Origin of the sequence: Selenomonas dianae (assembly GCF_030644225.1) — a bacterium.
Lineage (GTDB): Bacteria > Bacillota > Negativicutes > Selenomonadales > Selenomonadaceae > Centipeda > Centipeda dianae.
Genome location: NZ_CP128650.1, coordinates 1,540,001 through 1,597,214, shown reverse-complemented (window position 1 = coordinate 1,597,214; position 57,214 = coordinate 1,540,001). Strand labels below are relative to the sequence as shown.

The window sequence follows — 57,214 nt, the reverse complement described above, 5'->3', positions numbered from 1 at the left end:
ACAAAAACAGCATCAGAAGATCTGATGCTGTTTCGGCAAGTCCGCCATGCTCCATGAATGCCGCATTCACAATCGTAGCTGTTTCCCATGCCGCTGCAATGACGAGCCCTCCGTGAAGGAGCTCAATCGCTATGCGTGTGAGAAGCATATTTCGTTCCGATTGGAGTGCAGAGCGTAGAATGGACTTCTTTTTCTTCATTGTTGTCAGTATGCTTGATGTTCCGCATCGTTTGGTGAGATACGCTTGCGGAAGACGTAGTAGGTCCAAATCTGATAGGCAAGGACAACGGGCACGAGGATTGCCGCCGCAATCGTCATGATGGAGAGCGTGTACTCCGTCGAGGATGCGTTGTAGATCGTGAGGCTCCATCCGGAGTTGAGGCTTGAAACCATGAGACGCGGGAAGAGTCCTGCGAAGAAGCCGATCGTCGTTCCGACAATCGCAAGACCGCCGAGGACAAACGCGGAGGTCTGAGCACCCTTATACATTGCGCCAAGCCCTGCTACAAACGCTGCTGCCGAGAAGACGAGTGCGCCTGTGGCAAGCGGGCTGGCATAGAGATCCGTCTCCACATAGGTGAGGATCATGCAGAGCACGTAGAGAAGTGCCGCAGCGACACCGAACTTCAGACCGAGCACGCGTGCGCGGTCGAGGAGGTAGGTGCTCGTGAGGCGCAGGCGCAGGAATGCCGCGCCATGGAAGGCAAAGACTGTGACAAAGGTCAGACCGCCGATCACCGTGTAGGGGGTCAGAAGACCAAAGAAATTGCCCTGATAAATCTTGTCTGCGCCGATGGGCAGACCTGCAATCAGATTCGTAACGGCAACGCCCCAAAGGAATGCAGGGACGATACTGCCGAACGCAATCGCGCATGACCAACGGCGCTGCCATGCGGCATCCTCGCGGTGATGGCGGAACTCGAACGCGACACCGCGCAGGATGAGCGCGATGAGCATGAGAAAGAGCGCGAGGTAGAACGTGCTGAACATCGTTGCATACATATGCGGGAACGCCGCAAAGGTGGCACCGCCCGCCGTGATCATCCAGACCTCGTTGCCGTCCCAGACAGGTCCGATCGTACGGATGATCTGGGAACGGTCACTCTCTTTGTCCGAGAGAAGCGTGAGAAGCGTGCCGACACCGTAGTCAAATCCCTCCAGGAAGAAGAATCCCGTAAAGAGGACGACGATGAGCACGAACCAGAGAATATTGTAGTCCATTCTTACTTCCCTCCTTCGATGGCAGGTGTGATCTGCGTGCGGCGGATGAAGCGGAAGGCAAGGTAGAGCGCCGTGATCAGGAGCAGCAGATAGACCACCGTAAAGCCGACCATGCTAATCATGATCTCAGCAGAGGTGAGATTTGGCGATACGCCGTCCATCGTCTTTTGGAGTCCGACCACAAGCCACGGCTGACGCCCCATCTCTGCGACAATCCAGCCGCAGGAGTTTGCGATAAAGGGGACGACCACGAGCCACGGGAGCGCACGCAGGAGCGGCTTTCCGGACAACAGCTTGTCCTTTTTCGCCAGATAGAACACGACGAACGAAACGAGCACCATGAAGAACCCTGCGCCGACCATTGCACGGAACGCATAGAACAGCATGGTGACGTGCGGGCGGTAGTCGCCCTCGCCGTACTTCTGCACGGCCTCTTTTTGGAGATCGTTGATGCCGCGCACCTCGCCCTTGATGTTGTCATGCACCATGATCGTGAACATATAGGGGATTGTGATCTCGAAATCGTTCTTGCCCTTCTCCATGTTCGGATAGGCGAGCACGGCGAACGGTGCGGGATCCTCCGTCTCCCAGAGCGCCTCCATCGCCGCGAGCTTCATCGGACTCGCCTGTGCAAGGTACTGCGTGTGCAGGTGACCGCTGGCGATGACACCGACAACACCGACCATCGTGTAGAGTGCGCCCGCCTTGAGCGTCTGCGTGAACGCATAACGCGACTCCTCATCGTGGAGCAGCTTCCATGCCGACACTGCCATGACGACAAAGCCCGCTGTCGTGATGCCCGCAAAGAGCGTGTGCGACTGCTCGCCGAGGATGTAGTGGTTCGTGATGAGTTCAAAGAAGTTTGCCATCTCCGCGCGTCCATTGGCGATCGTGTAGCCGACGGGGTGCTGCATGAAAGAGTTGGCGACGAGAATCCAGAACGCCGACAGGTTGCTGCCGAGCGCAACGAGCCAGATACAGGCGAGATGCGCCTTTTCGGACAGCTTGTCCCAGCCGAACATCCAGATGCCGAGGAACGTTGACTCAAGGAAGAACGCAGTCAGTGCCTCAAGCGCCAGAGGTGCGCCGAAGATGTCGCCCATGAAGCGTGCGTACTCCGACCAGTTCATGCCGAAGTGGAACTCCTGAACGATACCTGTGACAACACCCATCGCAAAGTTGATGAGAAAGAGCGTGCCGAAGAAATTGACGAGCTTCCGGCAGGTTTTCTTCCACTCCGGCCTCTTCGTCTTCACGTAACACGTCTCAAGCAGTGCGACGAAGATCGCCATGCCGAGAGTGACGGGGACGAAGAGAAAGTGATAGATGGTGGTGATTGCAAACTGCCATCGTGACAGCAGCACTTCTTCCATTTCTAAATCCCTCCTAAAATAAAAACCATGATAACATCACCGTGGCTGTCACATATTTTTTGTGACAAAAGCCCCCTGATTTGGTGAATTATATCACAGGTCGAAAAGCAATACAAGATAAATGAATATTTTAATTATTTAGGAATAAGTATTCGTTAGTGCTATTCTCGAAACGCATTTGCAATCAGCATCACGAGGAGGAGTACCAGTGCTCCCGTGACAAAAGGATAGGGGAGAGGAACGCCGCCATAGAACTCGAATGCGCCTGCTGCGGCAGGAACAAACAGCAACAGAAAAAGGATCCCGAGCCAACGGTTCTGCTTCGCACGCGTGCGTGCAGCGTTGCATGTGTCCCAGAGGGAAACGAGACTCGGAAGTCCTGCGGCATCGAGGGTGATGTCCGGCACGAAATTCGCGGATCGTCCCTGATTGCGCAGTGCCTGTGATTCGAAGTAGGCAGCATCCTCCGGGGGCATGAGCGGCTCGATGGAGGGCGCATCTTCGGTGCTGTCCGGCCCGCGCAGGAGTTCCTCGTGCAGCGGATCGTGCGGCATCTCGTCCGCTTCGTCTGCGGGTGGCTTCTCGTAGGCGGATGGACAGCCGATGCTGATGTCTGCCGCACGCATGGCAGCTTGATCTGCCGTTGGATCGCCTACCATTGCGACAACTGCGCCGCGCGATTGGAGCAGCCGTATTTCGCGTGCCTTGTCCACGCCCGTGAGATCGGAGCGCACTTCGCTGATGCGCAGCTCCTTGCCCGTCGCGTTTGCGAGACGTTTCGTCTCGCCCGTGAGGAGAATGAGGCTGAGCCCGCGCTCCTTGAGTGCGTTCAGGGCGCGCCGCACCTCGGCGCGCACATCGTCGCGGACGGCGATGATGCCGCGCGCGTACTTGCTTGAGCTGACGAAGAGCGGCGTTTGTCCGCTCGTGGCGAGCTGATCGGCACGTGTGAGAAGTGCCGCACTGATTTCAATGTTTTCTTCCTGTAGCCATTCCTTTTTTCCAACGCGTACGGGTGTGCGTGCGATCAGTGCCTCCACGCCGAAGCTCTCCGTTTCACGTGCGGCAGAGTGACGCTGTAGATGCAGACCGCGCTGGACGGCGGTATCGTAGAGCGCGTGCGCATAGGGATGCGTCGCCTCACGCTCGGCACTCGCGGCAAGCGCGAGGAGTGAGCCCTGTGTCATGCCCTCGGGGATGAGCGCGGAGATGAAGACATTGCCCTCCGTGAGCGTGCCGTTGCGGTTGAATGCAACCGTGTCCACCTGCAACAGTTCAGTCAACGCGCCCATGCGGCTGCAGGTGATGGCAGTGTCCCGCAGCCGGCGTTTGATCCTGAGGGCGATGAGCCGGCGGGAAACCATGAACGGAAGCGGCGAGGCGGCGAGGAATACGCCTAGGAAGATTTCGGACGCTGTTTGCGGCGAGGAATCTCCCGCTATGTACCAATATCCGGCGACAGCCGTCGCGAGAATGACACTGGCGATGAAATGGGAAAATGTGGAGAAAAATTTCTTCAAGGACGCTCAACTCCTGCGTGGTTAGTTCATACAGGGGCATTATAGCATAGGCGGCGGGCTGTGACAAATCCATTCGCGCCTCCTTGCCATTTGCAGTGAGAAAATAGTAGTATTGAAGAAAATGATTTATGCTTGGGAGGAAACAAAAATGAAAGCAGTTGTTGTATATGAGCCCGGCGGACCGGAGGCTCTCGTCTATACCGATGTGCCGCGCCCAATGGTCAAGGATGGATGGTCTCTTGTGCGTGTGCGCGGCGGAGCAAGTGGTGTCGGCATCGCATTTCTGCGTCTCCTGCGTGCACAGTTTCCTCAGATGCGCATCGTTGGGACGACACGGCGCGCGGAGATGGGAGAGCAGCTGCACGTGGCAGGATACAGCGATGTTGTGACCGAGACGAACGGGACACTCGATACCGAGGAGCAATATGACCGTATCCTTGATCTGGTCGGACCCGCTGCCATCAAAGACAGCATGCAGCATCTCAGGTGCGGCGGTGTCCTGTGCAGTACGGGGCAGCTCGGCGGGAAGTGGTTCCTTGAGGAATTCGACCCCATCGTCGATCTTGCGGAGGATGCATACCTTAGGAAGCACTGATAAATTCAGCCGCGCCATCTTAGCGTATCTTTTTTGCCCGCTTTTTGTCGGCAAATCCTCCACATAGCTTTGGCTATGCGTCCGGTTTGCCTCCTCAATCGGACAGAAAAATCTACGCCAATCTGACGGACTTCATTTTATCAGCGATTCCCTTACGTCCTTTTATTCGGGAAATGTGCGTGAGGAACGTCTGCGTGAACTGTTTGCGTATGTTGAAAACTATCGTGTTCGCGTGCAGCCGGAGCGCGTCTTTTCCCTCTCGGAGACGGCGGAGGCACATCGCTGGCTTGAAGGACAAAATGGATTTGGCAAAGCGGTTGTTCTCGTATAGGAAACGAATCGCTTTCTACTGTTATGGAAGATTTTCTTGTGTGCACATCGTTTCTATGGTATAATCCAGTTGTTGTGATAATATAAATTACATTTTGGAGATGCGACATGGAGCTATTGCACGCAGTTTTTTCCATCTTTTCAGAACGCAGTGCGTTCTTTGTACAGCTTTTGGTTGAGCATCTGTGGATCTCGGGGGCGGCAATCGGCATCGCTGTCGTGCTCGGCGGAGCGGCGGGCATCCTCATTCATCGTTATGAGCGCGCGGCGGCACCGACGCTTGGCACGGTGAACTTCCTCTATACGATCCCGTCGATTTCGATGCTCGGATTTTTGATTCCGTTTTTCGGCATCGGCAACCGCTCGGCGATCATTGCACTCACGATCTACGCACTCCTGCCGATGGTGCGCGCGACGCATACGGGGCTCGCGCAGATACAGCCCTCGCTTGTGGAGGCGGCAGTCGGCATGGGCGGCTCGGCGTTTCATGTGTTGACGCGCGTTCAGATTCCGCTTGCGATGCCCGTCATCATGTCCGGGATTCGCAATATGGCGACGATGACGATTGCACTTGCCGGCATTGCGTCCTTTATTGGTGCGGGCGGTCTCGGTGTCGCCATCTATCGCGGCATCACGACGAACAACCCCGCGCTCACGATTGCGGGGAGCCTCCTGATCGCCGTGCTTGCGCTCGTGGTGGACGGCGCACTGGGGCAGGTCGAGGCGTGGCTGAAATGCCCCGCACGTATCACAGGAAACGTACGCACTGCCTATGCGGGGGCAGCTGCCGTACTGCTCATTGCCGTGAGCACAGTGACCTACGGCTTCTTCGGCAAGGCGGATGTCGTTCACGTTGCGACAAAGCCAATGACGGAGCAGCTGATTATGGGCGAGATGCTTAAAATGGTCATCGAGCACGATACGGGGCTCGAAGCACGCATCACAGCAGGCGTCGGAGGCGGCACGTCGAACATCCACCCCGGGATGGAGAGCGGCGCATTCGACATTTACCCGGAGTATACGGGAACGGGTTGGAACATGGTGCTCAAGGAGGCGTCAAAATACAGCGAGGAACTGTTTCCGCAGCTGACCGAGGAATATGAGCGGCATTTTGCGATGCGTTGGGTCGGGATGTACGGCTTCAACGATACGTTCGGCATTGCCGTGCGGCGTGAGATTGCGGAGCAGTATGATCTGCACACGTATTCTGACCTGCGCCGCGTCGCACCTCAACTCACCTTTGGTGCGGAGTACGATTTCTTTGAGCGTGCGGATGGTTATCCTACGCTCTGCAAGGCGTATGGGCTGAATTTTGCCCGCACGGTCGACCTTGATATTGGGCTGAAATATCAGGCACTCGCAAACAAGCAAATTGATGTGATGATTGTGTTCACGACAGACGGACAGCTTGCGGCGGCGGATGCGCGTGTGCTCACGGATGATCGGAACTTTTTCCCGTCCTACCGTTGCGGCAACGTTGTGCGTGCCGAGGTATTGGAGCGGCATCCGGAGCTTGTGCCTGTGTTGGAGAAGCTGACGGACAGTATTACGGATGAGGAGATGGCAGCGATGAACTACGCTGTCGAGAGCGAGGGGAAGGAACCGCACGCGGTCGCGGAGGAATTTCTGCGCGGGAAGAGACTGCTTTGAAGCCGTGCCTGTGCACTCCACGCAAACGCCTCGTTACGCAAGTGATCGTGTGCTTATTCGCCTAAATACCTGCGGACTTCTTAAACGCGCTGCGCTTGAACGAAAGAAATCCGCAGGGGGCGAAACGCACACTTTACTCACTTGCTCCACTAGGGTTTGCTTTGGAGTTGCACAGAGCTGTGGATTTGCCCATTTCGTTTTCTTGAAAATCCTCCTCTCTAGTGTTAGAATACAGAAGAGTAAAAATATTTCGCAGGAGGAAGCGATATGAGCATAAATACGATAAAGGCGGAGCGGGAAAAGGTGCTCCGTCTGATGGCGGAGAAGTACCCGACGAAGGAGATCGTCTACGAGAAAATCGTCTATCTGAAATCGCAGCTCATGCTGCCGAAGGGGACGGAGCACTTCATGAGCGATCTGCACGGCGCATACGATTCGTTCTTTCACATCCTCAACAACTGCTCGGGGGTCATCAAGGAAAAGGTGGACTACTGTTTCGGCGCACGCATGACGGAGGAGGAGAAAGCGGAGTTCTGCACGCTCATCTACTATCCGCGCGAAAAGGTGGAGCAGATGACGGCAAAGGACGAGGCAGACGCGATTTGGTATCAGCAGAACATTGCGAATTTGCTCGAACTCACAAAGCTCATGAGTTGGAAATTTCCGGCGAACAAGATGCACAGCTTCATTCCAAAGCGTTACGCATCCGTCATTGTGGAACTGCTGAGTACGCGTCCCGAACTGGATGAGGCGCAGCTTTACTACTATAAACAGCTGATCGAGACGATTGTGGACATCGGCGGCGGCGCGGACTTCATCGAGGCGTTCAGCGTGCTTGTCAAGCGGCTTGCAGTCGAGCGCATCCATATCGTCGGCGACTTTTTCGACCGCGGCGACCGTCCCGACGGCATCCTTGACCTCCTGATGCAGCACCCGTCCGTCGACATCCAATGGGGCAATCACGATGTACTATGGATGGGGGCGGCGCTCGGCAGTGAGGTATGCATCGCGGCGGTCATCCGTAACTCGCTGCGCTACCGCAATACAGACGTACTGGAACGCGGCTACGGCATCAGTCTGCGCCCGCTCTCGACGTTTGCCTCACGCATCTACCCCGACGAGAATCCGATCAAGGCGGCGGAGCGCGCGATCTCGATGATGATGTTCAAGCTCGAAGGGAAGCTCGTCAAGCGCAATCCGGATTTCCACATGGAGGATCGTCTGCTCCTCGATAAGATTGATTTCAGATCGTCCTACGTTACCCTCAATAATGGGCGTCGCGTGGAACTTGAGAGTGCCTATTTCCCGACGATTGACGATGGCGCGAACTGTTACGAACTGACGGAGGAGGAGCGGCACATCATTGACGATCTGCGTTCTTACTTCATTGAGAGCAAGGCATTGAAGCGTCATGTGGACTATCTTTATGAGCGTGGCAGTATGTATCTGTGCTGTAACGGCAATCTCCTGTTCCACGGCTGTGTTCCCATGAACGAGGATGGGAGCTTCCGCACCATTACCTACAAGGGCGAGGAATATACGGGACGCGCGTGGATGGATTTCTGCGAGGAGAAGGCGCGTGCGGCGTGGAACGAACACACGCAGGAGGGGCTGGACTTCATGTACTTCCTCTGGTGCGGACTGCTTGCGCCAACCTCGGGTCGCTCGTTCACGACGTTCGAGCGTTCCTTCATCTCAGATGAATCGACGTGGAAAGAGCCGGCGGATCCGTATTTCCGCCTCATCAAGGAGGAAGCAATCTGCGAGAAAATCCTCGTGGAGTTCGGGCTTGACGCAAAGCACGGACATATCATCAACGGGCACGTCCCCGTGAAGGTGAAGAAGGGGGAGAGCCCCATGCGCGCGAATGGCCGCGCGATCATCATCGACGGCGGTTTTGCGACGCCCTATCACTCCAAGACGGGCATCTCGGGCTACACGCTCATCTACAACTCGCGCGGTCTGCGCCTTCTCCAGCATCAGACCGTAGCGAATGTGCGTGAGGCACTGCGTGAGAACCGTGACATCGAATCCGTCTCGCAGACGGTCGAACTGCAGGCGCGCAGCTGTCTTGTGCGCGACACCGATCGCGGCGCGGCGATTATGGACGAGATCGCCGACCTCCATGCCCTCCTGCGTGCGTATCAGACCGGGCATATCAAGCCGCAATAAAAGAATAAGAAAGCCCGCACATTGCATTTGATGTGCGGGCTTTCTTAGCCTCTTATGGATTCTTCTTCAGCCACATACTCCACGGAACGGCATAGTCGTTCTCGTGATTCTGCTGAACGTAGTCGTAGAACTTTGCGATCATCTCTGACTTGTGATGGTAGTCTGCATCCTCCCATCCCGTCGGTGCATGATGCGTGGTCGGGTCGTAGGCGAGGTATGCTCCGCCGAGCAGGTACTGACGATAGAGGATGTCCTTCAGTGGGACGGAGGGATTTTTCATCATATCGTACATCGCCATAAAGCTGGTCGTGCGTCCCTTGCCTGCCTGACAGTGAAAGTGCATCCATGTGTCCGCAGGCATTTTTTTCACGAGATCGACAAATTTGTCGATGGTCTGCGGGTCTGCCCATTTGTGGTCGGTGACGGCGAGGCGGACGTAGCGCACGCCTGCATCCTCGACCAGCTTGCGCTCCGTCATCGCCGCCGTGACGCGGACGGTCTGCGGATTTTTTGGCTGCTTTTTCTTGTCGAGGTGTGCGAGCATGACATCTTTGCCTTGTGCACTGCGAATACGCATATTTTCGTCACGCAGTGCCTCGTGTTTTGTCCTGCCGATATTGCCCCAGTCGTGCTTGCCGTACCAGCTGACGGCATTTCCATTCATGAAGCCGTGCGACTCCTGCCGCAGATCGACGATACAGATCGAGCCCTTTGCGCGCGTGTGCAGGTCTTTCAGCAGCGCGTGAAAGGCAGGGACGGAGAACTCCGCGCTTCCCGAGAGCGGCAGGACATCCAGTCCCTCACGAGAGGGCGTATAGTTCGGGTCGACACCGAACTTCGCTGCGTCTGTCCGCGTTTGGAACGGCGATCCCGCCGTGCGGAAATTGTGCGGCAGCTCCGCCGCATTGCCCGCCGCCATGTCGATGCGCCAGACATAGCCTCGGTAGTCTGCGTTCGTATCGGCGGCAGAGGCGGTGTATGGGATGATACATAGCGTGCATAATAGCAGGACAGTGAGTAAATGTTTGAATGCGTGCATGAGATCCCTCCACTGTGTAAATATATCCATCGTTGGTTATACCACTCTTTGCATCAAGGTGCAAGGGAAGCACTGATAAATTCAGCCACGCCATCTTAACGCATCTTTTTTGCCCGCACTGTGTCGGCAAATCCTCCACATAGCCCTGCTATGCGTCCGGTTTGCCTCCTTGTTCGGACGAAAAAATCTACGTCAATCTGACGGACTTCATTTTATCAGCGATTCCCAAGGGAAATCTTGGGCAGATACCGTCTGTTCCTTGAAAAATCCCCTTCCGTGTGCTAGAATGACGTGACTACGCTACGGGAGGGGTTTCTTTGTACGAGAAAGTAGATACCAATTTGAATTTTGCCGCACGTGAGAAAGCCGTTGCGGATTTTTGGCGCGAAAACCATATTGCACAGCAGGCGGTGGATCAGCGCGAGGGCTGTGAGACGTTCACGTTCTACGACGGTCCGCCGACGGCGAACGGCCGTCCGCACATCGGTCACGTCTTAACGCGCGTCATCAAGGATATGCTGCCGCGCTACCAGTCGATGAAGGGGCGCAAGGTGCTCCGCAAGGCAGGTTGGGATACGCACGGTCTGCCCGTCGAGCTTGAGGTCGAGAAGGCGATCGGTATCAACGGCAAGGATCAGATCGAGGATTACGGCATCGAGCCGTTCATCGAGAAGTGCCGTGAATCCGTCTGGAAATACAAGGCGATGTGGGAGGAGTTCTCCGATGTCGTCGGGTTCTGGGCGGATATGGAACACCCCTACATTACCTATGAGAACAACTTTATTGAGTCCGAGTGGTGGGCGCTGAAGGAGATCTGGAAGAAGGGGCTGCTCTATCAGGGACACAAGATCGTCCCGTACTGCCCGCGCTGCGGCACACCGCTCTCCTCGCACGAGGTCGCGCAGGGCTACAAGGATGTGACGGAGCGCTCGGCGATCGTGCGCTTTCAGGCAGCGGACGAGGATGCCTACTTCCTCGCATGGACGACCACACCGTGGACGCTCCCGTCGAACCTTGCCCTTTGCGTGAATCCGAATGTGACGTATGTGAAGGTGCGCGTTTACGGCAAGGTCTACTATCTCGCTGAGGCACTGATGGACAGCGTATTCGCGGACTCGTGGGGCGACCGCGAGATCCTTGCGACGATGAAGGGCAGTGACCTTGAGTATCGCAAGTATGAGCCTCTTTATGCGTTTGTGGACAAGGACGTGCAGGACAAGGCGTTCTTCGTGACCTGCGACGACTACGTTACAACGGAGGACGGCACGGGCATCGTTCACATGGCGCCCGCTTTCGGTGAGGACGATAACCGTGTCTGCCGCAAGTATGGAATGCCGTTTGTTCAGTTTGTCAATGACAAGGGCGAGATGACGGAGGAAACGGACTGGCCGGGGATCTTCGTAAAGGATGCCGATCCCCTGATCCTCGCGGATCTCGAAAAGAGCGGCAAGCTGTTCAAAGCACCCGAGTTTACGCACAGCTATCCGCACTGCTGGCGCTGCGACACGCCGCTGATCTACTATGCACGTGCCTCGTGGTTCATCCGCATGACGGCGGTGCGCGATGCGCTCGTTGCGAACAACAATACGGTCAACTGGATTCCGAAGACCATCGGCGACGGGCGTTTCGGCAACTGGATCGAGCACGTGCAGGACTGGGGCATCAGCCGTGACCGCTACTGGGGCACGCCGCTCAACATCTGGAAATGCTCCTGCGGGCACGAGCACGCTGTCGGCTCCATCGCCGAACTGCGTGCGCTCCAACCGAACTGTCCTGCGGACATCGAACTGCACCGTCCGTACATCGACGCGATTACATTTCCCTGCGAAAAGTGTGGTGAGGAGATGCACCGCGTGCCCGAGGTCATCGACTGCTGGTTCGACTCGGGCGCGATGCCGTTCGCGCAGTGGCACTATCCGTTTGAGAACAAGGATGTCTTTGAGACGTACTTCCCCGCAGACTTCATCTCCGAGGCGGTCGATCAGACGCGCGGCTGGTTCTACTCGCTGATTGCGATTTCGACGCTGCTCTTTGACAAGAGCCCGTACAAGAACGTCATTGTTCTCGGTCATGTGCAGGACGAGAACGGGCAGAAGATGAGCAAGTCGAAGGGCAACGCGGTCGAGCCGATGGACGCGCTGCGCCGTCACGGCGCAGATGCGATCCGCTGGTACTTCTACGAGAACAGTGCGCCGTGGCTGCCGAACCGCTTCTCCGACGATGCGGTGCAGGAGGGCGCACGCAAGTTCATGGGGACGCTCTGGAACACGTATGCGTTCTATGTCCTCTATGCGAACATCGACAATTTCGATCCGACAGCGCACACGCTCGACTACAAATGCCTCTCGGTTATGGATCGGTGGGTGTTCTCGCGTCTGAATACGATGGTGCGCACGGTGGACGACTGCCTCGCAAACTATCGTGTGACCGAGGCGGCAAAGGCGGTGCAGTCCTTTGTCGAGGAACTGTCCAACTGGTACGTGCGCCGCAGCCGCAGCCGCTTCTGGGCAAAGGGCATGGAGCAGGACAAGGTGGATGCCTACCTTACGCTCTATACCGCGCTCGTGACGACGGTAAAGGCGGCGGCGCCGATGGTACCGTTCATCACGGAGAGCATCTACCGCAATCTTGTCTGCTCGGTGGACAAGACTGCGCCGATCTCCGTGCATCTTGCGGACTTCCCGACGGTGAACGAGGCGCTTATTGACACGCAGCTTGAGGAGAATATGGAGACCGTCCTTGAGGTTGTCACCCTCGGGCGTGCGGCACGCAACGCGGCGAACATCAAGAACCGTCAGCCAGTTGCGCAGATGTTCATCAAGGCGGAGCATACGCTGCCGGAGTTCTTCGTCGAGATCATCGCGGATGAACTCAATGTCAAGGCGGTGACGTTCCGCGACGATATGTCGGACTTCCTCGCCTATCATGTGAAACCGAACTTCCGCGTGCTCGGCGCGAAGGTCGGCAGGCAGATGAACGCGGTCAAGAAGGCGCTCGAAGAGAGCGACGGCGCGGCGGTGAAGGATGCGCTCACAGGCGACGGCAGCTATACGCTGCACCTCGCGGACGGCGATGTCACGGTCACATCGGAGGATGTCGAAGTGACCGTTTCGCAGCAGGAGGGCTATAACTGTCAGAGCTACGGCGGTGTGACCGTTGCGCTCAAGACCACGCTCACAGAGGAGCTCCTTGCGGAGGGCTTTGTCCGCGAGATCATCAGCAAGGTACAGACGATGCGCAAGGAATGCGGGCTTGAGGTCACAGATCATATCTCGCTGGATCTCTCGGGCAACGCGAAGCTCACGGCGATCGCCGCGAAGAATGAGGCGTTTATCCGCGAGATTACGCTCGCTGACACCGTGTCCTATGATGCCCCTGCGGGTACGAGCAAGGAGTGGAACATCAACGGTGAAAAGCTGACACTCAGCATCAAGTAAGTGTTTTGATGCAAGCCGCTTCGTTCGGGAACTGCCCGAATGAGGCGGCTTTTCTATTGACATTACCTATACATATCGTATAATGAAACGTAACAAACGAACTGTGAAACAGGAGAGTGGTCGCAATGGTAAAATTCAGCTACTATGGTCATGCGGCTTTTTTGCTCGATGACGGGACGCATAGGGTACTCGTGGATCCGTTTCTGACGGGAAATCCAACGGCGCGTATTGCAGCGAACGAGGTCGCCTGCGACTTCATCCTGCTCACGCATGCGCACGGGGATCATCTCGGCGATGCTCCTTCGATTGCGGTGCGTACGGGAGCGGCAATTGTTGCGATTCCCGAAGTGATCTCTGTCTGCGAAGGGCAGGCACTCGGCGAGATCAGGTCACATCCGATGAACATTGGCGGTTCGCTTGGTCTGCCGTTCGGCAAGGTGCGCATGACGTTCGCCCAGCACAGTGCAGGCGTTGCGGGCGGGATTGCGTGCGGATTCGTCATCTACATTGGCGGCAAGGTTGTCTACTACGCCGGCGATACCGCACTCTTCAGCGATATGCAGCTGATCGGGCGCAAGGATGCGATCGACTACGCCGTACTCCCCATCGGCGACAACTATACGATGGGGCTTGAGGATGCGGCGATGGCGGCGCAGTGGCTCAATGCAGGACACGTCATCCCCATCCACTACGATACGTGGCCGATCATCGCGCAGGAAGTGAATCGCTACAAGGAGGTCACGGAGGCGATGACGCGTGCGCGGGTGAATATCGTCGCGCCCGGGGAAACCATCGAACTTTGATCGCGCATGAAAAAAACCCGCTGCTCGTCCTTGTCGGACCGACAGCAGTTGGAAAGACGGAGCTTTCGCTGCAGCTTGCAGAGGCTCTGGGGACGGACATCATCTCGGGCGACTCCATGTGCATCTATCGCGGCTTCGATATCGGCAGTGCAAAGCCGACGGCAGAGGAGCGTACACGCGTTGCACATCATCTCATCGACGTGCTGGAGGCGGACGAACAGTTCTCCGTGACGGAGTTTGTCGCACGCGTCGCCGCTCTTGTGCATGAACACGAACGGAGGGGGCGTCTGCCGTTTGTCGTCGGCGGGACAGGGCTCTACATCAAAGCGCTCATCGAGGGCTATGACTTCAACGAGGCACAGGCGCAGAGACGCTTTCGCCGTGCGATGGAGAGCGTCGCCGCACGGCGCGGAAATGAGCGCGTGCATTCCTTCCTCGCACATCATGACCCCGCAGCGGCAAAACGGCTGCACATTAACAATCTCAGGCGCGTGATCCGCGCGATTGAGGTCATGCGTTACGGAGATGAGCGCATCTCACAGGAGAGTGCGCTGATGGGCGGAGAGCAGCCTTACGATGCCTTTGTCGTCGGGCTGATGCGCGCGCGTGCACACCTCTATGAGCGCATCAATGCACGCGTGACAGCGATGTTTGCGGCGGGGCTTCCGGATGAGGTCGCCGGACTTCTTGCGCACGGGGTGAGCCGTGACGCGCCTGCGATGAAGGGGATCGGCTACAAGGAAACGGCAGCATATCTTGCCGGTGAGATGAGTGAGGCGGAGGCGATCACCGCCATTCAGACGGCGACACGGCATTTCGCGAAGCGGCAGCTCACATGGTATCGGCGTATGCCCTATATCCGCTGGTATGATGCGGATACACGGACGGAGACAGAACTTCAGCGTGCCATTCTTTCGGATGTGTACGCGTGGCAGGAAGAAAGGAGCGCTCAGGCGTGACGGCAAAAATCATCAATCTGCAGGACAACTTTCTCAATCAGGTGCGTAAGGACGGCATTCCCGTCACCATTCACCTTGTGAACGGGTTTCAGATCAAGGGAACGGTGCGCGGTTTTGACAATTTCGTCGTCATGGTGGATGCGATGGGAAAACAGCAGATGATCTACAAACATGCGATTTCAACCATCACCCCCGCACAGCCGGTGAAGATGTCGGCTTCGGAGTCCTGACGAAAGAACCCGTGCTGCTGCACCGAGTACGGCGCGGCGGCTTTTTATTTGAGGGGAAAACATGAAGACACGGGGATTTGAAATTGTGTCCGTCTACGAGAATGCCGGAATTTATCTGCCGCAGCGCAAGACGGGGGCAAGTACAGGGTATGATTTCGCATCGGCAGAGGCGGTTGTGATTCCGGCGGGAGAATGTGCGCTTGTGCCGACGGGGGTCAAGGCGTATATGCAGCGGGATGAGGTTCTGCTCATCTATATTCGTTCGAGCACGGCACTCAAGAAGCGGCTCATGCTGATGAACAGCGTTGGGGTGATCGATGCAGACTACTACGGCAACGCGGAGAACGAGGGGCATATCTACATCCCGCTCTGCAATTGCGGTAAGGATGCGGTGCATATCGCGGCGGGGGAACGGATCGCACAGGGGATCTTTACCCGCTATCTGACGGTGGACGGCGATATGGCAGGACAGGGCAATGTGCGTGCAGGCGGATTTGGATCGACAGGGAATCTTTGACAGGAAAACGAAACTCATTTATAATGACGGTGCATTGATATTCCTACATCCGTTTTGGAGATGTTATGAAACTTTCAACGAAGGGGCGCTACAGTGTGACGGCACTCTATGAACTCGCCCTGCATTATGGGGAGGGGGTTGTTCCCCTCAAGACGATCGCCAAGACACAGGGCATTTCGGAGAACTATCTGGAACAGCTGATGGCGCCGCTGCGCCGTGCAGGACTCGTGGAGAGCGTGCGCGGAGCGCAGGGCGGCTATACGCTTGCACTGCCGCCCGCAGAGGTGACGATCGGGCAGATCATCACGGCGGTCGAGGGGCCGATCGCCCTTGTGGACTGTCTGCTGACGAATGCAAAGGCGGAGGGGCAGAGCTGTGTGCGTGCAGGGCATTGCGTGACGCGGCAGATCTGGGAGGAGGTGCGCGACAGCATCAACTCCGTGCTCAACAATATCTCGCTTGCTGACCTCATACAGCGGCATCAAAGCCGCGTTGGCTGCAATCAGTGAGCATACGGATTTTTCAGCGGGCAGGAGTGAACGTCGGAAAAGATTTGTCTTTGCAGGGGACATATTGTATAATTACAAGGATAAATTACGGAAGCAGCAAAACTGGGAGGGAGTCTCATGGTAGGGGACATCTTGCGGAGAGAGCGCGAGAAGCAGGGGCTGACGATCGCCGATATTGAGAAGGGGACGAGTATACGCGGCGTCTATATCGAACAGATCGAGCGGGGCAATATCGACGAATTGCCGGGGTTGGTCTATGCGAAGGGGTTTGTGCGGAATTATGCGAATTTTCTTCACATGAATCCCGAACCTCTCGTCCAGCAGTTTGCCGAGGAAAATGGAGGCAGCGCTGTGCCGACAGCTCCTCCTGCGGAGCCCGACGGCGCATCGCGCCGTATCTCCCTCAGCAACGTCGGGGATGAATCACTCTCCAAGATCTCCATTGGGAGCAAGACATCCTCCTATGCGGGCATTTTCGGAAAGCTCGCCGTTGGCATTATCGCACTTGTTGCATTTGTGGCTGCGGGGGCGGCATTGATCTCCGCAATCAATGCGCCTGCAAAGGAGACGGCTGCTCCGGTTCACACAGAGCAGCCCTCTGCACCTGCTGCTGCGGCAGCATCCGACCCGGTACGTACACCGGCTGTAGACGGTGTGAACGTGAGTGTGACGCTCACGGAGCGCTGCTGGACAGAGGTCAGTGTTGACGGACAGAGTGTCTTTGAAGGAATTATTGAAAAGGGAAAGACTGAGAGCTGGCAGGGCAAGGAGTCGGTCGTCGTCCGCGCGGGCAATGCGGGTGCACTGGATGTAACCTTGAACGGGAAGAAGCTCGGTGTATTTGGGGAACAGGGCGAAGTTCTGGAACGTCGCTTTACCAAGACAACGCAGGAACTCAAGGATACACTGCCCGCCGCGCGTACGCAGGAAGCAGAGGCGGAACGCACACAGGAAAATACCGCGGTCAAACCGGCGGCATCTTCCGTGCGTGCGGAGCAGACCCCCCCGACGGCAGATCCGCGTGATGCGAAGCCGGCGAGGAGTGCGGCGAATAGGCAGTGAGGACATCACGGGTGGCGTCTGTCGGACGATGGCATGGGAATATGACGGCTGCATTTATCGCTGCTTCCCATGATCATGGGGTTCTGAACTACGGCGCATGAGGAAGGATGAGTACGATGAAATGTCCTTTTTGCAAGAAGCCGGACAGTCGTGTGATCGATTCGCGAGCTGCAGACGACGGTGCGACGATCCGCCGCCGCCGTGAGTGCAGTGAGTGCGGTCGGCGGTTTACGACCTATGAGGTGGTGGAGAAACTGCCGCTCATGGTGGTCAAGCGCGATAACCGCCGCGAGCCGTTCAGCCGCGACAAACTCCTTACGGGCATCATCCGATCCTGTGACAAGCGTGACATCTCGATGGAGCAGATCACAAATTTCGTTGCGGAGATCGAGCGCACTATCCGCAACCGTACAGAACCCGAAGTTCCATCGGAGAAGATCGGGGAGATCGTCATGGAGCGGCTGAAGGATTTCGATGAGGTCGCCTATATTCGCTTTGCCTCGGTCTATCGGAAGTTTGATGACATCACGAACTTTATTGAGGAACTGGAAACGCTGCGCGCACGGCGCGGGAAGGAGTAGTGCTTACGAAAGGAAAAGGTGCGGATTGGATCATCGGCTGAAGAGGAGTCTGCAGGATCGCTTTGCAAAGGAGCGCGGTGCCTGCCGTTATCCGCCGGGGGTGCGCACACGCTTTGCTCTCGTCTATCCGAACACCTACTTCGTTGGCATGTCGAATCTCGGGCTTCACATCATCTATGACCTTCTCAACAAACGTAAGGATACGGCGTGCGAGCGATTCTTTCTGCCCGACCGCACGGAACTCCCGCGCTATGAGCGCACGCAGACGCCGATGATGAGCGTGGAGACGCAGACACCTCTTGCGGACTTCGCCGTCATCGGCTTTGCCATTTCCTTCGAGATGGACTATTTCAACGTTGTCAAAATGCTCATGCTCAGTCATGTGCGCCCGCGCGCGGCAGAGCGTACGGAACGGGATCCGCTGGTGATTGCGGGTGGTCCGTGTGCGACGTTCAACCCCGAGCCTCTGGCAGAGATTGTCGATGCCTTTGTGATCGGTGAGGGCGAGGCGATCATGCCAGCGTTGATGGATGCCTACCACGCAGGGCAGTCTGCAGGGGACGACCGTGCCGCGCTGCGCCGCCGTCTGGGACGGGTGTCCGGGGTCTATGTACCCGCACTCTACACGCCTGTCTACGATGACGCAGGGCATCTCGCCGCATTTACACCGGAGGAGGGAGCCCCGCATTCGATTGCTCGTCAGTGGGTGCATGATCTCGATGTACATCCCGCGCATACGGTCGTCGTGACGGAGGATACGGAGTTTAACTTCTACCTCATTGAAACGGCACGGGGCTGCGGGCGGCACTGCCGCTTCTGTATGGCGGGCTATTGCTTTCGCCGACCGCGCAATCGCTCACTCGCAGTTATTGAAAAGCAGGTGCGTGCGGCACTTCCCTATGGCAAGAAAATCGGCCTGATGGGGGCGGCGATCTCCGACTATCCGGAGATTGATGCGCTCTGCCGCTCCATCCTCGGTGAGGGGCTGTCGATGTCCGTTGCATCCTTCCGTGCGGACTCGGTGACGCAGGAGCTTGTCGAGGCTCTTGCCGCGAGCGGGCTGAAGACGCTGACGCTTGCACCCGAGGCGGGCAGTGCTCGTATGCGCGCGGTCATCAACAAGGGCATCGAGGAACATCACCTGTTTACGGCGATTGATCTCGGTGCGGCGGCACATATTCCAAATTTCAAGCTCTACATTATGGTCGGTCTGCCGTTCGAGGAGGATGCGGACATTGATGCGATCATCGATCTCGCCGTCCGTCTGCGTTCCTATATGGATGAGCGGGGCAGTCATGGGATGCTGACACTCAGTGTGAACCCGTTCGTACCAAAGCCGTTCACCCCGTTTCAGTGGATGCCGATGGCGGGGAAAAAACGGTTGGACGGGATTATGAAGAAAATCACACAAGAACTGCGCCGCCATAAAAAGATCGTCGTTCATTTTGAGTCGCCGAAGGAAGCACTCGTGCAGGCGATCCTTGCACGCGGCGACCGCCGTCTGTCTGAACCGCTCATCCACGCGGCTGCGGGGCGCGGAGCGAAGGATCTCGCCGACGGAATGCGTGCGGAGGGGCTGCTGCCCGACGATTATCTCATAAGGGTATGGGGAGCGGAGGAACTGTTCCCGTGGGAGCAGCTGGACATGGGCTTTTCCAAGGACTACCTGCGGCAGGAATATGAGCGGGCTGCGGCACGCAAAGCAACGCCCCCATGTTTTGACGGATGCGTGCGCTGCGGTGTCTGCACAGCGAAGAAAGAAAGGACGGACGTATGAGTTTTGTACTGCGCCGCTTGCGGGACAACCTGTGGAGCGGCCGGCTTGACATCTTTCCTGAGGACAGGCTCGTGCACGGCTTTTCGGCACGGCAGGGCGGTGTGAGCGCAGCACCGTTCGATACGCTCAACATGGCGCTGCACGTCGGCGACGATCCCACGCGTGTGTGGGAGAACCGCAGACGATATTTTACGGCGATCGGACTGGATGCGGAGCGGATCTGTACGATTCGTCAGGTACACGGCACTGAGATTGTGCGTGTCATGCGGCGTGATGCGGGACGCGGTGCGCGGGACTATGCAGATGCGCTTGCGGATGCGGACGCGCTCATCACGAATGACAGCGGTATTGCGCTCATGCTCTGTTTTGCGGACTGCGTCCCTGTTCTGCTCTATGATCCCGTACATCATGCCATCGGTGTTGTTCATGCAGGCTGGAAGGGCACGGTGGCGCGGATTGCGGAAAAGACGATTGCACGTATGGGCGAGGAGTTCGGCACGGCGGCATCCGATGTGCTTGCGGGCATCGGTCCTTCGATCGGTGCGGGCTGTTATACCGTTGGCGCGGAGGTCGCGGAACAATTTCGTGCGGCGTTCCCCGTCCATGCGGAGCAGATCGTACAGGAACGCGATGGTGTGATACACCTCGATCTCTGGGCGGCGAATCGTATCCAGATGGTTGCGGCGGGCGTTTTGGCGCAGAACATCGATCAGGCGGACATATGTACCTCATGTGACCGCAGTTTCTTTTACTCCTATCGTGCCGACGGCGGCAGGACGGGGCGACTGGCGGCGGTGATGGAACTGAGATGAGTGACGATATGACGATTGAAATGCGGATTCGGGAGGTACGTGCGGCGATTGCGGCAGCGCGTGCACGGCGCGTCCATGTGCCTGTGGAGGCTCCTGTGGAACTGATTGCCGTGACGAAGAACCACCCCGTCGAGGCAATGCGGGAAGCCATTGATGCCGGCATTATGAGCATTGGGGAGAACCGCGTGCAGGAGGCGCTGGACAAGGCGGAGAATCTGGAGCGCGAGGTGAAATGGCATCTCATCGGGCATTTGCAGACGAACAAGGTGAAGCACGCCGTCCGTCAATTCGATCTGATTCATTCGGTGGATTCCCTACGTCTGGCACGCGAGATCAACAAGGCGGCGGAGAAATTCGGCAAGGTGCAGAATATTCTCGTGCAGGTGAACCTTGCCCGTGAGGATACAAAATCCGGTGTTTACCGCGAGGATCTGGACGAGTTGCTCATGGCAGTGGATGCACTTCCCTGCGTCCGCTTGCAGGGTTTTATGTGTATTGCGCCGAATTATGAGGATGTGGAGGAGTGCCGGCCGCTCTTTCGTGCAATGTATGAACTCTTTCAGCAGGCCAAGCAACGTGAACCGCGTACGGCGGATATCCGCTACCTCTCGATGGGGATGACCCATGACTACGGGATCGCGGTCGAGGAGGGCGCGAATCTGGTTCGCGTCGGCACGGCGATTTTTGGCGCACGTCAGTATAACGCCCTAGGAGTGTGAGAGATCAGTGAGCATCTTAAAGAAAATATCAACGAAGTTCATCGGAATTACGCCGGAGGACGACGTGGAGGAAAATGAGGATCTGGAAGAGGAGCGCACAAAAGAAAAGGAAAAGAAACCTGCTCCTGTGACCGAGATCGGGACACGTGCAAAGAACCGTACGGAGACAGGGCCGAAGGCATCCTCCTTTGCGGAGTTTCCGCATACATCCGGGGCGGCAGGGGCGGCACCGATTGACAATGTGATTGCGGCGTACCGCATGAATGTCATCGTCATTGAGCCGCAGTCGTTTGATGATGCCCAACAGGTAGCGGTCAATCTCCAGAAGAAAAAGCCTGTCGTGCTCAATTTCGAAAAAACGGAGAAGGCTGTGGCGAGCCGCATCATAGATTTTATCAGCGGTACGACGTATGCGCTGAACGGTGACATCAAGAAGATCAGCAACAACGTCTTTCTCTGTGCGCCGCATAATGTCAACGTCAGTTACTCTGAGGAGGAACACCGACTCGGGGATGATATGTCGTTTACGAACAGGTAATGGCCATGCGTGACGATATTCAGATCGGAATTATAGGCGGCGGAGCGATGGCGGAGGCACTGATTGCGGGGCTGGTGCAGACGGGAACGGTTTCGCCCTCCTGTATCAGCGTATCGGAGCACAAGGCAATGCGCTGCGATGCACTCACGCAAAAATACGGTGTACGCGCACAGGTCGGGGCAGAATCCTTTCTGCCCCGTATTGACGTGCTCATCCTCGCTGTCAAACCCGCCGCCGCGGCGGCGGCGATGTGCGAGACGGCGCCGCTGCTCAAGAAGAACGCGCTCGTTCTCTCGATTGTTGCGGGGCTTTCCCTTGCGACAATCGAGGAGTCATATCCCGTACATCCTGTGATTCGGGTGATGCCGAATACGCCGCTTGCCGTGGGTGCGGGAATGTCTGCCTATGCGTGCGGGCGATGTGCGGATGCGGATGCATCCGATCTGGCGGAACTGCTGCTCGGGGCGGCGGGACGCACCGTGCGGGTGCATGAGTGCGATCTCGATGCCGTGACAGGGCTGTCGGGCAGCGGGCCTGCCTATGCCTTTCTCGTCCTCGAAGCACTCATCGAAGGCGGTGTTGCGGCGGGGCTGAAACGGGAGACGGCAAGTGTTCTTGCGGGGCAGACCCTCCTCGGCGCGGCACAGATGGCACTCGCGTCGGCGCATTCCCCCGCAGATCTGAGGGCTGCGGTGACAAGTCCTGCGGGGACGACTGCCGCCGGGCTGCGCGTTCTTGAACGTGCGGGGATGCGTGCGGCGTTCATGGATGCTGTTCTGGCGGCGACGGAGCGTTCGAAAGAATTGGGGAGAAGGTAATGGCAGCACAGCAGAAGGAGCGGATTCTCCGCTTTTATCGTGGAACAGAAGGGGAGGAAACGGCGGTACGCCTTCTCGATCTCACAGAGGCGACCGTAAAGACGGTGAAATTCCGTATCAGTCCCTTCCTCGATCCTTACGGACAGGAAATCGCGGAGACCATCTGTGCGGCGTATGATGAGGTGCAGCTTGACTTTGACGGCGGCTATGTGGGGGCGGAACGTCAGCGTGCCATGCTGCGTCACAGGGATTTTGCGGGGAAGCCTGACGGCTTTGCCATCGCCTGTGTGGAGGCGGTGTGGAACGGACAGTTTGCACGGCTCACGCACCGCGATGTACTCGGTGCGGTCATGGGACTTGGCATCGAGCGCGAGCTGATCGGAGATATTCTCCCCGCAGCCGATACGGCAAAGATTATCTGCGATGTGAAAATTGCGGATTTCCTTGTGAACAATTTGACGATGATCGGTGCGGTTGGGGTCAAAACATCACCTTCGAATCTCGCGGAAATTGCCTCGCGCGAAGAACGTACGAAGGAGATCCGTGCTACGGTTGCCTCGCTGCGCCTTGATTCCATCGTCGCGGCGGGATTTGGCATCTCGCGCAGCCGTGCGGCGGAGGATATTGCGGCGGACAAGGTGAAGCTGAACTGGCAGAGTGCGGCGAGCGCGTCCAAGACGATCAAGGAGGGGGATGTGCTCTCCATGCGCGGACGCGGACGTGTCGAGGTGACGGAGGTGCGCGGGCAGACGAAGAAGGGACGCACGGTCGTCGTACTGAACCGGTTCTTTTGAGGAAAGGCGGGAGCAGAGTGCTGACACCGATGGATATACATGCGAAGGAGTTCGGAAAGAGCTTTCGCGGATTTGATGAGACGGAGGTCAATGATTTTCTGAATGAAGTCATGCAGGCGTATGCTGAAGTGATTGACGAGAGAGATCGGCTGCGTGCGGATCTGGGGCGGGCAGAGACGACCATCGAGGACTTTCGGCGAATCGAACAGAGTATGCGCGAAACGCTTGTGGTGGCTCAGAAAACCTCTGAGGAGATGACAACAAGCGCGAAGCGAAATGCCGATCTCATGCTTGAAACGGCGGCACGGGAGGCGCAGAACATCCATCGTGAGGCAACGCTCAAGGCAAAGGCACAGATGGATGAGGCGGCAGACAAGCTGCGCTCCATTGTGTCGGAGTACGAGCGCCTTGTGCGTGAGAAGCATAAATTTCTGCGCCGCATGAAGGGAAACGTGCAGGCGGAGCTTGCACTGATCGAGGATGCGATTGCGGAGATGCCCGATGTGGCGGCGGAGAAAAGTACGACACGTGAAAGTGCCGGGGATGAGAAACAGCAGGAGGATATTTGAGAGCGATGAGCGGACGCGTAACAGCCGCATTCTCTTTTTTGGGGATTTTGCTGGTTGACCAGTTGGTCAAATATTGCATTGAACTGACGATGCTGCCGGGCGAGTCGATTCCGGTCGCGGGTTCTTTTTTTCATATCACGTTCGTGCTCAATCCCGGGGCGGCATTTGGGATCTTCCGTGACCAGCAGTGGCTCTTTCTTGTCACGGCAGTCGTGTTCTTCGGCGCATTCCTTGTGTACTATGACCGTCTGCGGCGCAGCGGCACCCTCATTCACTATGGCAGCGTTGCCCTTGCAGCGGGTGCGGTGAGCAATCTGATCGACCGCATCCGTCTCGGACATGTTGTGGATTTCTTTGATTTTCGTGTCTGGCCTGTGTTCAATGTAGCGGATATTGCCATTGTCCTCGGCACGAGTGCGGTTCTCTGGGCTCTCTTTGTACAGAGAAGGGAAATTTGATGATGAGCACAGCATTCACGGCTGACCGCGCGGACGAGCGATTGGATCTGTGCCTTGTGCGGCAGCTGCCCGATCTCTCGCGCAGCTATGCACAGCGTCTCATTGCGGACGGACAGGTCACGGTAGATGGCGCGGAGCGCAAGGCAAACTATAAGTTGCGCGGCGGTGAGACGGTCGTGTGTACCGTTCCGCCTGCTGAGGAGACGAAGATCTGTGCGGAGGACATCCCGCTTGACATTCTCTATGAGGATGCGGACATCATCGTCGTCAACAAGGCACGCGGCATGGTGGTTCACCCTGCTGCCGGCATCTATACGGGAACGCTGGTCAATGCACTGCTGTGGCACTGCCGTGATCTTTCGGGGATTAACGGCGCTCTGCGTCCCGGGATCGTACACCGTCTCGACAAGGATACATCGGGGGTGATGGTCGCGGCGAAAAACGATATGGCGCATCACTATCTCGCACGTCAGATTCGGGACAAGGATGCGCGGCGGGAGTACCGTGCCATCGTGTACGGCAACATCGTCCCGCGCGCAGGGATCATTACGGGCGACATCGGGCGGCATCCGACCGACCGTAAGAAAATGGCGATTGTGCGGGAAAACGGAAAGCCCGCGACGACACATTTCGAGGTGCTTGAGCGGTTCGGTGACTATACCTATGTTGTTTGCCGTCTGGAGACGGGACGCACACATCAGATCCGTGTACACATGACGAGCATCGGACATCCGCTCGTCGGCGACCCGAAGTATACGGCGAAGAAGAATCCCTTTGCGATCACGGGACAGGCGCTGCACTCGCTGACGCTCCGTCTCGCACATCCGCGCACGGGGGAAGAAATGGTGTTTGCCGCACCGCTTCCGGCGGATATGGAGGAGATTCTGTGCACATTGCGCACAAGTTCATAAGGAGATGACGGTATGACAGAGTTTCGGGAAAAGGCGGTTCTCATGGATGGGGACGGGATACGGCGTGCACTCATGCGCATTTCACACGAGATTGTGGAGAAGAACAAGGGGACGGAGAATCTTGTGCTCGTTGGCATACGCACGCGCGGTGTGACGATTGCTGCGCGCATCGGTGCGGAAATTGCACGCATTGAGCAGCGGCAGCTGCCATGCGGTGTGCTTGACATCACGCTCTACCGCGATGATCTCAACGAACTGTCCTATCAGCCCATCGTCCATCCGACGGAGATGCCCTTGGACATCACGGGCAAGACGGTCGTGCTTGTGGACGATGTGCTCTATACGGGGCGCACGATCCGCGCAGCGATGAACGCACTTCTCGACATCGGTCGTCCGCGCATGATCCAACTCGCCGTGCTCATCGACCGTGGGCATCGGGAACTGCCCATTCGCGCGGACTTCGTCGGCAAGAATGTTCCGACCGCCGCACTTGAGGATGTGTCCGTTCTGCTTCATGACAACGATGCGGAGGAGAAAGTCGTCATTCGTGAGCGCCTTTGAACGCGGGGGATCTTGACGAAGCTTTTGCAACAGGGGTATAATATTAAAGGATCATAGGACATTTGTAGGAGCAATCGTATGATTTTTTACGGCGAGAAGCAAACGTCTGTGTTGGATGAGGAGCAGGCAGAATCGGATGATCTTGAGTCCGTCGAACTGGATGCGGAAACAGGTGAGGCGGAGGAGGCGGCTGCAGAGAACAGCATCTATGACGGCTGTTCCGACGAGGAGCTGCTCGCGCACATCCGCTCCTGCGACGGCGACGAGGCACTCGACTACCTTATCAACAAGTACCGTAATTTCGTGCGCTCCAAAGCACGCTCCTACTTTCTCATCGGCGCAGACCGCGAGGACATTGTGCAGGAGGGCATGATCGGCTTCTTCAAGGCGATCCGTGACTATCGCGAGGACAAACTCTCGTCGTTCCGTGCCTTCGCCGAGCTCTGCGTGACACGCCAGATCATCACGGCGATCAAGACGGCGACGCGGCAGAAACACATCCCGCTGAACTCTTACGTTTCCCTCAACAAGCCCATCTATGATGAGGACTCTGACCGCACCCTGCTCGACGTGCTGTCGGGCGCACGCATCAGCGACCCCGAGGAGCTGGTCATCAGTCATGAGGAGTTCATCGACATTGAACAGAAGATGGAGGAGATTCTGAGCGACCTTGAGTGGCGCGTGCTCATGAGTTACCTTGACGGCAAATCGTATCAGGAGATCGCTGTCGATCTGCACCGGCAGGTGAAATCCATCGACAACGCGCTCCAACGCGTCAAGCGAAAGCTCGAAAAATACATGGAGTCGCGCGGCGACGATCTCGACATCGGTACGGTCTATCGTGGACTTACCACAATCAATCGTACGGTGCGTACGCCGGAGGAATAGGGGCTCCTTTTTTCTGCAACAGAATACATATCGAACGGGCTGCGAAATAAAGGTGTGAAACGATTGACAATCTGTGTATAACGATGTATTCTATGTATAGTTTTATAAATGAATGGGAGACAGGTGCAGCGCAGTAGCGCGTGCTTAATAGAGAAGCCGGACGAGCCGGCGCGGTCCCGCCACTGTGAGGGGAGCGAACCTGCAAGGATGCCACTGGGAGGATGTCCTCTTGGGAAGGCGCAGGGGAGCGATGAACCGAGCCAGGAGAACTGCCTGTCTGACAATCCACCGTGTGCCGAAGGCACAGACCTGCGAGCGACAGGAAGGGGATTCGTGAAGATGATTCACGAGGCTTTCTTGCTCCTGCAGGAAAGCCTTTCTTTATATTTTTTGGGAGGAATTCGGATGAAGAATTGGAAGAAAATGCTGGTTGCGTCGCTTGCCTGCTCGGCGGTCCTTGGCTTTTCCTACAGCCCGGCGGAGGCGTCGTATGAGCTCAATCCCGAGGTCAAGACGGTGACACCCGCACTCATGGAGGCATCGGAAATCGGTGTTCTGAAGTATGAGAACCCGCAGATGGCGAACTACACGAATAAGGATGCCATCGTTGTGACGAGCTTTGGCACGACGTTCAAGGAGACGCGTGAGAAGACGATCGAGGCAACGGTGGATGCAATCAAGGCGGCGCATCCGGGCGTGAAGGTTGTGACGGCGTTTACATCTCACATCATTATTGACCGCATTGCAAAGAACGAGGGCAAGAAGTACCCAACGCCCGAGGAGGCGCTCACACAGCTCAAGGCGGACGGCTACTCGCGTGTGGCGCTCGTCTCTCTCGATGTCATCCCGGGCATGGAGTACTCCTACGTCAAGGCCGTGTTCCATGAGTACAAGGAGCAGTTCAAGACGATGACCTGTGGCACGTCGCTCATGTACTGGCAGGGGCAGGAGGAGCAGCCGGATGATGTGATCGAATTCCTCCAGGCGGTCTCCAGCCAGTTCCCGAAGATGGGGAAGGATGAGGCGCTGCTCCTGATGGCGCACGGCACGCCGCACGTCTCCAACGCATACTATGCCGTCATTCAGGCGAAGCTGGACGCACTTGGGTATAAGAACGTCTATGTCTATACGGTCGAGGGGTGGCCGAGCCTCGAGGATGTCATTCCGAAGCTCAAGGCGAATAAGGTTAAGAATGTGACGCTCATGCCGATCATGATGGTTGCGGGCGATCATGCGCACAACGACATGGCAGGAAAAGATGCGGACTCGCACAAGAGTGTTCTCGAGAGCGAGGGCTACAAGGTGGATGCCTATCTCCACGGGATTGGTGAGAACAAGATGATCCGCGATATGTATGTGGAGCGTGCCGACGACGCATGGGATGCGCTGCAGGGAAATAAGGGTGCGGACGCAGATCATATCAAGATGATGAAGTAAGAGCGGTTCGTATCCGTACTTTGTGCGGTGAAGGGTTTGCTGCGGAAGTGTTTCACTTCTGCGGCAGACCCTTTTCTTTGTACGCATACCCTGCTATAATAGGGAGCAGTGTTTATAGTGTGGGGTACGGAAGTCCCGCATGACAAGGAGAACAGAGAGATGAAGATAGCGGTTGTCGGTACGGGAATGATTGCGCGGGAAGCTCTTACTGCCCTGCGTCAGGTAGAGGATGTTGAGGTCGTCGCCATCTGTGCGCGCCCGCAGAGCCGTGCAAAGGCGCAGGAACTGGCGCGGGAGTTCGATGTACCGCAGGTGGCGACGGACTACGGTGCGATGCTCGCGGCGCACGAGGCGGACTTTGTCTATCTCGGCATTGTCAACAGCGTACATTTCGACTATGCACGGCAGGCAATTGCGGCGGGTTGGCATGTCATTGTGGAGAAGCCGTTTGCTTCAACGCTTGCGGAGACAGAGGAGCTGATTGCGCGTGCGCGCGCGGCAGACTGCTATCTGTTTGAGGCGATGACTCCACTCTTTTTGCCGAATTATTTCGGCATCTTGGAGGCACTTCCGCGCCTTGGGCTCATCCGCATGGTACAGGCGAATTTCTCGCAGTACTCCAGCCGTTACGAACGCTATCTTGCACGCGATGTTGCCCCTGCGTTTGACCCTGCCCTCTCGGGCGGGGCGCTCTACGATCTGAATGTCTATAATCTCTCGCTCATTGTCGCCCTGTTCGGGCGGCCGAAGTCTGCGAACTACGGTGCAAATATCGGCTTTAACGGGATTGATACCTCGGGCATCCTGGCTCTGCGCTATGACGGTTTTGTTGCAACGGCGGCGGCGGCAAAGGACAGCTCCAGTCCGTCGTTCTTCCTGATCCAGGGGGAGGCGGGCTGGATTCGCGCCGAGGGGACACCGAACGAGCTCGCTTCCTTCACCATCGGACTGCGCGGCAGAGCGCCGGAGACGTATGCGCTGAACCGTCATGAGCACCGTATGGTGCACGAGTTCGAGACGATGCGGGATATTTTTGCACGAAAGGACTATCGAAGCGTGGAGGAGGGGCTGCAAACCACGCGCACGGTGATGGCGGTGATGGAGAAGGCACGCCTCGTGGCGGGGATCCAGTTTCGGGCGGATTGAAGACCATGGAACTCATGATGATCGAAATGGAGAATCTCGTCAAAAAATTTCCGCACACGAATGCAGCGCAGGAAAAAACGTGGAAAACGGCGGTTGCGGGGATTTCGCTTTCCGTTCGGCGCGGCGAGGTGTTCGGCCTCTTGGGCCCAAACGGTGCGGGCAAGACGACGATCATCCGTATGCTCACCATGCAGACACATCCGACGAGCGGAAAAATCCGTATCGGCGGACAGGACATCAGCGGCGATCCGTGCGTCATCAAGGAACGCATCGGTGTTGTGCCGCAGCAGGTCAATTTCGATCAGGAACTCACGGTATGGGACAATTTGGAATTGCACGCGCGTCTTTTCCATATCGGCCGTGCGGAGCGTACGGCACGGATTGGGAAACTGCTCGCAGAGATGGAGCTGACGGAGGTACGCAACGATAATGTGCGCCGTCTCTCGGGCGGGATGAAGCGGCGGCTGCTGATCGCGCGTGCCTTGATTCATCGCCCGCAGGTGCTCTTCCTCGATGAACCGACAGTGGCACTCGACCCGCAGATCCGACGGCATATCTGGGATCTTGTGCGCGAGATCGCAAAGAACGGCGTGACTGTCCTCCTCACAACGCACTATATCGAGGAGGCGGAGGCACTCTGCGATCGCGTGTCCATCATCAACAGGGGGACACTCATCGACGTGCGGACGCCGCGTGCATTCTGCGAGAATCTCGGCGCGTATGCGGTGGAGTGGGATGGGGCGGATGGACGCACCTATCGCTTTTTTCGCACGCGCGAGGAGGCACGCACTCATGCGCGTACACTTGAGGAGCAGATGCAGCGCGTTCTGCTGCGTCCGACGAATCTCGAAGATGTGTTCATCGAGCTGACGGGGCGAAAGGAGGGGCTGTGATGCTCGGCGATATATGGACGGTGTTCTGGCGCGACTGGGTTGTGCTGCGGCGCCGTCTGATCAAATATGTGCTGAGCCGCATGGTCTCGCCGCTGATGTTCCTCATCGCATTCGGCTGGGGGCTCGGGCGCAGCATTGACGTTGGCACCGGATCGTATCTGGACTTTCTCGTGCCGGGGCTGCTGGCGATGAACTCCATGAACATCAGCTTTAACAGCATTATCTCTGTTCATGCGGAGCGTGTCTACCACAGAAGTCTTGAGGAGTATCTGATCGCTCCGATCCGCCCCGATGCGTTCGTCATCGGAAAGGTGGCGGGATCTGTTCTGCGCGGGCTGATCTCTTCGGCGATCATCGTTGTGCTGAGCCGTCTTTTTGGCGCACATTTTACGATCACGCCGCTCTTTCTCCTCGTGCTTACGCTGAACTGCATGATCTTTGCGGAGATCGGATTTCTTGCGGCGATGTATACCCCATCCTATGAGGAGATGAGTCAAGTCAACCTCTATGTGCTGCTGCCGATGTCGTTCCTCTGTGGGACGTTCTTTTCGACGGCGGCACTGCCGGATGTGGTGCGCTGGTTCGTGGAGGCGCTGCCGCTGACGCATACAAGTCATCTTCTGCGCAGTCTCGGGCTGACGGGGGACTTCTCCGCGCTCTCGCTCGTGGTCGTCGTGAGCTATGCCGTGCTCGGCATCGCCGTCGGGACGTGGAAGTTCCGACGGCTGACGGATTGAACTAGACGACTATAGTCGTATAAAGTCCTGAAGGCATTATCGTTTGGTGAGGAAGCCCCACACGAACACCTCGTTACGCAAGTGATCGTGTGCTTGTACGCTTAAATACCGACGGACTTCTTAAACGCGCTTCGCTTGAACGAAAGAAATCCGTCGGGGCGTACCGCACACTTTACTCACTTGCTTCACTAGGGTTCGTTTAGGGGCATTCCTCACGACATTTCATCGTTACAATCAATTTGGCGAAACCAAGTAAAGGATCACCATGCTCAGGCATATTTTTCATCATAGAGGGGCGGCGGAGGGCTGTGCGCATTTCTGCTGTACCAAAATCGAGGACTTCGGTGTCTCGTTTGGGACGTTCGAGGTCTTTTCGCATGTAAACCTCCATTTTCACTGCGGGGAGATGACGGCGATTATCGGCCCGAACGGTGCGGGAAAGAGTACGCTGCTGCGTGCGATCCTCGGCGAGATTCCCCATACGGGGCATCTGCGCTTCGTTGATGCGGATGATCGGCGTATGCGTCCTGTCATCGGCTGTGTGCCGCAGTATCTGCGGCTGGATGTGAGTGCGCCGACCACGGTGCAGGATCTCTTTATGGCGTGCCTGTCCGCGCGCCCCGTTTGGCTCTTTCCCGTACGCGGTTTGCGCGCCCGTATCGTGGAAAACCTAGCCCGCGTGCGTGCGGAGCATCTGATCGACCGCCGTCTCGGTGCACTCTCGGGCGGGGAGCTGCAGCGCGTCCTGCTCGCGCTCGCGCTCGACCCCATGCCGAACCTCCTGCTTCTCGACGAGCCGGTTTCAGGTGTCGATCAAAGCGGGCTTGCACGTTTTTATGAGATTGTCGGACAGCTGCGTGCACAGGAGGATCTTGCCATTCTCCTCATCTCCCATGATCTCGGTATGGTGGCGCGTCATGCGGATAAGGTCGTACTGATGAATCATGGAATTGCGGCGGCGGGAACCCCGCATGAGGTCTTTGCCGACCCACAGATGGAGCATCTCTTTGGCATTTTGCCGGATCTGCGCCATCTCAAAGCGCGGGCGGAAGCAGACGGGGGAGAGGCATGGAACTGATCTACAACGTGCTTGACACGCTTCTGCCGTTTGCGTGGATGGAGTACACATTCATGAAGAATGCGCTTCTTGCCATCCTTCTGATGACACCTCTTTTTGGACTGCTCTCGACGATGGTCGTTTCAAGCCGTATGGCGTTCTTCTCGGACTCGCTCGGACATGGGGCGTTCACGGGCATTGCCATCGGGGCGCTTGTTGGCGCGTTTGCGCCGCTTACCTCACTCATCATCTTCTCCGTTCTGTTCGCCCTGCTCATCACATGGATCAAGCACCGTACGGCGGCCTCGGCGGATACGGTGATCGGGGTTTTCTCCTCGACGGCAATCGCCGTCGGGCTTATGATTATGAGCCACGGCGGAGGATTCTCAAAGTTCTCGCCGCTCCTCATCGGCGATATTCTGAGCATTACACCGGTCGATCTCGGCGGCTTGCTGGCGGTGGATACGCTCGTCCTCCTCGGGTGGGTGCTCCTCTTTAATCGGCTGCTCCTGCTTTCGGTCAATCCGTCGCTCGCACGCAGCCGCGGTGTCTCTGTCATTGCCGTTGAATCCATGTTTGCCGCACTGCTTGCCGTGGTGGTAGCTGTGAGCATCCAGTGGGTCGGCATTCTCATCATCAACGCGCTGCTCGTCCTGCCGGGAGCTGCCGCACGCAATCTTGCACGGAGCGTCAAGGAGTATCATCTTTTTGCGGTGATGATCGCACTATTTTCAGGGATGATTGGGCTTTTTTCGGCGTATTATCTCGGCATTGCCGCAGGAGCGGCAATCGTGGCATCGGCAGCCGTAATTTTCTTTTTGTCGCTTGTTGTCCGTGCGCGTTTTCAACGCTGACAGTCTGTTATTTTCGATTTTTTTATGCTAGAATGAAGATGGTATCAATGCGAAAAGGGGGACGTTCACCATGAATATTACGATTGGAAGCGACCATGGAGCGGTGGAACTCAAAGATGAGGTCAAGATGGTTCTGCATGAGTTCAGCGATGTGAAGGTGAAGGATGTCGGTACGTTCGGCAAGGAGGCTGTCGACTATCCGGACATTGCGGAGAAGGTCTGTGCCGATGTCGTTTCCGGAAAGGCGGATCGCGGCATCGTGCTCTGCGGGACGGGCATCGGTATCGCTATCGCGGCAAACAAGATTGACGGCATTCGTGCCGCGCTCTGTACGGATGTCTATTCGGCAATCCAGTCACGCAAGCACAATGATGCGAATGTGCTTGCCCTCGGCGGACGTGTGACGGGGTTTGGTCCTGCGGGGGAAATTGTGCGTGCATGGATGCGTACGGCGTTCGAGGGCGGTCGTCATGCACGCCGCGTCGAAAAGATCATGGCACTGCAGAATCGGAAAGAAGGGTAAGGAGCGTTCTATGAGCATTATGGATGCATTGGGAAAAACCGATCCGCAGGTGTATGCGGCAATCGGGCAGGAGCTGAACCGCCAGCGTACGAAGCTGGAACTCATCGCCTCGGAGAACATCGTAAGCCGTGCCGTTATGGAGGCACAGGGCAGTGTCCTCACGAACAAGTATGCGGAGGGCTATCCCGGCAAGCGGTACTACGGCGGCTGTGAGTACGTTGATGTCGTGGAACAGCTTGCCATTGACCGTGCGAAGGAGCTGTTTGGAGCAAATTGGGCGAATGTGCAGCCGCACTCGGGCGCACAGGCGAACATGGCGGTGTTCTTTGCACTCCTGCAGCCGGGCGACACGATTCTCGGGATGAATCTGACGGACGGCGGACATCTGACGCACGGCAGCCCTGTCAATATCTCGGGCACGTACTACAAGGTCATTCCCTACGGTGTGGATCGCGAGACGGAGCGCATTGACTATGATGCACTTGAGATGCTTGCCAAGGAACACAAGCCGAAGATGATTATTGCCGGTGCATCCGCATATGCGCGTACGATCGACTTCGCGCGTATCCGTGCAATTGCAGCGGCGGTCGGCGCGTACTTTATGGTGGATATGGCGCACATTGCGGGACTGGTTGCCGCAGGGCAGCACCCGAGCCCCATCCCCTATGCCGATGTTGTGACTTCGACGACGCACAAGACCCTGCGCGGTCCGCGCGGCGGCCTCATCCTCGGACGCGACGAGGAGCTGGGGAAAAAGATCAACAAGGCGGTATTTCCCGGCATCCAGGGCGGCCCTTTGATGCACGTCATTGCGGCAAAGGCGGTCGCGTTCGGTGAGGCACTCGCGCCCTCGTTCAAGGAGTACGGCGCACAGGTGGTAAGGAATGCGGCGGCACTCGCAGATGAACTGATGCAGCACGGCTGCCGCATCGTGTCGGGCGGTACGGATACGCACGTCATGCTCGTCGATTTAACCAATAAGGACATCACGGGCAAGGAGGCGCAGAACCTCCTCGACGAGGTGAACATCACGGCGAACCGCAATACGATCCCGTTCGAGCCACGCAGCCCGTTCATCACGAGCGGTATCCGTCTCGGCTCTCCCGCGCTCACAACGCGCGGATTTAACGAGGAGGATATGCGTGAGGTCGCGCGGATTATCGCGCACGTCCTCGATGCGCCGGCCGACACGGCACGTCAGGAGGAGGCGCGTCGCCGCGTCGCCGCGCTCTGTGAGAAGTATCCTCTGTACGAATAATCATTACCGAAAGAAAGGAAGCCTCTCCCATGGCTGATACATTTCATCCGTCCGATGTCCCGAGTCTCCATCTCGTCGATCATCCGCTCATTCAGCACAAGCTGACAATTATGCGCCAAAAGGAGACGGGGACGAAGGAGTTTCGTGAGCTGCTCTCGGAGATTGCAATGCTCATGGCGTACGAAATCACGCGTGATTTCCCGCTGCGCGATGTGGAGATCGAAACACCTGTCGCAGCCTGTCATGCGAAGATGCTCGCGGGCAAGAAGCTCGGCATCGTTCCGATTCTCCGCGCGGGTCTCGGGATGCTCGACGGCATCCTGACGCTTGTTCCCGCCGCGCGTGTGGGACACATCGGGCTCTACCGCGATCCGGACACGCTGAGACCGGTCGAGTACTACGCCAAGCTGCCGAGCGGCGTGGAGGATCGTACCCTCATCGTGCCCGATCCCATGCTCGCCACGGGCGGCAGTGCCTCGGCGGCACTCACCCTGCTCAAGGAGAAGGGGGCGAAGAACATCATCCTCATGTGCCTTGTTTCCGCACCCGAAGGCATCCGCCGTGTGGCTGCGGATCATCCCGATGTACCCATCTACGTCGCCGCTGTCGACACATGTCTCAACGAGCATGGCTATATCGTTCCGGGGCTTGGCGACGCGGGTGACCGCATCTTCGGAACGCTGTAAACAGCATACGCATACCAAAAAGACGACTGCGCGTGCAGTCGTCTTTTGCATTTCGACATATGGCGGAGAGGGTGGGATTCGAACCCACGGTGCGTTGCCGCATCACCGGTTTTCAAGACCGGCTCCTTAAACCGCTCGGACACCTCTCCCTAAAGCGTTGCTATTGTATCAGAAATTACGGCGTGCTGTCAAGTCTTTGCCGTGCAAGAACCATCACTCCGACGGCAAAGCCGATGAGGGAAGGCACAACCCAGCCCATCCCGATGTCTGCAAAGGGAAGTGCATCGCCGATCGTATGCACATACAGGACATCCCGTATGCCCGGCGGTAGCGCACGTACGAAGTCAACCGCCGCCGCAATGGCGGTTCCTGTGATCGTCCAGACAAAGAGCGGACGATGGTAGCCGAGAACTCCCTCGATGAGACAGAGGGCGATGATGACAATGGCGAGCGGATAGAGGAAGTAGAGTACGGGCAGAGAGTAGGCGATGATCTTGCTCAGACCGACATTCGAGATTGCAAAGGAAAAGAGGGAAAAGACGACGGCGTATTTCGGATAGGAAAGAGAGCGCGGGAACAGGTCGGAAAACGTCGTGCTGCACGCAGTGACCAGCCCGATGGCGGTTTTAAGACAGGCGCAGGTAATCGTGATGCCGAGCAGGATACCGCCGAACGCACCAAAGTAATGTGCGGCAATGTGGGCAAGCACGTCACCGCCGTTCGCGTCCAGACCGTAGATCGTCCGGCTCTGTGCGCCGACATAAGTGAGCGCAAGATAGATGAGCGCCATCAGTGCCGTGCTGAACATACCGGAGATGATCGTGCTGTAGGAGAGATCCTTTGGCTCTGACAGTCCAAGGCGTTTGATCGCATTTACGAGAATACTGCCGAACGCGAGTGCGGCGAGCACATCCATCGTATTGTAGCCTTCGAGCAGCCCTGTGAAAAAGGCGTGCTCGGCGTATGCGCCGACCGGCTCTGCATCCCATATTGTGCCCATCGGACGTACCATCGCCGTAACAATCAAAATACCGAGAAAAAGTAGAAAGAGCGGGTTGAGCACCTTGCCGATCCAGATGAGGATGCCCGAGGGACGCAGGGAGAAGTAAAGAACGAGGGCAAAGAAAAGCAGCGTAAAGAGCAGCAGTCCGAGCGTCTGCCCATCCTCCGCGAGAAAGGGGGAGGCACCGACTTGAAACGAGACAGTTGCGGTACGCGGAATCGCAAAGAGCGGCCCGATGCAGAGATAGAGCGCACAGGTAAAACCGTAGGCAAAGCGACGGCCAATTTTCATCCCGATGTCAAAGAGACTTTCGCTCGCCGTGATGCTGATCGCTGCGATTCCAAGGAGCGGAAGCCCCACCCCCGTAATGCAGAACCCGATGAGTGCGGGCAGCATCGCCGTACTCGCCTGCTGTCCCATCGAGGCGGGAAAGATGAGATTGCCCGCGCCGAATACCAGCCCGAACAGCAGGGAGGCGACGAAGATGTATTCTTGTTTTCTGAGGCGGCGTTTCATCGGCAAAGACTTCTCTCTAAAAAAGATATTATAAAAGTGTAACGAGCCGATTATAACAGGAATGGAGTGGATTTGTCAAAGCCGTAAGAACTTGCTATAATAAGAAAATGTCATTGGAGCACAGGAGGAGATGGGCATATGCGCATTGCTCTATTTGATTCGGGGATTGGTGGATTGACGGTGCTCAGTCACGCGCGGTGCGTGCTCCCGTCCGAGGAATTCCTGTTCTTTGCTGATCGTGACCATGTACCCTATGGGACGAAGTCCGTTCCTGCCGTACGTGGATTTGTACGCGCGGCATTCCACTTCCTTGTCGAGAAGCAGAAGGCAGATGCCGTTGTCGTTGCGTGCAATACGGCGACCTCAGTCGCCGTGGACGAGATGCGGCGGCTTTATGATGTACCGATTATCGGTATGGAGCCGGCGGTGAAAAAGGCACTGGAGCAGGATGCTGGGCGGCGTGTGCTCGTGACAGCGACACCCATTACGATAAACGGGGAGAAGCTGCGTCGCCTTGTTTCAGCATATGATGAGAAGAATCTTGTCGATCTTCTCGCACTGCCGCGCCTTGTGGAGTTTGCGGAACGGTGTGAGTTCGTTTCTCCGCGCGTGGAGGAGTACCTGTGGAACGCACTCACGCCCTACGATCTGCGGAACTACTCTGCCATCGTGCTTGGCTGCACCCATTTCAATTATTTCAAGGATACTCTGCGGCGGCTTCTGCCAAAGACGGTGGGCTTTGTGGATGGCAACGAGGGGACGGTCGAAGAACTGGCGCGGCGGACGGGGCTCACAACTGTTCTGCCGGGGACGCAGACGGCAGTATGCCGCTTCTTCGAGTCCGGCAGAGCAGTCGCGGGTGCGGAGTCGTTGGCGCGTATTGAGAGCTATCTTGCACGAGCTGCGTGCATGGAGGAGATTGTCTGAAGGAGGGGAGCACGTATGCCGGTTTGTGCAAAGCATCGAGTGAATTTCTACGATACGGATGCCATGGAGGTGGTGCATCACGCCAACTACATCCGTTGGTTCGAGATCGGACGTGTCGCTTATCTGCGCCGCATTGGCATTACGCTCGGTGCGCTGATGGAGGCGGGCTATGTATTCCCCATCACGAAGGTCGGGGCAGAGTTTCACGCGCCGGGACATTTCGATGACGACCTCGTGATCGAGACCACGGCGACGGCGCTCACCAAGGCGAAGATGGCGTTCTCCTACCGCATTCTGAATGCGGCGGGAACACTGCTTGTGACGGGGTTTTCGGAAAACGTGTTCACTGTGCGCGCAACGGGGCGCATCACACGTCTGCCGAAGGAGTTCTATGAGCCGCTTGCGGCGGCAATGGCACAGGAGAAAGAGGGACGGGACATTGGATATTGAATTTATATGGTGGACGTACTGGCTGTTTGCATTGCTGGTCTTTGTGGAGCTCGGAAAGAAGGCGTTTTTTGCCTTTTTCGGAGCGGAGGAGATCGTCGTCAAAAAGGAGGAAATGACGCCGTTTTCCGTGGTTGAACGCACGGAGGACAGACTCGTGATCGGTGCGACGCTACCCGTTGTGAACGAGGGGGAGCAATGCGGTGTCGTTATGGATGCGATTCTGCGCGTACAGCTGCCCTATGAGCAGTACGACGGCGCGCTGGTGCGCGGCAAGGTGGAGATGGCAAATGCGCCGCGTGAGGACGACTATTTTGAAGCGGTCGTCATTCAGAAAAATGAGCGCCTTGATTTCGTGCTCAAGCTGTCCATCGAGGGGCGCAAGGGGCGTTCTCTTACGGAGGCGATTGCCCATATGCCGGATTTTCGTATGGATTTCATCTACCAGGAAACGGGGCGTGTTCCGGCGCATTATTGCAAGGTGATTCTGAAGATCACAGCGGCAGAAATCGCCACGCTTGCGGGTGTTGCGCTCGTACAGGAAGGAGGACGAAAGAATGGCTGAGATCAAGATCCTTCCTGTTCCGACGCGGATTCTGACCGATGCAGACGACATCGTGGACGCCATCGAGTACTATGCGGGAAACAAGGTGACGGCGGATGATCTCGTCTGCTGCGCCGAGAGCGTGGTCGCCGTGACACAGGGGCGCTTTGTCCGCCCGGAGGAACTGCATATTTCCGGTATGGCAAAATTCCTGTGCCGCTTTATTCCGGACTACGGCAGTCTTGCAACGCCGCATGGGATGCAGTCCCTTATGGATGTGGAGGGGAAGTGGCGCGTCACCGCTGCGCTTTTTGCGGGATTCCTCGGAAAGCTCGTCGGCAAAAAGGGGCTGTTTTACCAGTGGGGCGGCAAGGAGGCGGCGCTCATCGACGACGTGACGGGAACGATGCCGCCGTTCGACAAGGTGGTTGTCTACGGCCCTGCCGAGCCGGATGTGGTCGCCACGCGGATTCGCGACCGTGTGGGCGCATTCGGCGGCATGATCGCAGATGTGAACGATCTGAAACGCTCGCGCGTGGTTGGTGTATCCAAAGGTGTGAACGGTGCGCTTGCGGCAAAACTCCTGCTCGACAATCCGTTTGGCAACGCCTCGCAGAAAACGCCGATCTGCATCATCAAGAACTATCGGCAGTATCAGGAGACCCATACGGCGTAACGCAAATCATCGGAGCGGGAAGTGCCTTCTTCCCGCTTTTTTGGACGAATCTCATAAAGGAGAAATACATTCATGCCAAGAAGAGATCTGAGGCGTGCCGACCAGTTGCGCCCCGTACGGATCGAGCGCGGCTATCAGCGTTATCCCGCCGGCTCTGCGCTCATCGAAACGGGGCACACGCGCGTTGTGTGCGCTGCGACCGTGGAGGAGCGCGTGCCGTTCTTTTTGAAGGGCTCGGGGACGGGCTGGGTGACGGCAGAGTATTCCATGCTGCCGGGGGCGGGGACGGAGCGTACGGCGCGTGAGGTGATGCGTGGACATCAGACGGGACGCACACAGGAGATTCAGCGTCTTATCGGACGCGCTCTGCGTGCCGTTGTCGATCCGAAGGCGCTCGGGGAGCGCACGATCCACATTGACTGCGACGTGCTTCAGGCGGACGGCGGGACGCGTACGGCATCCATCACAGGGGCGTTCGTCGCGCTTGTGGAGGCGTGTGCGACGTTTTACACGAAGCGCGGCGTCTTTCCTGTGCGGGACTATGTGGCTGCGGTCAGCGTCGGTATCGACGCGGAGAACACGCCGCTCCTTGACATCTGTTATGCGGAGGATTCCACGGCGATGGTCGATATGAACCTCGTCATGACAGGCGCGGGAGAATTTGTCGAGGTGCAGGGGACGGGCGAGGGACGTGCATTTTCACGTGCAGAGATGAATGCGCTCTTTGACCTCGGAGAATGCGGAATACGGCAGCTGATCGACCATCAAAAAGTGGCGCTTGGTGAAACTCTGTCATGGCTGCCGGGACGGGAGGGATAGCATGGATACAACGATATTGATTGCCACGTCGAACGAGGGCAAGGTGCGTGAGATAGAGAATGCATTTGATGGGCTGCCCGTGTGCCTCGTTCCGCTTTCGCAGCTGAGCAAGGTGCTGCCGGAGGCAGGAGAAATCGAAGAACCGGTCGAGGATGGGACGACCTTTCTGGAGAATGCGCGCATCAAGGCGCATTACTATATGGAGAAAACAGGGATTGCCGCGCTTGCCGACGATTCTGGTCTCTCGGTGGAGGTGCTGGATGGTGCGCCCGGTGTTTACTCGGCGCGTTATGCAGGCGTGCACGGTGATGACGCGGCGAACAACGCGAAGCTGATCGCGGAAATTCGGGCACATGACACGGAGAACGCCGCTGCCGCCTATCACTGCGCGCTCGTGCTTGCGCTCCCGGATGGACGCGAACTCGCCGCAGAGGGCGCGTGTACAGGCTTCATCCGTCCGGCGGCACGCGGAACGGGGGGATTTGGCTATGATCCGTATTTCTATCGGACGGACGGGCGTACGATGGCGGAACTTTCACGGGAAGAAAAACATGCGATCAGTCATCGCGGTGCGGCACTGCAGATCATGAAGGAGCGGCTGCGTGTGCTCCTTTCCACAAAATGATGACGTGTGTACAGATCGGAGCTTGTTATGAGAATCGGAATTGTCAGCGATAGTCATGGAAACACACGCGTATTCGAAGATATGCTTGCCGTCCCCGGTGCAGCGGAGGCGGAACTGTGGCTGCACGCCGGGGACTTTGCGCCCGATGCGGACGATTTGGAGATCCTGTCCGGCAGACGTGTCGTGCGTGTGCTCGGCAACTGTGATCTCTTTCTCGATGGTGTCTATGATGAAACGGTGGTAGAGGCTGCGGGACATCGTATCTTCCTCACGCATGGACACCTCTTTAACGTGCGCTTTGACACGGAACTGCTTGCAGCGGCGGCGTGTGAGGCGGGGGCGGACATCGCCGTCTACGGACATACGCACATTGCTCTTGAGGAACGCGGTGATGTGACCGTGCTCAATCCCGGCAGCATCGCACGTCCGCGTGATGAGCGGCGCGGTTCGTTCATGCTTGTGGATTTGAATGAGGGGAAAAGTCCACGGGTGAATCTCATTCGCATTTAGGAGAGTGCATTTGTGCGTTTTCTGCGCCATATCAAGATTTCCACTGAATAAAAAATTTTCAAAAAAATTTACCATATAAAATCCATATCTTATGATATGGATTTTATATGTATAATAACAAATACATGATAAACAATAAATTGATCTCGGTAAAACAATTCGATTGAAATATAAAACAATAAGATAAAAAATAAAAGAACGATATTATTCCAGCTTGTGAATCTCATTCCCAAATTGAATGAGATTCACTTTTTTCAAGGCTTTACAGGAAATTTGAAAGACTTGAAAGCAAGAAAAAAATATGATATAGTCTAATCAACCTGTGTATAAGTTATATTTATAGGAGGGATTATTTTGCGAGAGCTAAGCGCAAAAGAGATCACGGAGAACGTCGCCGAGATGTGCAAGGAAGCGGCGTACTATCTCCCAAATGATGTCTACGAGGGGCTCAAAAAGGGGCGAGAGACGGAGGAGTCACCCGTAGGAAAGGTCGTTTTGGATCAGATCATTCGCAACGCAGAGATCGCACGCGCGGAAGACCGCCCGTATTGCCAGGATACGGGCATGACGATCGTCTTTGTTGAGATCGGGCAGGATCTTCACATTGTCGATGGGCTTCTTGAGGACGCGATCAACGCCGGGATTGCGAAGGGCTACACGGAGGGCTATCTGCGCAAGTCGGTCGTTGCAGAGCCGCTCTTCAACCGCAAGAACACCCAGAACAATACGCCGGGCGTGATCTATACGAAGATCGTTGCGGGAGATCAGCTCAGCATCACCATCGCACCGAAGGGCTTTGGCTCGGAAAACAAGTCCGGTGTCAAGATGCTCGTTCCTGCGGATGGTGTCGAGGGCGTGAAGAAGGCGGTCATGGAGATCATTCAGCACGCAGGTCCGAATCCGTGTCCGCCCGAGGTGGTCGGTGTCGGCATCGGCGGTACGATGGATCAGGCGGCACTTCTCTCGAAGAAGGCACTCACGCGGTCGATCGATCAGCGTCATCCGATGCCCGAATATGCAAAGCTTGAGGGTGAGCTCCTTGAGATGATCAACAAGACGGGCATCGGTCCTCAGCTGGGCGGGACGACGACCGCGCTTGCCGTGAACGTAGAGTGGGGCGCGACGCACATCGCCGGCCTCCCCGTTGCAGTGACGATCTGCTGTCATGCTCTTCGGCATGCGCATCGTGTCCTGTAACAAAACAGTTCCTGTGTATTATTGTTAGGGAGGAATACTCATGGCGGAAAGTATCCGTATTACAACTCCGTTCACGGAGGAAATGTCGCGCAAACTCAAGGCGGGCGACAGCGTCCTTATCACGGGCACGATCATCAGCGCACGTGATGCGGCACACAAGGCGATGACGGAGGCACTCGCAAAGGGCGAACCTCTGCCGGTCGACTGGCACGATCAGATCGTCTACTATCTGGGACCGACACCGGCGAAGCCGGGCGATCCGATCGGCTCGGCAGGCCCCACGACCTCCGGCCGCATGGATGCCTACACGCCGACAATGCTTGAGCAGGGCATCAAGGGCATGGTGGGCAAGGGGTCGCGCTCGGCTGCGGTCGTGGAGTCGATGAAGAAGAACGGCGTCACCTATTTTGCCGCTGTCGGCGGCGCTGCGGCGCTCATCGCAAAATCCGTGAAGAAGTACGAAGTCGTGGGCTATCCGGAACTTGGCCCTGAGGCGGTCGCGAAACTGACGGTCGAGGATTTCCCCTGCATCGTCGTGATTGACTCCGAGGGCAACAACTTCTACGAGATGGGGCAGAAACCCTATCGGAAACTCTAAGCACATCCTCATCAGAGTGTTCATGCCGATGGTTTGGCGCATGACAAATCATTCGGGGGCGCAGCCTCGGATATGCTCCGAGGCTGCGGCTCCAAAGGTCTACATATTTCAGGAGGTATGAAATGTTCCACACAACCTTTTACATGCGGCGGCTGCATTCATTGGTCGGACTCGTCATCATCGGCGTGTTCCTCTTCGAGCACGTCTTTACGAACTCGACCGTGCTTCAGGGCGCAAAGGCGTTCAATGATGCGCTGGCCATGATGGAGCTCATCCCGCGTCCCGTATTCTACGGGCTCGAGATCTTCGCCATCGCCGTACCGATTCTCTTCCACGCGATCTATGGCATCTACATCGCTGCACAGGCGAAGAACAACCCGAGCAATTATGGCTACGTCCGCAACTGGCAGTTCGCCGTCCAGCGCTATACGGCATGGCTGCTTATCCCGTTCCTCATCTGGCACGTCGGCTATATGCGCGTGTGGGAGAAGGGGGTCATGGGAACGCATATCAACTATGACTTGCTCTACACCTACTTTGTAACCGGCGATTATGCAATCCTCCATACGGTGCTCTACACACTCGGTATGCTTGCGGCGATCTTCCATTTCTGCAACGGCATCTCGACGTTCTGCATGACGTGGGGCATTGCGAAGGGACCGCGCGCACAGTCCGTCATCAACGCACTGTCGATGGGTCTCTGCACGCTGATGAGTCTTGTTACGCTTGCCTTCATGGGCAGCTACTTCATGTGAGAACCGCAGCAAAGGAGAGTAAGAATGGCTAAAGTACCAGAGAACAAGGTTATCATCGTCGGCGGCGGTCTGGCGGGACTTCTCGCGACGATGAAGGTCTGCGAGGGCGGCGGTACGGTCGACCTCTTTTCCTATTGCCCGGTGAAGCGTTCGCACTCGCTCTGTGCGCAGGGCGGTATGAACGCCTGCATGGATACAAAGGGCGAACATGACAGTGTCTACGAACACTTCGATGATACGGTCTACGGCGGCGACTTCCTCGCCGATCAGCTTGCCGTCAAGGGCATGGTCGAGGCGGCTCCGAAGCTCGTCAAGATGTTCGACCGCATGGGCGTTCCGTTCACGCGTACGGCAGAGGGCGTGCTCGATCTCCGCAACTTCGGCGGACAGAAGAACAAGCGCACCGTATTTGCGGGCTCTACGACCGGTCAGCAGCTCCTCTATGCACTCGACGAGCAGGTGCGTCGTTGGGAGGTCAAGGGCAAGGTCACGAAATACGAGTTCTGGGAATACATTCGCGCAATCAAGAACAAGGACGGCATCGTTCGCGGAATTGTTGCGCAGAACATGAACTCGAACGAGATCAAGTCATTCCCGGCGGACGTCGTCATCCTCGCGACAGGCGGCCCGGGGCAGGTGTTCGGACGCTGCACGGCGTCCACGATCTGCAACGGCTCGGCGGTTTCCTCCGCATATCAGCAGGGCGCACACATCGGCAACCCCGAGTTCATCCAGATCCATCCGACCGCAATTCCGGGCTCGGACAAGAACCGTCTCATGTCCGAGGCGTGCCGCGGGGAAGGCGGACGCGTCTGGACGTACAAGGACGGCAAGCCATGGTACTTCCTTGAGGAGATGTACCCTGCATACGGCAACCTCGTTCCGCGTGACGTTGCGTCCCGTGCGATCTTCAAGGTCTGCGTCCACATGGGTCTCGGCGTGAACAACGACCGTCGCGTTTACCTCGACCTCTCGCACATCCCTGCGGACTACCTTGAGCGCAAGCTCGGCGGCATCCTTGAGATGTACTCCGAATTCGTCGGTCAGGATCCGCGCAAGGTGCCGATGGAGATCTTCCCGTCCGTACACTACTCCATGGGCGGCATCTGGGTCGATCGCAACCACCATACGAACATCCCCGGCCTCATGGCGGCGGGCGAGTGTGATCACCAGTACCACGGTGCGAACCGTCTCGGTGCGAATTCACTCCTCTCGGCAGCATACTCCGGGTTCATCGCAGGCCCTGAGGCACTGCGCTGGGCGCGCAGCGGCGAGCTTGGTACGGCACTGACCGAGGAAGAGCTTGAGAGTGCACGCAAGGAAGCGGTTGCTGAGTTCGACAAGATCCGCAACATGACGGGTCCTGAGAACGCGCACAAGCTCCATCAGGAGATGGGCGAGATCATGTACGACTACGTTTCCATCGAACGCGACAACAAGGGGCTTGACATCTGTCTTGAAAAACTCAAGGGCATCCTCAAGCGTTGGGATGACATCGGCGTGACCGACCACGGCACATGGGCGAACCAGGAAGCCATGTTCGTGCGCCAGCTGCGCAACATGATCCTCTATGCGATGGTTGTAACAAAGGCGGCACGCTGTCGCGACGAAAGCCGCGGAGCACACGCGAAGATTCTCCTTGACGACAAGGGTGAGCGCATGACGGATGCTGCCGGTGAGCTGATGTTCTACGGCCGTGACGACGAGCGCTTTATGAAGACCTCCATCGTGGACTACGATCCGAAGACCGAGGAGCCTAAGGTCAGCTACATGGAGTTCGAGCATTCACTCATCAAGGCACGTGCACGTAACTACGCCGTCGCCAAGAAGGAGTAAGGGAGGATAGAAGTCATGGCAGAACAGAAAAAAGTTCGTTTTATCATCGAGCGTCAGGATGGACCGAACGAGAACCCCTATACGCAGGAGTTCGAGGTTGACTATCGTCCCGGTCTCAACGTTGTTGCGTCCCTTATGGAGATCCAGAAGAACCCCGTGACGGTGGACGGCAAGCGCGTCCCTCCTCCGGTCTGGGAGTGCAACTGCCTCGAAAAGGTCTGCGGTGCGTGCATGATGGTCATTAACGGGCGTGCACAGCAGGCGTGCTGCGCCCTCATCGACAACCTCACGCAGCCGATCCGCGTGCAGCCGGCACGTACATTCCCCGTCATTCGAGACCTCCTTATCGACCGCTCCGTCATGTTCGAGAGCCTGAAGCGCATCCATGGATGGGTCGAGGTGGACGGCACATGGGGGGTCAAAGATGCGCCGATCCAGAACCCATACACGGCAGAAACGTGTTACGAGCTGTCGCACTGCATGACGTGCGGCTGCTGCCTTGAGGCATGTCCGAACGTCGGTCCGCAGTCCGACTTCATCGGTGCTTCACCGACGGCACAGGCGCTCCTCTTTAACCTCCATCCGCTCGGAAAGTTCGATGCGCCGAAGCGTCTGAATGCGCTGATGGAAAAGGGCGGCATCACGAGCTGCGGCAACAGTCAGAACTGTGAGCGCGTCTGCCCGAAGAGCATCAAGCTCACGCAGCACCTTGCACAGCTGAACCGTGAGGTCAACAAGCAGGCACTGCGCAATATGTTCAATCACTAATCCGCATTCTCGGCGAGAATCGGAGCATAGCAAAGGGGCTGCCCCATTGGGGCAGCCCCTTTGTGTTGGTTCTATGTCAAATGTTACGCGAGTTCCACTAGGGTTTGCTTAGGAGCATCGCAGTTGTAACATTTATCATAGAGCTTTTCTGTCTTATAAGTGGAAGCGTCCGACAAGTTTTTGCAGATCCTGGGCGAGCTGTGCGAGGGTCTGACTGGAGGCTGCAATTTCCTGCATGGAGGCCGCCTGCTCCTCGGAAACGGCAGAAACGTTCTCCGCCTCACTGTGGACGGCGTTCGAAACCTTCTGGACGGATTCGACCGAGCTGACCATGCGGGCACTGCCTGTTTTGATGCCCTCGGTGCTCTTCAGGATGGCATCGACCTTCTCAGTAAGCTCGCTCACAACACCCGCGATGCGGTTGAACTGTTCGCCCGCCTGATTGACCTGCTCGACACCCTCGCCGACGTGTTCCTTCTGTTTCTGCATGACCTTGAATGTGTTCTCAATGCGGTTGGCGTTGTCGGTGATCAGTGCCGTGATCTCTTGCGCGGCGGTTCCGGATTGTTCGGCGAGCTTTCGGACTTCCTCGGCGACGACGGCAAAGCCTCGTCCCTGTTCGCCTGCACGTGCCGCCTCAATGGCTGCGTTGAGGGCAAGGAGGTTCGTCTGTTCCGCAATCTGTGTGATCATCTCGACGATCTCGGAGATGCGTTTGGAACTCTCATAGAGTGCCGTGACTGCCTCGGAGACATCCTTTGCACTCTGGTCAAGCACGTCCATGCCCTTGACGGCAACGCCGAGTCCCTGCTGTCCTTCGACGGTCGCCGTTTCCGCACGGTGGGTGGCGGCGGAAACATCCGAGATGCCCTTTGTGATCTCATTGATGGCGGTTGTGATGCCGTCCACTGTCTGAAAGGACTGGTCGACGACCTCGTTCTGTTCGACGGTGCTGCCCGTGATCTTGACAATCGCCTCGGCTGCACTCTGCGCACCCTGTGCCGACTGATCCGCCGAGGCGGTCAGCTGCTCGGAGGCGGCGGCAAGCTGTTCGGAGGTCTGTGCCGTCTTTTGGATCAGCTCGCGCAGGTTCTTGACCATCGCGAGCAGGGCGTTGTGGAGCTGCCCGATCTCATCGTCACGATTCATTTGGGGAGGGACGACGGCAAGATTTCCCTTTGCCACCTCCTGTGCTGCGACAGCCATGTTCTCCAGCGGCCCTGCAATCGAGTGAGCGATCTTGTAGAGCAGACCGCCGAGGAGGAGGAGGGAGACGAGTGCCACGGTCAGCATCGCCCACTTGAGGGTGTTCACATCGCCCAGCACTTCGTCCTTCGGAACGAAGAGAACGAGCGACCATCCCGTGTTGCCGACGGGGTGAACGACATAGTAGTTCTCAATGCCTTGCCATGTGTTTGTGAAGAAAATGGGCTCTTTTGAGAGCAGACGGCGCGCGTCTTCCTCACCCTGTGCATGTACGTTGTCTTCCATCGTCATCACCGGATGTGCGATGAAATGACCGGCGGCATCCAGCAGGAACGCACCGCCATGTTCACCGACCTTTAAGGAGAGGACTGTTTTTTCAATGTCTGCAAACGGGATGTCCATGCCGAGAACGGCTTCTCTTCCGTCGCTTGCGCGGAGTTCGCGGCTGAGTGCGACGACCTTGGTGTTGTGGAATTTATTGATGTAAACATCCGAAATCTGTACGCCGTCGTTTTGTTTTGCGAGCCTGTACCAGTCGCGCGATGTCGGGTCGAATTCCGCCTGCGGAATAATTTGCTCATTGCCGTAGAGAAAATCGTGACCGACAGAAGCGAGATAGATGCCGTCAATATCAGTGCGTGCGCCAAAATTCGCGGCAGTTTCAATGAAGGTTTTGTCGGATGGCAGTTTCGTTGTCCACACTTGTCCCAATCCGTCGAGAATGCCCTTCGGTTCCTCGACCATGCGACTGATTTCCTCGGCATGATAGGCAGAGAGGGCGCGCATTTCACGCTCGGTCGCCTGCTCGATCATCGAGCTTGCCTCCCAGTAGGTAAAGGCCGCCATCGCCAAAAATATGACGATGAGCGGTGCTCCGATCCACAGCAGCATTTTGGTTTTTAGCTTCATTCCTGCCATCCTTTCCATACCTTGTCTACGGTGGTGACGCACCGAGAAAAATAATAAGATTTATCTATTAAACAATAGATTCGGCAATAAATGAAAATATCCTTCTAAAGTCCTGTAAAAAAATTGCCGGATCATTAACTTTTTTTGATACCGGAGGACAGCTTTTTTCTGATAAGTAAGCCGGAGACACTGCATCGGAGGATGGTGCGTGTACAGGAAATGTCCCATCCTCCACCGAAATGGATACAATGAACATAGGTTGAAAGTCCTGTACTTTCGTCCTAATCTCGATCGTTGTCGTGTTCTTTTATTGGGAGATTGCGATGAAATCGTCGAGCTTTCGAAGGGCTGTACCGTCGGCGATGGTGCGACGTGCTGCTGCAATGCCGTCCGCAATGGAGGGGACGGCACTGCCGATGTAGATGGCGGCGCCTGCGTTCAGAAGGCAGACATCCGCGCGTGCATCCGTGATCGTGCCGCTGAGGATGCCGCGTGTGACAGCTGCGTTTTCGTCGGGCTTACCGCCGCGAATCGCTTCCTTCGCTGCGGGGGTGATGCCGAAATCCTCGGGGCGGATCTCGTAGGAGCGTTCCCAGCCGTCTGCGATCTCGTGCATGAGGGTCGGTGCACCGATGCTGATCTCGTCCATACCGTCTGTGCCGTGGACGATGAGTGCGCGCTTCACACCAAGACTGGGCAGTACGTTTGCGAGTGGGCGCAGCAGATGTGCGCTGTAGACGCCAAGCAGCATTGAGGCAGGACGCGCGGGATTCGTGAGCGGGCCGAGGATGTTGAACACCGTGCGGATGCCGAGCTCGCGACGAATTGCTCCGACGTGCTTCATGGAGCGGTGATAGCGTTGTGCAAAGAGAAAAGCCATGCCAATGGCGCGAAGTTCCGCACGCACCTTTGCAGGTGACTGGTCGATGTTCACACCGAGCGCCTCCAGGCAGTCCGCCGTACCGCTCCACGAAGATGCCGCGCGGTTGCCGTGCTTGCAGACCTTGAGTCCCGCCGCAGCTGCGAGAAAGGACGCGGTCGTCGAGACGTTGATGCTGCCCGAGTGGTCGCCGCCCGTGCCGACGATGTCGATGACCTCCATATCGTGCTCGACACGCTCGGCGTGCTCACGCATCGCCGCCGCAGAGCCCGAGATCTCCTCGATAGTCTCCATGCCGCTGCTTTTTGTGGAGAGTGCGGCAAGGTAGGCGGCGTTCTCGACCGCCGAGGTTTTACCCGACATAATCTCATTCATGACGGCATATGCTTCGTCATAGCTGAGATCTTCCTTGCCGACAACTTTCCGGATCGCTTCTTTAATCATTTTATGTCCTCCCTGCAATTTTATATAGAACGATAGTGGCGTATTATAGCATAGGAATCTTTGATAAAATGAAGTCTGCCGGATTGGCGTAGATTTTTTCGTCCGAACAAGGTGGAAAACCGGACGCATAGCAAGGGCTATGTGGGTGGATTTCCGCCAAAGTGCGGGCAAAAAAGATGCGTCAATATGGCAGTGCTGAATTTATCAGTGCTTTCTCTACATATTATCATATGACAAAAGTTAATTGTAGGCACTGCTCGAATATGCTATACTCTTAGCCTGTGTATTATGGAAGTTTTTTCACGAAAACAGGAGAAACTATGTTTGAACCGCGTTTTACAACGCTGAATATGAATGAAATCTTGAAATATCTTGGCTTTCGCGGGCAGGAGCTGACGGAGGAGATCGCAGCGCAGATCAAACGCTGTACAGATGAGGTGTTGGCGGCGGCGACCCCGCGCCTGACGTATCGCCATGCGCCTCTTGAAGATGGGGCTGTGCTCGGCGTGACGTTTGCAGGAAATGACATCCCTCGGATGCTTGCGCCGTGTGAGGAGGTTGTGCTCTTTGGTGCGACCCTCGGTTCCGGTGTCGAGCGGCTGATGATGCGCTATGAGGTTGTGAACGCGGCGGACTCAGTCATTATGGATGCGTGTGCGAGCACGGCGATTGAGAACATCTGCAACAACTTCGAGAGCGATATGCGCCGCGCCGTGGAGGCGGAGGGGCGCTATCTGACGGATCGGTTCAGCCCCGGCTACGGCGATCTGCCGATCACGGAGCAGCCGAAATTCTTTGCACTGCTCGATATGACGCGGCGCATCGGGGTTTCGCTGACACCGACGACGATCATGGTTCCGCGCAAATCGGTGACGGCGATCATGGGCATCGCGCGTACGCCGCAGCCGCATCGACCGCCCGACTGCGAGCACTGCCTGATGTTCCGCAACTGTCCGTTCCGCAAGGCGGGGCGCAGGTGCCGCGAAGGGGCGAGGACATAGCGCATTAATCTTTGTGTAATCCCAACGCGAACGCCTCGTTGCACAAGCGACCGCGTGCTTGTATGCTCAAATACCGGCGGACTTCTTAAACGCGCTTCGCTTAAACGAAAGAAATCCGCCGGGGCATACCGCACGCTTTCCTCGCTTGTTTCACTAGGGTTCGCTTCCGGGATTACACAAGCATCTGTATATAGACAGACAGTGGTAATGGGGGATATGGAATGCATCAAATAACGATATTGGACGGAGGGATGGGGACGGAGTTGCAGGCGCGCGGGCTCGCACCGGGCGAGCGCCCCGAGCTCTTCGGCATGGAGCATCCCGAGGTGATCGAGGAGGTTCATCGAAACTATATCGCGGCGGGCAGCCGCGTGATCTACAGTAATACCTTCGGTGCGAACGGACACAAGCTCGCAGGGACAGGCAGGACGGTGGCGGAGGTGATCGCCGCAAATATCGCGACTGCGCGGCGTTCGGCGGAACGCTCAGGGACGGCAGGTGTGCGCGTCGCGCTCGACATCGGTCCGATCGGGGAGTTGGTCGAGCCGCTTGGAACGCTCTCATTTGAGGCGGCATACGAGCTCTTTCGTGAGATGGTGGTCGCGGGCGAGGAGGCGGGGGCGGATCTCGTCATCTTTGAGACATTGACCGACCTCTACGAGGTCAAGGCGGCGGTGCTCGCAGCAAAGGAGCATACGAAACTGCCGATCTGGGTGACGATGACCTTCGAGCAGAACGGGCGTACCTTCCTCGGCGCGGCTGTCCCGTCCGTTGCGGTCACGCTGGACGCGCTCGGCGTTTCTGCGTTCGGCGTGAACTGCTCGCTCGGCCCCGTGGAACTCGTGCCGATTGTGGACGAGCTGATGGAGTGGACCGATCTGCCAATCATCGTCAAGCCGAACGCAGGCCTCCCTGACCCGCGCACGGGTGCGTACGAGATGACGGCAGAGGATTTCGGCCGTGAGATGGCCGTGTTCGCGCAGCGCGGTGCCCTCATCATGGGCGGCTGCTGCGGTACAACGCCCGATTTTATCCGTGCGCTCACATCGGCAGTCGCAGAGGGCGCGGCGGAACGTCCCGTGCGGAAAAAGCGCAAGGGTGTCGCCTCGCCGGGGCGCGTTGCGGAGTACGGCAAACTCAACGTCATCGGTGAGCGCATCAATCCGACGGGCAAGAAGCGCCTCCAACAGGCGCTCCTTGAGGAGGATTACGGCTATATCAAAAAGCTCGCGATCTCGCAGCAGGAGGCGGGGGCGCAGGTGCTTGACATCAATGTTGGTGCGCAGGGTGTGGATGAGGAAAAGATCATCCCGTATGTCGTCAAGGCAGTGCAGAGCGTCGTCGATCTGCCGCTGCAGATCGACTCGGCAAATCCAAAGGTGATCGAGGCGGCGCTGCGCGTGACAAACGGCCGCGTCATCATCAACTCGGTCAGTGGTGAGCGTGCGCGCATGGATGCCATCTTTCCACTGGCGAAGCACTACGGGGCGGCAGTCCTCGGACTTGCGATGGATGAGAAGGGGCTGCCCGAGACGGCGGCACAGCGCGTCGCCATTGCCGAGCGCATTGTGGCAGAGGCGGAGAAGTACGGACTGGAGCGCGAGGACATCATCATCGACTGCCTGACGCTCACGGTCTCGGCGCAGCAGTCACAGGCGATGGAAACGCTGCGTGCCGTGCGCGAGGTGCACGAACGCCTCGGACTGCACTGTGCACTCGGTGTGAGCAATATTTCGTTCGGTCTGCCCGCACGCGGACATATGACGGAGAACTTTCTCATACAGGCGATGCACGTCGGACTGGATTTCCCGATCATCAACCCGAATACAAAGGGCGTCATGGATGCGGTTGTGTCCTTCCGCGCCGTTTCGGGAGAGGACGTGGACTGCGCCGCCTACATCGAGCGTTTTGCACCCGAGCAGGCGGAGATGCGCCGCCGCAAAGAACTCGGCATTACGGGCGATGAGGCGGCGGGGGCGGTGCAGAATGCTGCTGCGGAGAGTGGCTCGGAGGCGGTCGATCCGCTGATGGATGCCATCATTCGAGGCCTTTCCGACGATGCGGAGCGCATCACGCGCAAGCTCCTGACGGAGATGGAGCCGATGGAAATTATCCAAGAGAAGGTCATTCCGGCGCTTGATATTGTGGGCGACCGCTATGAGAAGGAAATCATCTTCCTCCCGCAGCTCATCAATGCGGCGAATGCGGCGACGGCGGGGCTCGAACTCATCAAGGTGCGTCTTGCCGAGAAAGGACAGGGGGTTTCAAAGGGCAAGATCATCCTCGCGACGGTGGAGGGGGACATCCATGACATCGGCAAGAACATCGTGAAGGTCGTTCTCGAAAACTACGGTTACCAGATCATCGACCTCGGACGTGATGTACCGATTCAGCGCGTTGTGGAGGTCGCCATCGAAAAGAAGGTCGGACTGATCGGGCTTTCGGCACTGATGACGACGACGGTCACGGCGATGAAAAAGACCATCGAGGCTTTGCACGAGGCAGGACATCCGTGTGAGACCATTGTCGGCGGCGCGGTGCTGACGGAGGACTACGCAAAGGAGATCGGTGCAGATCACTATGCGGGCGATGCGCGCAGCATGGTTGAGATCGCGCGGCGGGTACTTGGATAAGCAGCAAGGAGGCTGTCAATATGGCGCAGGAGTGCATGGATATACGGGAACATATACAAAAAAAGCCGCTTGTCTTTGACGGCGGCATGGGAACATACTACGGACAGAAAACGCATACGTCCGGCAAGGGGGTGGAGCTTGCCAACATCGAGACCCCGCGTCTGATTGCGGAAATACACGCAGAGTATTTGCGTGCGGGGGCGCAGGCGATCAAGACGAATACATTCGCGGCAAACCGTATTGTCTACCAGGGCGACGCGGAGATGGTACGGCGGATCGTACGGGCAGGCATGGAGATTGCCGCACGCGCGGCGGAGTCGGCGGGCGCATACGTTTTTGCCGACATCGGGCCTGTCTCAGGGCTGCCGCCGGCGGAGATCATCGAGGAATATCGCTTCCTTGCCGATATTTTTCTGACTGCAGGGGCACGGTACTTCCTCTTTGAAACAAATTCCTCCGCCGAAGGGCTGATCGAAACGGCGGCTCATATCAAGCAGGTTTGTCCCGAGGCGTTTGTCTTGACCTCGTTCTCCGCCTTCCCCGGCGGCTATACGCGGGACGGATTCTTCGCCGAGGAACTCGTGCGTGAGGTTGCGGCGTGCGGCTATATTGATGCCGTCGGTTTTAACTGTGTCAACGGTGTTCAGGCAATGAAGGAGCTTGTAGAGAATCTCGGCACGTGTGCGCTGCCGCTCTCCCTCATGCCAAATGCGGGGCATCCGTTCGTTGTTGACGGGCGCACCATCTATGAGAGTGCGCCCGACTACTTCGGCGAGGGACTTGCTGCTGCCGTACGTGAGGGCGTTGCCATCGTCGGCGGCTGCTGCGGCACAACGCCCGCGCACATTCACGCCCTTTGCAGCGCACTGGCGGGCGGAACACATACGGCAGATGCAGCACAGCGGACGCGTGGTGCAGGATCGCTTGTACCGTCGGAGAGCGCCTTTTTCACGGCACTGGCAGCGGGGAAAATGCCGATTGCCGTTGAACTTGATCCGCCTGATACCGGAAATGCAGATAAATTTATGGAGGGAGCACGGGAACTCCAGGCGGCGGGGGTTCATGCCATCACCATCGCGGACAATCCCATCGCACGGGCGCGTATGGATGCGGCAATGCTCGCGGGACGTGTGCAGCGCAGCCTCGGGCTTGAGCCGATCCCGCACATGACCTGCCGTGACCGCAACCTCAACGCGATCACGTCCATCCTGCTCGGACTCAGTGCCGAGGGCGTACACAACATGATTGCGATCACGGGCGATCCCATCCCGACGGCGGAGCGCGATGAGGTGAAGAGCGTCTATCAGTTCAACTCACGCAAACTCAGCGCCTTTATCAAGAGCCTCGGGGAACGCGGTACGGTTGTACCGTTCCATGTATTCGGTGCTCTTAACATAAATGCGAAGCACTTCCCCTCACAGCTCGGGCTTGCCAAAAAGAAGCTGGAGGCAGGGATAACGGGATTTTTCACACAGCCTGTTCTCAGTGAACGCGCAAAGGAGAATCTGCGGACGGCACGCGACACCCTGCCGGGGGCATATATTCTCGGGGGCATCATGCCCGTCGTCAGCGAGCGCAACGCACGCTTTATGGAGAGTGAGATCACGGGGATTCATGTGGAAGAACGCATCATCAACGCCTATCATGGACTCAGCCGTGAGGAGGCGGAGGAGCTTGGCGTGCGGCTTTCACTGGAGATGGCAAAGGACATCGAGCCGTACATTGACGGATACTACATCATTACCCCGTTTGCACGGACGGCGCTCGTCGCACGGATTGTCAAGGGGATTATGGAGCGGAGAGCGGTCAAATCGGCCGTCAAATAAAGAAAGCCGCTGCAGAGGAGCTTGTCATGGCCTGTAACGGCGCTTTTGCAGTTAATGGATTGTACCGAGTGCCATCGGCAGTGTATGTGCCGCCCCTGCCACCCTGCGCAGGTCGGCGGCGGACTTCTCTGCCCAGATCGCAGCGACCTTCTTTTGGAAGGCAAGCGCCGAGAGCGGTGAAGCCATCTGTTCGCGGACATTTTTTCGGATGATCTCTGCAAATTCCTCGGGTACACTTGCTGTTCTCTGCGCGAGAAGTATTTTTAGGTTGGTGTCAATCAGATAGAGATGAATGGTCGGGTCGGCAAGGCTCTGTTCGTTCGGCAGCAATTCCTCCTTTACGAGAGAGAGGGAGAGCGGCGCGTCTCCCCAACCGTCCTTGAAGATGCCGTCGATGCGGTAGAGCAGGAAGAGCACGCCGTTCAACTCGGTCACGGCAAGCTCGATCTCTCCTGTGCGGAATGCCTCGACGGCGATGGCGTCCGTCCGCGAGAGTTGGAGCAGGAACATCATGCCGTTTTTGTCCACTTGAAACATTCCGCCGTCCGCCTGCGCCAAAACGGGCAGGGGGAACGGCTCACCGACAGCAAAATTTATTGAGGTACTCATAAAAATTCCTTCCATGTACGAAATCGAGCGTGAAACACCTCCGGAAAAAGGCGTTGATTTTTTTTCATGACATATTATATAATCAAATGTATGATTCATCAAGAATGAGATTGATCGGAGAGGTGACGGGATGATCGAAAAGGGAATTATCCTCGCAGGAGGCTCGGGGACACGGCTCTACCCGCTGACGAAGGTCGTATCGAAACAGCTCATGCCGATCTACGACAAGCCGATGATCTACTATCCGCTGAGTACACTCATGCTCGCGGGGATACGGGATGTTCTCATCATCACAACCCCGCAGGACAGTGCGCTCTATCAGGCGCTCCTTGGGGATGGCAGTCAGCTCGGCATCTCCATATCGTACGCCGTACAGCCGAGCCCCGACGGTCTCGCACAGGCATTTATCATCGGTGCGGACTTTATCGCGGGGGAGGGGTGTGCGCTCGTCCTTGGCGACAATATCTTTTATGGTTCGGACTTTGCACGGGTTTTGCAGCGCGTTGTGCGCCATGACGATGGGGCGACCGTGTTCGCCTACTATGTGTCCGATCCCGAACGGTATGGTGTTGTTTCCTTCGATGCGGACGGCAACGCACTCTCGTTGGAGGAAAAGCCGAAAGAGCCGAAGTCAAACTATGCTGTTACGGGACTGTACTTTTACGACAGTGACATCGTCCGTATCGCGCGGGAAATCCGTCCCTCGGCACGCGGAGAGCTCGAAATCACAGACGTCAACAAGACCTATCTCGCAGCGGGCAAGCTGCGCGTGGAGCGCTTGCGGCGCGGCTATGCGTGGCTCGACACGGGGACACACGAGTCATTGCTCTCGGCGGCGACATTTGTTCAGACCATACAGGCGCGGCAGGGGCTCAAGATCTCCTGCATTGAGGAAATCGCCTACCGCATGGGATATATCGACGCAGAGCAGGTACTTCGGCTCGCCGAGCCCCTTGCAAAGAATGAGTACGGCATTTATTTGAAGCGTCTTATCAAGGACGTATAGGAGATCGACATGAATGTACTTGAAACAGCGCTCGCAGGTGTGCGC

At 57.1% G+C, this 57,214-nt stretch carries 58 protein-coding genes, 1 tRNA gene and 1 riboswitch (2 of these 60 cut by a window edge); of the genes, 49 read left to right on the top strand and 10 right to left on the bottom strand.

The window, feature by feature from the left end:
- The 4 genes from cydD to QU667_RS07875 all read right to left on the bottom strand — a co-directional run.
- Positions 1 to 199: the start of a thiol reductant ABC exporter subunit CydD gene (gene cydD / locus QU667_RS07890; protein WP_304986659.1), read on the bottom strand. 1,448 nt of this gene lie to the left of the window's left edge; the window shows 199 of its 1,647 coding nt (coding positions 1–199); the start codon lies at positions 197 to 199; its stop codon lies beyond the left edge, outside the window.
- A 5-nt stretch (positions 200 to 204) separates the two neighbouring features.
- Complete coding sequence (cydB, locus tag QU667_RS07885) at positions 205 to 1,221, bottom strand: cytochrome d ubiquinol oxidase subunit II (protein WP_304986658.1); 1,017 nt, start codon at positions 1,219 to 1,221, stop codon at positions 205 to 207.
- Between the two features lie 2 nt (positions 1,222 to 1,223).
- Positions 1,224 to 2,594, bottom strand: a complete 1,371-nt coding sequence (locus QU667_RS07880; RefSeq protein ID WP_304986657.1) for a cytochrome ubiquinol oxidase subunit I — start codon at positions 2,592 to 2,594, stop codon at positions 1,224 to 1,226.
- Positions 2,595 to 2,755: 161 nt separating this feature from the next.
- Positions 2,756 to 4,114 carry an HAD-IC family P-type ATPase gene (locus QU667_RS07875; RefSeq protein WP_304986656.1) on the bottom strand — a complete coding sequence of 453 codons (1,359 nt, stop codon included), beginning with the start codon at positions 4,112 to 4,114 and terminating at the stop codon, positions 2,756 to 2,758.
- A gap of 148 nt (positions 4,115 to 4,262) precedes the next feature.
- On the opposite strand from QU667_RS07875, the gene QU667_RS07870 reads away from it, so the two are divergent.
- The 4 genes from QU667_RS07870 (at position 4,263) to QU667_RS07850 (ending at position 8,861) form a co-directional block, all read left to right on the top strand.
- Positions 4,263 to 4,709, top strand: a complete 447-nt coding sequence (locus QU667_RS07870; protein WP_304988466.1) for an MDR/zinc-dependent alcohol dehydrogenase-like family protein — start codon at positions 4,263 to 4,265, stop codon at positions 4,707 to 4,709.
- 175 nt (positions 4,710 to 4,884) lie between these two features.
- Positions 4,885 to 5,040 carry a zinc-binding dehydrogenase gene (locus QU667_RS07860; protein WP_304986655.1) on the top strand — a complete coding sequence of 52 codons (156 nt, stop codon included), beginning with the start codon at positions 4,885 to 4,887 and terminating at the stop codon, positions 5,038 to 5,040.
- A 107-nt stretch (positions 5,041 to 5,147) separates the two neighbouring features.
- On the top strand, positions 5,148 to 6,689 hold the full coding sequence (locus QU667_RS07855) for an ABC transporter permease/substrate-binding protein (RefSeq protein ID WP_304986654.1): 1,542 nt from the start codon (positions 5,148 to 5,150) through the stop codon (positions 6,687 to 6,689).
- 267 nt (positions 6,690 to 6,956) lie between these two features.
- Positions 6,957 to 8,861, top strand: a complete 1,905-nt coding sequence (locus QU667_RS07850; RefSeq protein ID WP_304986653.1) for a fructose-1,6-bisphosphatase — start codon at positions 6,957 to 6,959, stop codon at positions 8,859 to 8,861.
- Positions 8,862 to 8,913: 52 nt separating this feature from the next.
- Here QU667_RS07850 and QU667_RS07845 read toward each other — a convergent pair whose 3' ends face one another.
- Positions 8,914 to 9,900 carry a phosphatase domain-containing putative toxin gene (locus tag QU667_RS07845; RefSeq protein WP_304986652.1) on the bottom strand — a complete coding sequence of 329 codons (987 nt, stop codon included), beginning with the start codon at positions 9,898 to 9,900 and terminating at the stop codon, positions 8,914 to 8,916.
- A 317-nt stretch (positions 9,901 to 10,217) separates the two neighbouring features.
- Between QU667_RS07845 and ileS the strand changes: the two genes are divergently transcribed.
- From ileS to upp, 28 genes are all read left to right on the top strand, one after another.
- Positions 10,218 to 13,337, top strand: coding sequence for an isoleucine--tRNA ligase (ileS, locus tag QU667_RS07835; protein WP_304986651.1), 3,120 nt, complete (start codon positions 10,218 to 10,220; stop codon positions 13,335 to 13,337).
- A gap of 125 nt (positions 13,338 to 13,462) precedes the next feature.
- Entirely contained in the window at positions 13,463 to 14,140 is a 678-nt protein-coding gene (locus QU667_RS07830) for a metal-dependent hydrolase (protein WP_304986650.1), read from the top strand.
- Positions 14,137 to 15,099: a tRNA (adenosine(37)-N6)-dimethylallyltransferase MiaA gene (gene miaA / locus QU667_RS07825; protein WP_304986649.1), complete on the top strand. Its 963-nt coding sequence runs from the start codon at positions 14,137 to 14,139 to the stop codon at positions 15,097 to 15,099. The genes QU667_RS07830 and miaA overlap by 4 nt, the downstream gene beginning before the upstream one ends.
- Positions 15,096 to 15,329 (top strand): RNA chaperone Hfq, encoded by a 234-nt coding sequence (gene hfq / locus QU667_RS07820; protein ID WP_304986648.1) that lies wholly within the window; start codon positions 15,096 to 15,098, stop codon positions 15,327 to 15,329. Before miaA ends, hfq begins: the two co-directional genes overlap by 4 nt.
- A gap of 61 nt (positions 15,330 to 15,390) precedes the next feature.
- Complete coding sequence (locus tag QU667_RS07815) at positions 15,391 to 15,846, top strand: dCTP deaminase/dUTPase family protein (protein ID WP_304986647.1); 456 nt, start codon at positions 15,391 to 15,393, stop codon at positions 15,844 to 15,846.
- Positions 15,847 to 15,911: 65 nt separating this feature from the next.
- On the top strand, positions 15,912 to 16,355 hold the full coding sequence (locus QU667_RS07810) for an RrF2 family transcriptional regulator (protein ID WP_304986646.1): 444 nt from the start codon (positions 15,912 to 15,914) through the stop codon (positions 16,353 to 16,355).
- 117 nt (positions 16,356 to 16,472) lie between these two features.
- A complete protein-coding gene (locus QU667_RS07805) occupies positions 16,473 to 17,417 on the top strand; it encodes a helix-turn-helix domain-containing protein (RefSeq protein ID WP_304986645.1) in 945 nt (314 codons plus the stop codon).
- Positions 17,418 to 17,533: 116 nt separating this feature from the next.
- A complete protein-coding gene (gene nrdR / locus QU667_RS07800; RefSeq protein WP_304988432.1) occupies positions 17,534 to 17,998 on the top strand; it encodes a transcriptional regulator NrdR in 465 nt (154 codons plus the stop codon).
- Between the two features lie 25 nt (positions 17,999 to 18,023).
- Complete coding sequence (locus QU667_RS07795) at positions 18,024 to 19,775, top strand: radical SAM protein (protein WP_304986644.1); 1,752 nt, start codon at positions 18,024 to 18,026, stop codon at positions 19,773 to 19,775.
- The gene (gene pgeF / locus QU667_RS07790; RefSeq protein ID WP_304986643.1) at positions 19,772 to 20,587 is read left to right on the top strand and encodes a peptidoglycan editing factor PgeF; all 816 of its coding nucleotides are present in this window, start codon (positions 19,772 to 19,774) and stop codon (positions 20,585 to 20,587) included. The genes QU667_RS07795 and pgeF overlap by 4 nt, the downstream gene beginning before the upstream one ends.
- Positions 20,584 to 21,306, top strand: a complete 723-nt coding sequence (locus QU667_RS07785; protein ID WP_304986642.1) for a YggS family pyridoxal phosphate-dependent enzyme — start codon at positions 20,584 to 20,586, stop codon at positions 21,304 to 21,306. The genes pgeF and QU667_RS07785 overlap by 4 nt, the downstream gene beginning before the upstream one ends.
- 7 nt (positions 21,307 to 21,313) lie before the next feature.
- Complete coding sequence (locus tag QU667_RS07780; RefSeq protein ID WP_304986641.1) at positions 21,314 to 21,844, top strand: cell division protein SepF; 531 nt, start codon at positions 21,314 to 21,316, stop codon at positions 21,842 to 21,844.
- 5 nt (positions 21,845 to 21,849) lie between these two features.
- Positions 21,850 to 22,662 (top strand): pyrroline-5-carboxylate reductase, encoded by an 813-nt coding sequence (proC, locus tag QU667_RS07775; RefSeq protein WP_304986640.1) that lies wholly within the window; start codon positions 21,850 to 21,852, stop codon positions 22,660 to 22,662.
- Positions 22,662 to 23,456 carry a YlmH family RNA-binding protein gene (locus tag QU667_RS07770; RefSeq protein ID WP_304986639.1) on the top strand — a complete coding sequence of 265 codons (795 nt, stop codon included), beginning with the start codon at positions 22,662 to 22,664 and terminating at the stop codon, positions 23,454 to 23,456. The genes proC and QU667_RS07770 overlap by 1 nt, the downstream gene beginning before the upstream one ends.
- Positions 23,457 to 23,485: 29 nt before the next feature.
- Entirely contained in the window at positions 23,486 to 24,025 is a 540-nt protein-coding gene (locus tag QU667_RS07765) for a DivIVA domain-containing protein (protein WP_304986638.1), read from the top strand.
- 5 nt (positions 24,026 to 24,030) lie between these two features.
- The gene (gene lspA / locus QU667_RS07760) at positions 24,031 to 24,483 is read left to right on the top strand and encodes a signal peptidase II (protein ID WP_304986637.1); all 453 of its coding nucleotides are present in this window, start codon (positions 24,031 to 24,033) and stop codon (positions 24,481 to 24,483) included.
- A 2-nt stretch (positions 24,484 to 24,485) separates the two neighbouring features.
- Positions 24,486 to 25,394, top strand: coding sequence for an RluA family pseudouridine synthase (locus QU667_RS07755; protein ID WP_304986636.1), 909 nt, complete (start codon positions 24,486 to 24,488; stop codon positions 25,392 to 25,394).
- A 12-nt stretch (positions 25,395 to 25,406) separates the two neighbouring features.
- Complete coding sequence (gene pyrR / locus QU667_RS07750; RefSeq protein ID WP_304986635.1) at positions 25,407 to 25,955, top strand: bifunctional pyr operon transcriptional regulator/uracil phosphoribosyltransferase PyrR; 549 nt, start codon at positions 25,407 to 25,409, stop codon at positions 25,953 to 25,955.
- A 78-nt stretch (positions 25,956 to 26,033) separates the two neighbouring features.
- On the top strand, positions 26,034 to 26,843 hold the full coding sequence (gene sigH, locus QU667_RS07745) for an RNA polymerase sporulation sigma factor SigH (protein ID WP_304986634.1): 810 nt from the start codon (positions 26,034 to 26,036) through the stop codon (positions 26,841 to 26,843).
- Between the two features lie 104 nt (positions 26,844 to 26,947).
- Positions 26,948 to 27,134, top strand: a riboswitch (cobalamin riboswitch).
- A gap of 114 nt (positions 27,135 to 27,248) precedes the next feature.
- Complete coding sequence (locus tag QU667_RS07740; protein ID WP_304986633.1) at positions 27,249 to 28,280, top strand: sirohydrochlorin cobaltochelatase; 1,032 nt, start codon at positions 27,249 to 27,251, stop codon at positions 28,278 to 28,280.
- Between the two features lie 159 nt (positions 28,281 to 28,439).
- Entirely contained in the window at positions 28,440 to 29,426 is a 987-nt protein-coding gene (locus QU667_RS07735; protein WP_304986632.1) for a Gfo/Idh/MocA family protein, read from the top strand.
- 5 nt (positions 29,427 to 29,431) lie between these two features.
- Positions 29,432 to 30,319: an ABC transporter ATP-binding protein gene (locus QU667_RS07730; protein WP_304986631.1), complete on the top strand. Its 888-nt coding sequence runs from the start codon at positions 29,432 to 29,434 to the stop codon at positions 30,317 to 30,319.
- Entirely contained in the window at positions 30,319 to 31,056 is a 738-nt protein-coding gene (locus QU667_RS07725; RefSeq protein WP_304986630.1) for an ABC transporter permease, read from the top strand. The genes QU667_RS07730 and QU667_RS07725 overlap by 1 nt, the downstream gene beginning before the upstream one ends.
- A gap of 265 nt (positions 31,057 to 31,321) precedes the next feature.
- Positions 31,322 to 32,134: a metal ABC transporter ATP-binding protein gene (locus QU667_RS07720; protein WP_304986629.1), complete on the top strand. Its 813-nt coding sequence runs from the start codon at positions 31,322 to 31,324 to the stop codon at positions 32,132 to 32,134.
- Positions 32,125 to 32,967, top strand: coding sequence for a metal ABC transporter permease (locus QU667_RS07715; protein ID WP_304986628.1), 843 nt, complete (start codon positions 32,125 to 32,127; stop codon positions 32,965 to 32,967). The genes QU667_RS07720 and QU667_RS07715 overlap by 10 nt, the downstream gene beginning before the upstream one ends.
- 70 nt (positions 32,968 to 33,037) lie before the next feature.
- The gene (rpiB, locus tag QU667_RS07710; protein ID WP_304986627.1) at positions 33,038 to 33,490 is read left to right on the top strand and encodes a ribose 5-phosphate isomerase B; all 453 of its coding nucleotides are present in this window, start codon (positions 33,038 to 33,040) and stop codon (positions 33,488 to 33,490) included.
- Positions 33,491 to 33,500: 10 nt separating this feature from the next.
- The gene (gene glyA, locus QU667_RS07705; protein ID WP_304986626.1) at positions 33,501 to 34,748 is read left to right on the top strand and encodes a serine hydroxymethyltransferase; all 1,248 of its coding nucleotides are present in this window, start codon (positions 33,501 to 33,503) and stop codon (positions 34,746 to 34,748) included.
- A gap of 29 nt (positions 34,749 to 34,777) precedes the next feature.
- Positions 34,778 to 35,434 (top strand): uracil phosphoribosyltransferase, encoded by a 657-nt coding sequence (gene upp / locus QU667_RS07700; RefSeq protein WP_304986625.1) that lies wholly within the window; start codon positions 34,778 to 34,780, stop codon positions 35,432 to 35,434.
- A gap of 60 nt (positions 35,435 to 35,494) precedes the next feature.
- Here the strand turns inward: upp and QU667_RS07695 are convergent.
- Positions 35,495 to 35,583 (bottom strand) — tRNA-Ser (locus QU667_RS07695).
- Between the two features lie 26 nt (positions 35,584 to 35,609).
- A complete protein-coding gene (gene brnQ / locus QU667_RS07690) occupies positions 35,610 to 36,953 on the bottom strand; it encodes a branched-chain amino acid transport system II carrier protein (protein ID WP_304988431.1) in 1,344 nt (447 codons plus the stop codon).
- Between the two features lie 138 nt (positions 36,954 to 37,091).
- Here brnQ and murI point away from each other — a divergent pair, with 138 nt between their 5' ends.
- The 12 genes from murI (at position 37,092) to sdhB (ending at position 46,655) form a co-directional block, all read left to right on the top strand.
- A complete protein-coding gene (murI, locus tag QU667_RS07685; protein ID WP_304986624.1) occupies positions 37,092 to 37,880 on the top strand; it encodes a glutamate racemase in 789 nt (262 codons plus the stop codon).
- Between the two features lie 15 nt (positions 37,881 to 37,895).
- Entirely contained in the window at positions 37,896 to 38,330 is a 435-nt protein-coding gene (locus tag QU667_RS07680) for an acyl-CoA thioesterase (RefSeq protein ID WP_304986623.1), read from the top strand.
- Complete coding sequence (locus QU667_RS07675) at positions 38,320 to 38,892, top strand: hypothetical protein (RefSeq protein WP_304986622.1); 573 nt, start codon at positions 38,320 to 38,322, stop codon at positions 38,890 to 38,892. The genes QU667_RS07680 and QU667_RS07675 overlap by 11 nt, the downstream gene beginning before the upstream one ends.
- Positions 38,885 to 39,547: a Rossmann-fold NAD(P)-binding domain-containing protein gene (locus QU667_RS07670; protein WP_304986621.1), complete on the top strand. Its 663-nt coding sequence runs from the start codon at positions 38,885 to 38,887 to the stop codon at positions 39,545 to 39,547. Before QU667_RS07675 ends, QU667_RS07670 begins: the two co-directional genes overlap by 8 nt.
- Positions 39,548 to 39,619: 72 nt before the next feature.
- Positions 39,620 to 40,366 (top strand): ribonuclease PH, encoded by a 747-nt coding sequence (rph, locus tag QU667_RS07665; RefSeq protein WP_304986620.1) that lies wholly within the window; start codon positions 39,620 to 39,622, stop codon positions 40,364 to 40,366.
- A 1-nt stretch (position 40,367) separates the two neighbouring features.
- Positions 40,368 to 40,991 carry an RdgB/HAM1 family non-canonical purine NTP pyrophosphatase gene (gene rdgB / locus QU667_RS07660; RefSeq protein ID WP_304986619.1) on the top strand — a complete coding sequence of 208 codons (624 nt, stop codon included), beginning with the start codon at positions 40,368 to 40,370 and terminating at the stop codon, positions 40,989 to 40,991.
- 27 nt (positions 40,992 to 41,018) lie between these two features.
- Positions 41,019 to 41,501, top strand: coding sequence for a metallophosphoesterase family protein (locus QU667_RS07655; protein WP_304986618.1), 483 nt, complete (start codon positions 41,019 to 41,021; stop codon positions 41,499 to 41,501).
- Between the two features lie 354 nt (positions 41,502 to 41,855).
- Positions 41,856 to 42,698, top strand: a complete 843-nt coding sequence (locus QU667_RS07650; protein WP_304986617.1) for a fumarate hydratase — start codon at positions 41,856 to 41,858, stop codon at positions 42,696 to 42,698.
- Between the two features lie 40 nt (positions 42,699 to 42,738).
- The gene (locus QU667_RS07645; RefSeq protein WP_006692615.1) at positions 42,739 to 43,296 is read left to right on the top strand and encodes a Fe-S-containing hydro-lyase; all 558 of its coding nucleotides are present in this window, start codon (positions 42,739 to 42,741) and stop codon (positions 43,294 to 43,296) included.
- Positions 43,297 to 43,418: 122 nt separating this feature from the next.
- Positions 43,419 to 44,051 (top strand): succinate dehydrogenase/fumarate reductase transmembrane subunit, encoded by a 633-nt coding sequence (locus QU667_RS07640; protein WP_304986616.1) that lies wholly within the window; start codon positions 43,419 to 43,421, stop codon positions 44,049 to 44,051.
- 24 nt (positions 44,052 to 44,075) lie between these two features.
- Positions 44,076 to 45,887 (top strand): succinate dehydrogenase flavoprotein subunit, encoded by a 1,812-nt coding sequence (gene sdhA, locus QU667_RS07635; RefSeq protein WP_304986615.1) that lies wholly within the window; start codon positions 44,076 to 44,078, stop codon positions 45,885 to 45,887.
- Between the two features lie 15 nt (positions 45,888 to 45,902).
- Positions 45,903 to 46,655, top strand: a complete 753-nt coding sequence (gene sdhB / locus QU667_RS07630) for a succinate dehydrogenase iron-sulfur subunit (protein WP_304986614.1) — start codon at positions 45,903 to 45,905, stop codon at positions 46,653 to 46,655.
- A 153-nt stretch (positions 46,656 to 46,808) separates the two neighbouring features.
- Here the strand turns inward: sdhB and QU667_RS07625 are convergent, their stop codons facing one another.
- Both QU667_RS07625 and trpD read right to left on the bottom strand, forming a co-directional pair.
- A complete protein-coding gene (locus tag QU667_RS07625) occupies positions 46,809 to 48,770 on the bottom strand; it encodes a methyl-accepting chemotaxis protein (RefSeq protein ID WP_304986613.1) in 1,962 nt (653 codons plus the stop codon).
- A gap of 307 nt (positions 48,771 to 49,077) precedes the next feature.
- Positions 49,078 to 50,094: an anthranilate phosphoribosyltransferase gene (gene trpD / locus QU667_RS07620; RefSeq protein ID WP_304986612.1), complete on the bottom strand. Its 1,017-nt coding sequence runs from the start codon at positions 50,092 to 50,094 to the stop codon at positions 49,078 to 49,080.
- 320 nt (positions 50,095 to 50,414) lie between these two features.
- Between trpD and QU667_RS07610 the strand changes: the two genes are divergently transcribed.
- From QU667_RS07610 to QU667_RS07600, 3 genes are all read left to right on the top strand, one after another.
- Positions 50,415 to 51,095 (top strand): vitamin B12 dependent-methionine synthase activation domain-containing protein, encoded by a 681-nt coding sequence (locus QU667_RS07610; RefSeq protein WP_304986610.1) that lies wholly within the window; start codon positions 50,415 to 50,417, stop codon positions 51,093 to 51,095.
- A gap of 221 nt (positions 51,096 to 51,316) precedes the next feature.
- Complete coding sequence (locus QU667_RS07605) at positions 51,317 to 53,728, top strand: homocysteine S-methyltransferase family protein (RefSeq protein WP_304986609.1); 2,412 nt, start codon at positions 51,317 to 51,319, stop codon at positions 53,726 to 53,728.
- Positions 53,729 to 53,748: 20 nt separating this feature from the next.
- Positions 53,749 to 55,554 (top strand): bifunctional homocysteine S-methyltransferase/methylenetetrahydrofolate reductase, encoded by a 1,806-nt coding sequence (locus QU667_RS07600; protein WP_304986608.1) that lies wholly within the window; start codon positions 53,749 to 53,751, stop codon positions 55,552 to 55,554.
- A 51-nt stretch (positions 55,555 to 55,605) separates the two neighbouring features.
- On the opposite strand, the gene QU667_RS07595 is transcribed toward QU667_RS07600, so the two are convergent.
- Complete coding sequence (locus QU667_RS07595) at positions 55,606 to 56,163, bottom strand: hypothetical protein (RefSeq protein ID WP_304986607.1); 558 nt, start codon at positions 56,161 to 56,163, stop codon at positions 55,606 to 55,608.
- A gap of 130 nt (positions 56,164 to 56,293) precedes the next feature.
- Here QU667_RS07595 and rfbA point away from each other — a divergent pair, with 130 nt between their 5' ends.
- A complete protein-coding gene (gene rfbA, locus QU667_RS07590) occupies positions 56,294 to 57,169 on the top strand; it encodes a glucose-1-phosphate thymidylyltransferase RfbA (protein WP_304986606.1) in 876 nt (291 codons plus the stop codon).
- Between the two features lie 9 nt (positions 57,170 to 57,178).
- A protein-coding gene (rfbC, locus tag QU667_RS07585; protein WP_304986605.1) for a dTDP-4-dehydrorhamnose 3,5-epimerase crosses the window boundary here: on the top strand, positions 57,179 to 57,214 show its beginning. It continues 525 nt past the right edge of the window; the window shows 36 of its 561 coding nt (coding positions 1–36); the start codon lies at positions 57,179 to 57,181; its stop codon lies beyond the right edge, outside the window.

Bases quoted from the DNA above. Each gene is read 5' to 3' on its own strand.
- cydB (WP_304986658.1), bottom strand. From the start codon at position 1,221: ATGGACTACAATATTCTCTGGTTCGTGCTCATCGTCGTCCTCTTTACG.
- QU667_RS07880 (WP_304986657.1), bottom strand. From the start codon at position 2,594: ATGGAAGAAGTGCTGCTGTCACGATGGCAGTTTGCAATCACCACCATC.
- QU667_RS07870 (WP_304988466.1), top strand. From the start codon at position 4,263: ATGAAAGCAGTTGTTGTATATGAGCCCGGCGGACCGGAGGCTCTCGTC.
- QU667_RS07855 (WP_304986654.1), top strand. From the start codon at position 5,148: ATGGAGCTATTGCACGCAGTTTTTTCCATCTTTTCAGAACGCAGTGCG.
- QU667_RS07850 (WP_304986653.1), top strand. From the start codon at position 6,957: ATGAGCATAAATACGATAAAGGCGGAGCGGGAAAAGGTGCTCCGTCTG.
- QU667_RS07845 (WP_304986652.1), bottom strand. From the start codon at position 9,900: ATGCACGCATTCAAACATTTACTCACTGTCCTGCTATTATGCACGCTA.
- QU667_RS07830 (WP_304986650.1), top strand. From the start codon at position 13,463: ATGGTAAAATTCAGCTACTATGGTCATGCGGCTTTTTTGCTCGATGAC.
- QU667_RS07815 (WP_304986647.1), top strand. From the start codon at position 15,391: ATGAAGACACGGGGATTTGAAATTGTGTCCGTCTACGAGAATGCCGGA.
- QU667_RS07810 (WP_304986646.1), top strand. From the start codon at position 15,912: ATGAAACTTTCAACGAAGGGGCGCTACAGTGTGACGGCACTCTATGAA.
- QU667_RS07805 (WP_304986645.1), top strand. From the start codon at position 16,473: ATGGTAGGGGACATCTTGCGGAGAGAGCGCGAGAAGCAGGGGCTGACG.
- nrdR (WP_304988432.1), top strand. From the start codon at position 17,534: ATGAAATGTCCTTTTTGCAAGAAGCCGGACAGTCGTGTGATCGATTCG.
- pgeF (WP_304986643.1), top strand. From the start codon at position 19,772: ATGAGTTTTGTACTGCGCCGCTTGCGGGACAACCTGTGGAGCGGCCGG.
- QU667_RS07785 (WP_304986642.1), top strand. From the start codon at position 20,584: ATGAGTGACGATATGACGATTGAAATGCGGATTCGGGAGGTACGTGCG.
- proC (WP_304986640.1), top strand. From the start codon at position 21,850: ATGCGTGACGATATTCAGATCGGAATTATAGGCGGCGGAGCGATGGCG.
- QU667_RS07770 (WP_304986639.1), top strand. From the start codon at position 22,662: ATGGCAGCACAGCAGAAGGAGCGGATTCTCCGCTTTTATCGTGGAACA.
- QU667_RS07765 (WP_304986638.1), top strand. From the start codon at position 23,486: ATGGATATACATGCGAAGGAGTTCGGAAAGAGCTTTCGCGGATTTGAT.
- lspA (WP_304986637.1), top strand. From the start codon at position 24,031: ATGAGCGGACGCGTAACAGCCGCATTCTCTTTTTTGGGGATTTTGCTG.
- QU667_RS07755 (WP_304986636.1), top strand. From the start codon at position 24,486: ATGAGCACAGCATTCACGGCTGACCGCGCGGACGAGCGATTGGATCTG.
- pyrR (WP_304986635.1), top strand. From the start codon at position 25,407: ATGACAGAGTTTCGGGAAAAGGCGGTTCTCATGGATGGGGACGGGATA.
- sigH (WP_304986634.1), top strand. From the start codon at position 26,034: ATGATTTTTTACGGCGAGAAGCAAACGTCTGTGTTGGATGAGGAGCAG.
- QU667_RS07740 (WP_304986633.1), top strand. From the start codon at position 27,249: ATGAAGAATTGGAAGAAAATGCTGGTTGCGTCGCTTGCCTGCTCGGCG.
- QU667_RS07735 (WP_304986632.1), top strand. From the start codon at position 28,440: ATGAAGATAGCGGTTGTCGGTACGGGAATGATTGCGCGGGAAGCTCTT.
- QU667_RS07730 (WP_304986631.1), top strand. From the start codon at position 29,432: ATGGAACTCATGATGATCGAAATGGAGAATCTCGTCAAAAAATTTCCG.
- QU667_RS07725 (WP_304986630.1), top strand. From the start codon at position 30,319: ATGCTCGGCGATATATGGACGGTGTTCTGGCGCGACTGGGTTGTGCTG.
- QU667_RS07720 (WP_304986629.1), top strand. From the start codon at position 31,322: ATGCTCAGGCATATTTTTCATCATAGAGGGGCGGCGGAGGGCTGTGCG.
- QU667_RS07715 (WP_304986628.1), top strand. From the start codon at position 32,125: ATGGAACTGATCTACAACGTGCTTGACACGCTTCTGCCGTTTGCGTGG.
- rpiB (WP_304986627.1), top strand. From the start codon at position 33,038: ATGAATATTACGATTGGAAGCGACCATGGAGCGGTGGAACTCAAAGAT.
- glyA (WP_304986626.1), top strand. From the start codon at position 33,501: ATGAGCATTATGGATGCATTGGGAAAAACCGATCCGCAGGTGTATGCG.
- upp (WP_304986625.1), top strand. From the start codon at position 34,778: ATGGCTGATACATTTCATCCGTCCGATGTCCCGAGTCTCCATCTCGTC.
- brnQ (WP_304988431.1), bottom strand. From the start codon at position 36,953: ATGAAACGCCGCCTCAGAAAACAAGAATACATCTTCGTCGCCTCCCTG.
- murI (WP_304986624.1), top strand. From the start codon at position 37,092: ATGCGCATTGCTCTATTTGATTCGGGGATTGGTGGATTGACGGTGCTC.
- QU667_RS07680 (WP_304986623.1), top strand. From the start codon at position 37,896: ATGCCGGTTTGTGCAAAGCATCGAGTGAATTTCTACGATACGGATGCC.
- QU667_RS07670 (WP_304986621.1), top strand. From the start codon at position 38,885: ATGGCTGAGATCAAGATCCTTCCTGTTCCGACGCGGATTCTGACCGAT.
- rph (WP_304986620.1), top strand. From the start codon at position 39,620: ATGCCAAGAAGAGATCTGAGGCGTGCCGACCAGTTGCGCCCCGTACGG.
- rdgB (WP_304986619.1), top strand. From the start codon at position 40,368: ATGGATACAACGATATTGATTGCCACGTCGAACGAGGGCAAGGTGCGT.
- QU667_RS07655 (WP_304986618.1), top strand. From the start codon at position 41,019: ATGAGAATCGGAATTGTCAGCGATAGTCATGGAAACACACGCGTATTC.
- QU667_RS07645 (WP_006692615.1), top strand. From the start codon at position 42,739: ATGGCGGAAAGTATCCGTATTACAACTCCGTTCACGGAGGAAATGTCG.
- QU667_RS07640 (WP_304986616.1), top strand. From the start codon at position 43,419: ATGTTCCACACAACCTTTTACATGCGGCGGCTGCATTCATTGGTCGGA.
- sdhA (WP_304986615.1), top strand. From the start codon at position 44,076: ATGGCTAAAGTACCAGAGAACAAGGTTATCATCGTCGGCGGCGGTCTG.
- sdhB (WP_304986614.1), top strand. From the start codon at position 45,903: ATGGCAGAACAGAAAAAAGTTCGTTTTATCATCGAGCGTCAGGATGGA.
- QU667_RS07625 (WP_304986613.1), bottom strand. From the start codon at position 48,770: ATGAAGCTAAAAACCAAAATGCTGCTGTGGATCGGAGCACCGCTCATC.
- trpD (WP_304986612.1), bottom strand. From the start codon at position 50,094: ATGATTAAAGAAGCGATCCGGAAAGTTGTCGGCAAGGAAGATCTCAGC.
- QU667_RS07610 (WP_304986610.1), top strand. From the start codon at position 50,415: ATGTTTGAACCGCGTTTTACAACGCTGAATATGAATGAAATCTTGAAA.
- QU667_RS07605 (WP_304986609.1), top strand. From the start codon at position 51,317: ATGCATCAAATAACGATATTGGACGGAGGGATGGGGACGGAGTTGCAG.
- QU667_RS07600 (WP_304986608.1), top strand. From the start codon at position 53,749: ATGGCGCAGGAGTGCATGGATATACGGGAACATATACAAAAAAAGCCG.
- QU667_RS07595 (WP_304986607.1), bottom strand. From the start codon at position 56,163: ATGAGTACCTCAATAAATTTTGCTGTCGGTGAGCCGTTCCCCCTGCCC.
- rfbA (WP_304986606.1), top strand. From the start codon at position 56,294: ATGATCGAAAAGGGAATTATCCTCGCAGGAGGCTCGGGGACACGGCTC.